Source organism: Bradyrhizobium liaoningense (assembly GCF_018130785.1).
Taxonomy (GTDB): domain Bacteria; phylum Pseudomonadota; class Alphaproteobacteria; order Rhizobiales; family Xanthobacteraceae; genus Bradyrhizobium; species Bradyrhizobium liaoningense_A.
Genome location: NZ_JAFCJT010000004.1, coordinates 1 through 56,353 on the forward strand (window position 1 = coordinate 1; position 56,353 = coordinate 56,353).

The 56,353-nt window shown below is 64.1% G+C and carries 52 protein-coding genes and 2 tRNA genes (1 of these 54 cut by a window edge); 27 read left to right on the top strand and 27 right to left on the bottom strand.

The genetic code is table 11. From position 1 onward, the window contains the following. Positions 1-146: 146 nt before the first annotated feature. Positions 147-1,709 (bottom strand): adenylate/guanylate cyclase domain-containing protein, encoded by a 1,563-nt coding sequence (locus tag JQ627_RS12270; RefSeq protein ID WP_212484479.1) that lies wholly within the window; start codon positions 1,707-1,709, stop codon positions 147-149. Positions 1,710-1,902: 193 nt separating this feature from the next. On the opposite strand from JQ627_RS12270, the gene JQ627_RS12275 reads away from it, so the two are divergent. Further along, the gene (locus JQ627_RS12275; protein WP_212484480.1) at positions 1,903-2,994 is read left to right on the top strand and encodes an enolase C-terminal domain-like protein; all 1,092 of its coding nucleotides are present in this window, start codon (positions 1,903-1,905) and stop codon (positions 2,992-2,994) included. A 9-nt stretch (positions 2,995-3,003) separates the two neighbouring features. On the opposite strand, the gene JQ627_RS12280 is transcribed toward JQ627_RS12275, so the two are convergent. Then, positions 3,004-3,426 (bottom strand): RidA family protein, encoded by a 423-nt coding sequence (locus tag JQ627_RS12280; protein WP_212484810.1) that lies wholly within the window; start codon positions 3,424-3,426, stop codon positions 3,004-3,006. 230 nt (positions 3,427-3,656) lie between these two features. On the opposite strand from JQ627_RS12280, the gene JQ627_RS12285 reads away from it, so the two are divergent. Beyond that, positions 3,657-4,130 (top strand): NUDIX hydrolase, encoded by a 474-nt coding sequence (locus tag JQ627_RS12285; RefSeq protein ID WP_212484481.1) that lies wholly within the window; start codon positions 3,657-3,659, stop codon positions 4,128-4,130. A gap of 105 nt (positions 4,131-4,235) precedes the next feature. On the opposite strand, the gene JQ627_RS12290 is transcribed toward JQ627_RS12285, so the two are convergent. Both JQ627_RS12290 and JQ627_RS12295 read right to left on the bottom strand, forming a co-directional pair. After that, a complete protein-coding gene (locus JQ627_RS12290) occupies positions 4,236-4,478 on the bottom strand; it encodes a hypothetical protein (protein WP_212484811.1) in 243 nt (80 codons plus the stop codon). 14 nt (positions 4,479-4,492) lie between these two features. Continuing rightward, positions 4,493-4,966, bottom strand: coding sequence for an L-2-amino-thiazoline-4-carboxylic acid hydrolase (locus JQ627_RS12295; RefSeq protein ID WP_212484482.1), 474 nt, complete (start codon positions 4,964-4,966; stop codon positions 4,493-4,495). Positions 4,967-5,414: 448 nt separating this feature from the next. Between JQ627_RS12295 and JQ627_RS12300 the strand changes: the two genes are divergently transcribed. Both JQ627_RS12300 and JQ627_RS12305 read left to right on the top strand, forming a co-directional pair. Further along, positions 5,415-6,713 (top strand): heme-binding protein, encoded by a 1,299-nt coding sequence (locus JQ627_RS12300; RefSeq protein WP_212484483.1) that lies wholly within the window; start codon positions 5,415-5,417, stop codon positions 6,711-6,713. 162 nt (positions 6,714-6,875) lie between these two features. Next, positions 6,876-7,400: a DUF4440 domain-containing protein gene (locus tag JQ627_RS12305; RefSeq protein ID WP_212484484.1), complete on the top strand. Its 525-nt coding sequence runs from the start codon at positions 6,876-6,878 to the stop codon at positions 7,398-7,400. A 201-nt stretch (positions 7,401-7,601) separates the two neighbouring features. On the opposite strand, the gene JQ627_RS12310 is transcribed toward JQ627_RS12305, so the two are convergent. Together JQ627_RS12310 and cpdR are read right to left on the bottom strand one after the other, a co-directional pair. Next, positions 7,602-7,676, bottom strand: a tRNA-Val gene (locus JQ627_RS12310). A 74-nt stretch (positions 7,677-7,750) separates the two neighbouring features. After that, entirely contained in the window at positions 7,751-8,110 is a 360-nt protein-coding gene (gene cpdR / locus JQ627_RS12315) for a cell cycle two-component system response regulator CpdR (protein ID WP_007597092.1), read from the bottom strand. A gap of 332 nt (positions 8,111-8,442) precedes the next feature. Between cpdR and JQ627_RS12320 the strand changes: the two genes are divergently transcribed. The 4 genes from JQ627_RS12320 (at position 8,443) to JQ627_RS12335 (ending at position 12,625) form a co-directional block, all read left to right on the top strand. Then, the gene (locus JQ627_RS12320) at positions 8,443-9,333 is read left to right on the top strand and encodes an N-formylglutamate amidohydrolase (RefSeq protein ID WP_212484485.1); all 891 of its coding nucleotides are present in this window, start codon (positions 8,443-8,445) and stop codon (positions 9,331-9,333) included. A gap of 525 nt (positions 9,334-9,858) precedes the next feature. After that, positions 9,859-10,641, top strand: coding sequence for a histidinol-phosphatase (hisN, locus tag JQ627_RS12325; RefSeq protein ID WP_212484486.1), 783 nt, complete (start codon positions 9,859-9,861; stop codon positions 10,639-10,641). Positions 10,642-10,674: 33 nt separating this feature from the next. Further along, a complete protein-coding gene (locus tag JQ627_RS12330; protein ID WP_212484487.1) occupies positions 10,675-11,640 on the top strand; it encodes a tripartite tricarboxylate transporter substrate binding protein in 966 nt (321 codons plus the stop codon). Positions 11,641-11,830: 190 nt separating this feature from the next. Next, entirely contained in the window at positions 11,831-12,625 is a 795-nt protein-coding gene (locus JQ627_RS12335; protein ID WP_249143059.1) for a dienelactone hydrolase family protein, read from the top strand. 77 nt (positions 12,626-12,702) lie between these two features. Here JQ627_RS12335 and JQ627_RS12340 read toward each other — a convergent pair whose 3' ends face one another. Next, positions 12,703-13,596, bottom strand: a complete 894-nt coding sequence (locus JQ627_RS12340) for a LysR substrate-binding domain-containing protein (protein WP_039154224.1) — start codon at positions 13,594-13,596, stop codon at positions 12,703-12,705. 91 nt (positions 13,597-13,687) lie between these two features. Here JQ627_RS12340 and JQ627_RS12345 point away from each other — a divergent pair, with 91 nt between their 5' ends. Next, entirely contained in the window at positions 13,688-14,440 is a 753-nt protein-coding gene (locus JQ627_RS12345; RefSeq protein ID WP_212484488.1) for a sulfite exporter TauE/SafE family protein, read from the top strand. 3 nt (positions 14,441-14,443) lie between these two features. On the opposite strand, the gene JQ627_RS12350 is transcribed toward JQ627_RS12345, so the two are convergent. Both JQ627_RS12350 and JQ627_RS12355 read right to left on the bottom strand, forming a co-directional pair. Further along, the gene (locus JQ627_RS12350; RefSeq protein WP_212484489.1) at positions 14,444-14,854 is read right to left on the bottom strand and encodes a GFA family protein; all 411 of its coding nucleotides are present in this window, start codon (positions 14,852-14,854) and stop codon (positions 14,444-14,446) included. Between the two features lie 67 nt (positions 14,855-14,921). After that, positions 14,922-15,554 (bottom strand): LysE family translocator, encoded by a 633-nt coding sequence (locus tag JQ627_RS12355; RefSeq protein ID WP_212484490.1) that lies wholly within the window; start codon positions 15,552-15,554, stop codon positions 14,922-14,924. Between the two features lie 213 nt (positions 15,555-15,767). Here JQ627_RS12355 and JQ627_RS12360 point away from each other — a divergent pair, with 213 nt between their 5' ends. Both JQ627_RS12360 and JQ627_RS12365 read left to right on the top strand, forming a co-directional pair. Further along, complete coding sequence (locus tag JQ627_RS12360; protein WP_212484491.1) at positions 15,768-17,564, top strand: adenylate/guanylate cyclase domain-containing protein; 1,797 nt, start codon at positions 15,768-15,770, stop codon at positions 17,562-17,564. Between the two features lie 189 nt (positions 17,565-17,753). Continuing rightward, positions 17,754-20,561: a di-heme-cytochrome C peroxidase gene (locus JQ627_RS12365; protein WP_212484492.1), complete on the top strand. Its 2,808-nt coding sequence runs from the start codon at positions 17,754-17,756 to the stop codon at positions 20,559-20,561. Positions 20,562-20,738: 177 nt separating this feature from the next. On the opposite strand, the gene JQ627_RS12370 is transcribed toward JQ627_RS12365, so the two are convergent. Continuing rightward, a complete protein-coding gene (locus JQ627_RS12370; RefSeq protein WP_212484493.1) occupies positions 20,739-21,686 on the bottom strand; it encodes an alpha/beta fold hydrolase in 948 nt (315 codons plus the stop codon). A 220-nt stretch (positions 21,687-21,906) separates the two neighbouring features. Here JQ627_RS12370 and JQ627_RS12375 point away from each other — a divergent pair, with 220 nt between their 5' ends. Then, positions 21,907-22,368: an Hsp20 family protein gene (locus JQ627_RS12375; protein ID WP_212484494.1), complete on the top strand. Its 462-nt coding sequence runs from the start codon at positions 21,907-21,909 to the stop codon at positions 22,366-22,368. Between the two features lie 153 nt (positions 22,369-22,521). Continuing rightward, entirely contained in the window at positions 22,522-23,292 is a 771-nt protein-coding gene (locus JQ627_RS12380) for an alpha/beta fold hydrolase (protein ID WP_212484495.1), read from the top strand. A gap of 116 nt (positions 23,293-23,408) precedes the next feature. On the opposite strand, the gene JQ627_RS12385 is transcribed toward JQ627_RS12380, so the two are convergent. Further along, positions 23,409-24,182 (bottom strand): hypothetical protein, encoded by a 774-nt coding sequence (locus tag JQ627_RS12385; protein ID WP_212484496.1) that lies wholly within the window; start codon positions 24,180-24,182, stop codon positions 23,409-23,411. A 489-nt stretch (positions 24,183-24,671) separates the two neighbouring features. Here JQ627_RS12385 and gltB point away from each other — a divergent pair, with 489 nt between their 5' ends. The 6 genes from gltB to JQ627_RS12415 all read left to right on the top strand — a co-directional run bounded on the left by gltB (position 24,672) and on the right by JQ627_RS12415 (position 33,881). Further along, positions 24,672-29,405 carry a glutamate synthase large subunit gene (gltB, locus tag JQ627_RS12390; RefSeq protein ID WP_212484497.1) on the top strand — a complete coding sequence of 1,578 codons (4,734 nt, stop codon included), beginning with the start codon at positions 24,672-24,674 and terminating at the stop codon, positions 29,403-29,405. Positions 29,406-29,581: 176 nt separating this feature from the next. Continuing rightward, positions 29,582-31,033, top strand: coding sequence for a glutamate synthase subunit beta (locus JQ627_RS12395; protein ID WP_212484498.1), 1,452 nt, complete (start codon positions 29,582-29,584; stop codon positions 31,031-31,033). 129 nt (positions 31,034-31,162) lie between these two features. Further along, positions 31,163-31,257: transfer RNA gene (locus tag JQ627_RS12400), tRNA-OTHER, on the top strand. A 1-nt stretch (position 31,258) separates the two neighbouring features. Continuing rightward, positions 31,259-32,227, top strand: a complete 969-nt coding sequence (locus JQ627_RS12405) for a hypothetical protein (RefSeq protein WP_212484499.1) — start codon at positions 31,259-31,261, stop codon at positions 32,225-32,227. 6 nt (positions 32,228-32,233) lie between these two features. Beyond that, a complete protein-coding gene (locus JQ627_RS12410) occupies positions 32,234-33,166 on the top strand; it encodes an RNA-directed DNA polymerase (protein ID WP_212484500.1) in 933 nt (310 codons plus the stop codon). Positions 33,167-33,488: 322 nt separating this feature from the next. Next, the gene (locus JQ627_RS12415) at positions 33,489-33,881 is read left to right on the top strand and encodes a hypothetical protein (RefSeq protein ID WP_212484501.1); all 393 of its coding nucleotides are present in this window, start codon (positions 33,489-33,491) and stop codon (positions 33,879-33,881) included. 26 nt (positions 33,882-33,907) lie between these two features. On the opposite strand, the gene JQ627_RS12420 is transcribed toward JQ627_RS12415, so the two are convergent. Next, positions 33,908-35,650: an outer membrane beta-barrel protein gene (locus tag JQ627_RS12420; RefSeq protein WP_212484502.1), complete on the bottom strand. Its 1,743-nt coding sequence runs from the start codon at positions 35,648-35,650 to the stop codon at positions 33,908-33,910. Between the two features lie 192 nt (positions 35,651-35,842). Here JQ627_RS12420 and JQ627_RS12425 point away from each other — a divergent pair, with 192 nt between their 5' ends. Then, entirely contained in the window at positions 35,843-36,850 is a 1,008-nt protein-coding gene (locus tag JQ627_RS12425) for an SIS domain-containing protein (RefSeq protein ID WP_212484503.1), read from the top strand. A gap of 63 nt (positions 36,851-36,913) precedes the next feature. Here the strand turns inward: JQ627_RS12425 and JQ627_RS12430 are convergent, their stop codons facing one another. Continuing rightward, positions 36,914-37,465 carry a carboxymuconolactone decarboxylase family protein gene (locus tag JQ627_RS12430; RefSeq protein ID WP_212484504.1) on the bottom strand — a complete coding sequence of 184 codons (552 nt, stop codon included), beginning with the start codon at positions 37,463-37,465 and terminating at the stop codon, positions 36,914-36,916. 73 nt (positions 37,466-37,538) lie between these two features. Here JQ627_RS12430 and JQ627_RS12435 point away from each other — a divergent pair, with 73 nt between their 5' ends. Then, positions 37,539-37,859 carry a helix-turn-helix domain-containing protein gene (locus JQ627_RS12435; RefSeq protein ID WP_212484505.1) on the top strand — a complete coding sequence of 107 codons (321 nt, stop codon included), beginning with the start codon at positions 37,539-37,541 and terminating at the stop codon, positions 37,857-37,859. A gap of 54 nt (positions 37,860-37,913) precedes the next feature. Here the strand turns inward: JQ627_RS12435 and JQ627_RS12440 are convergent, their stop codons facing one another. From JQ627_RS12440 to hemH, 5 genes are all read right to left on the bottom strand, one after another. After that, entirely contained in the window at positions 37,914-38,357 is a 444-nt protein-coding gene (locus JQ627_RS12440) for an NfeD family protein (RefSeq protein WP_212484506.1), read from the bottom strand. A gap of 54 nt (positions 38,358-38,411) precedes the next feature. Beyond that, on the bottom strand, positions 38,412-39,416 hold the full coding sequence (locus tag JQ627_RS12445; protein ID WP_212484507.1) for an SPFH domain-containing protein: 1,005 nt from the start codon (positions 39,414-39,416) through the stop codon (positions 38,412-38,414). Positions 39,417-39,602: 186 nt separating this feature from the next. After that, positions 39,603-40,130 (bottom strand): hypothetical protein, encoded by a 528-nt coding sequence (locus JQ627_RS12450; RefSeq protein WP_249143060.1) that lies wholly within the window; start codon positions 40,128-40,130, stop codon positions 39,603-39,605. A gap of 118 nt (positions 40,131-40,248) precedes the next feature. Beyond that, positions 40,249-41,226 (bottom strand): ABC transporter substrate-binding protein, encoded by a 978-nt coding sequence (locus tag JQ627_RS12455; RefSeq protein ID WP_212484508.1) that lies wholly within the window; start codon positions 41,224-41,226, stop codon positions 40,249-40,251. 11 nt (positions 41,227-41,237) lie between these two features. After that, positions 41,238-42,275 carry a ferrochelatase gene (gene hemH / locus JQ627_RS12460; protein ID WP_212484509.1) on the bottom strand — a complete coding sequence of 346 codons (1,038 nt, stop codon included), beginning with the start codon at positions 42,273-42,275 and terminating at the stop codon, positions 41,238-41,240. An 82-nt stretch (positions 42,276-42,357) separates the two neighbouring features. Between hemH and JQ627_RS12465 the strand changes: the two genes are divergently transcribed. Next, positions 42,358-42,756, top strand: coding sequence for an MAPEG family protein (locus tag JQ627_RS12465; RefSeq protein ID WP_212484510.1), 399 nt, complete (start codon positions 42,358-42,360; stop codon positions 42,754-42,756). A gap of 50 nt (positions 42,757-42,806) precedes the next feature. On the opposite strand, the gene JQ627_RS12470 is transcribed toward JQ627_RS12465, so the two are convergent. The 3 genes from JQ627_RS12470 to JQ627_RS12480 are packed head-to-tail and all read right to left on the bottom strand — an operon-like array spanning position 42,807 to position 46,653. Further along, on the bottom strand, positions 42,807-43,943 hold the full coding sequence (locus JQ627_RS12470; RefSeq protein WP_212484511.1) for a nickel/cobalt transporter: 1,137 nt from the start codon (positions 43,941-43,943) through the stop codon (positions 42,807-42,809). Beyond that, the gene (locus JQ627_RS12475) at positions 43,934-44,572 is read right to left on the bottom strand and encodes a DUF1007 family protein (protein ID WP_212484512.1); all 639 of its coding nucleotides are present in this window, start codon (positions 44,570-44,572) and stop codon (positions 43,934-43,936) included. Before JQ627_RS12475 ends, JQ627_RS12470 begins: the two co-directional genes overlap by 10 nt. Beyond that, positions 44,572-46,653, bottom strand: a complete 2,082-nt coding sequence (locus JQ627_RS12480) for a M3 family metallopeptidase (RefSeq protein WP_212484513.1) — start codon at positions 46,651-46,653, stop codon at positions 44,572-44,574. Before JQ627_RS12480 ends, JQ627_RS12475 begins: the two co-directional genes overlap by 1 nt. Before the next feature lie 138 nt (positions 46,654-46,791). Between JQ627_RS12480 and JQ627_RS12485 the strand changes: the two genes are divergently transcribed. The 5 genes from JQ627_RS12485 (at position 46,792) to JQ627_RS12505 (ending at position 51,604) form a co-directional block, all read left to right on the top strand. Continuing rightward, positions 46,792-47,046 carry a hypothetical protein gene (locus JQ627_RS12485; RefSeq protein ID WP_028157810.1) on the top strand — a complete coding sequence of 85 codons (255 nt, stop codon included), beginning with the start codon at positions 46,792-46,794 and terminating at the stop codon, positions 47,044-47,046. A gap of 672 nt (positions 47,047-47,718) precedes the next feature. After that, positions 47,719-48,861 (top strand): type III PLP-dependent enzyme, encoded by a 1,143-nt coding sequence (locus tag JQ627_RS12490; protein WP_212484514.1) that lies wholly within the window; start codon positions 47,719-47,721, stop codon positions 48,859-48,861. Positions 48,862-48,994: 133 nt separating this feature from the next. Continuing rightward, positions 48,995-49,582, top strand: a complete 588-nt coding sequence (locus JQ627_RS12495; RefSeq protein WP_212484515.1) for a GNAT family N-acetyltransferase — start codon at positions 48,995-48,997, stop codon at positions 49,580-49,582. Between the two features lie 141 nt (positions 49,583-49,723). Further along, complete coding sequence (locus tag JQ627_RS12500; RefSeq protein ID WP_212484516.1) at positions 49,724-50,113, top strand: RidA family protein; 390 nt, start codon at positions 49,724-49,726, stop codon at positions 50,111-50,113. Between the two features lie 48 nt (positions 50,114-50,161). Further along, the gene (locus JQ627_RS12505; protein ID WP_212484517.1) at positions 50,162-51,604 is read left to right on the top strand and encodes a homospermidine synthase; all 1,443 of its coding nucleotides are present in this window, start codon (positions 50,162-50,164) and stop codon (positions 51,602-51,604) included. A 65-nt stretch (positions 51,605-51,669) separates the two neighbouring features. Here the strand turns inward: JQ627_RS12505 and JQ627_RS12510 are convergent, their stop codons facing one another. The 6 genes from JQ627_RS12510 to JQ627_RS12535 all read right to left on the bottom strand — a co-directional run. After that, positions 51,670-52,410 (bottom strand): acetoacetate decarboxylase, encoded by a 741-nt coding sequence (locus tag JQ627_RS12510; RefSeq protein WP_212484518.1) that lies wholly within the window; start codon positions 52,408-52,410, stop codon positions 51,670-51,672. A 94-nt stretch (positions 52,411-52,504) separates the two neighbouring features. Continuing rightward, positions 52,505-52,837 carry a hypothetical protein gene (locus JQ627_RS12515; protein WP_212484519.1) on the bottom strand — a complete coding sequence of 111 codons (333 nt, stop codon included), beginning with the start codon at positions 52,835-52,837 and terminating at the stop codon, positions 52,505-52,507. A gap of 101 nt (positions 52,838-52,938) precedes the next feature. Then, on the bottom strand, positions 52,939-53,655 hold the full coding sequence (locus tag JQ627_RS12520) for an MgtC/SapB family protein (RefSeq protein ID WP_212484520.1): 717 nt from the start codon (positions 53,653-53,655) through the stop codon (positions 52,939-52,941). A 30-nt stretch (positions 53,656-53,685) separates the two neighbouring features. Beyond that, entirely contained in the window at positions 53,686-54,705 is a 1,020-nt protein-coding gene (locus tag JQ627_RS12525) for a WD40 repeat domain-containing protein (protein ID WP_212484521.1), read from the bottom strand. After that, the gene (locus JQ627_RS12530) at positions 54,705-55,760 is read right to left on the bottom strand and encodes a GTP-binding protein (protein WP_212484522.1); all 1,056 of its coding nucleotides are present in this window, start codon (positions 55,758-55,760) and stop codon (positions 54,705-54,707) included. Before JQ627_RS12530 ends, JQ627_RS12525 begins: the two co-directional genes overlap by 1 nt. 54 nt (positions 55,761-55,814) lie before the next feature. After that, a protein-coding gene (locus JQ627_RS12535; protein WP_212484523.1) for a metal ABC transporter solute-binding protein, Zn/Mn family crosses the window boundary here: on the bottom strand, positions 55,815-56,353 show its 3' portion. 325 nt of this gene lie beyond the right edge of the window; only the last 539 of its 864 coding nucleotides appear in the window; the start codon falls outside the window, past its right edge — the gene reads right to left on this strand; its stop codon occupies positions 55,815-55,817.

The window sequence follows — 56,353 nt, forward strand, 5'->3', positions numbered from 1 at the left end:
TCAGGAGCCACCGTCAGAATCGATTTCTGCCAAAATCGCAATGCCTTACGAAAAGATCACATGCGATTCCCCTGCCCTCCAGGGGAGGGTAAGAGAGAGTGCCACACGGCACACTCTCTCAATGGGAAACGACGCACGCGCGCCCCTCACGCCGGCTTCAGCGAGGCCAGCGCGTTTTCCAGCAGCGAGCGTACCCGTGCGGCGTCGCCCGACTTCACCACGGCAGGGTCGAGATAGAGCTCGAGGCCGGGCGCGCGCTCGGTGATGACGCCGCTTCGCGCCGCCGCCGCGTCGTTGAGCGCGTCGACCGAATAGGGAATGATTTCGCGGCTGATACCCTTCATCGTGATCGCGGGCAGCGCGTGCGCGCGGACGATGTCGCTGACCAGGGCAAAAGTCTCGTAGCTGAGCACGATGCCGCCGGGCTCGGCGATCGATTGCAGGCGCGCGGCGAGGTTCGCTTCCGCACCGATGATGGTGTAGTCCATCCGGTCGCTGCTGCCGAAATTGCCGACATTGCAATAGCCGGAATTGATGCCCATGCGCGAACGAAACGGCTGCTCGATGCCGGAGGCGCGCCATTTCGCATTGAGCTCGGCCAAGCGCTGCTGCATGCGCCAGGCCATCTGGAGGCAGGCCTCGGCGTCCGCGCGATCCCCCTTGGTCTCGGGATCGCCGAAGAAGATCAGCATGGCGTCGCCGATGAATTTGTCGATGGTGCCGCCATATTCATGGGCGATCGCCGACATCTCGGTGAAGTACTCGTTGAGCAGCTGGGTCAACTGCTCCGGCTGGAGCCGCTCGGCCGTCGCGGTGAAATTCTGGATGTCGGAGAAGAAGATGGTGAGCTTCTTGCGCTCGGTGTGGATGGTGACGTCCTTCTGGCCCGAGAAGATGCTCTTGTAGACTTGCGGCGGGATGTAGCGCGAGATCTTCATCGACAGCGATGCGAGGAAGTCATTGGCGGATTCGAGCTCCTTGTTCATGCCCTTGATGCGGCCGGCCTGGCGGCGCTGGAGCGAGAGGAACGACAGGCCGCAGCCCGCCGCGATCAGGAAATAGGCCAAGAGAAACTTGAACGAGAAGATGTTGGCGGCGATCGGCTGGGCGATGATCACCTCCTGGATGCCGCGGACGTCTCCCACCTTCCAGTCCTTCTTCGGGCTCTCGGGGTGGCTGTTGTGGCAGCTGACGCAGGCCGGACCCATCGTGACGGGCGCGACCAGGCGGACCTTGTCGGAGAACAGCGAGGTCTCGGTCTCGACGATCTTCTGCTCGGGATCCCTGCGGAGCGCATCGAGCGCGTCCTTCTCGAACTTGTCGAGCTGGTGCGCGGCGCGGTTCTGGAACGGGAAATCCGAGACGAAGCGGTAGGTGATGTTCTCCTGCTGCGCGCCGATCACCCGTCCGAGCTCCAGCGACAGCGTCGCCGGGATCGGGATCGCACCGGGGACGGATTCGTAATTGTGCACGACCCTGGTGGTGCCATCAGGGTTGGCCAGGATGCGGCCGACCACGTTGGACGCATAGTAGCTGCGCACGCTCGTGATCACTGAGTTGAGATCGGCGGCCTGCCGGCGCAGCGCGGTCTTGCTGAGCTCGGTCAGGTCCAGCCATACCGCGAGCGGCAAAGCGAGCAGGAGGAAGGCGATCACGGCTCCCGTGAGGATGCCGCTCTTGCGCTGTTCTTCGGAGATCTCTTGTTTCACACTGTGGCTCCGTCGTGTGCGATATTGTCGCAAATCTCTGGAATTCGCGGCAAAGCATGCGACGGCACAGAGCCCGCAAATGCGGCGCCGCGCAACCCCATTTCATGGTGGTCGCAGCAAGTGGCTTTCCGTTTCATGACGAATGTTTAAGATCGGTATTAACCTGCATTCACTCCGCCGGGAGATCCTGCATATGACCGAGACCATCCGCATCAGGCGCTTCAATGCGCGCCCCGTGATCGTGCCGATGAATTTGCCGCTCCAGACCTCGACCGGCGCGGTCGCCAAGGCGCCGCTGGTGCTGATCGACTGCGAGACCGACCTGGGCGCGGTGGGACATGCCTATCTGTTCTCGATCACGCCGTCGGCCTTGAAGCCGCTGACGGCAATGGTCACGGAGATGTCGGAGCTGCTCGCCGGCGACGAGTTGCTGCCGTTCGAGATCGAGCGCAAACTGACCCGGCGCTTCACGCTGCTCGGCCTCGCCGGCCTGCAACGGCTGGCGCAATCCGGCATCGACATGGCGGCATGGGACGCGCTGGCGCGCAGCAGAGGCCTGCCGCTCGCGCGCCTGCTCGGTGGCGCGCCGAAGCCGGTCAGGGCCTACAATTCGAAGGGGCTCGGCATCATGCCTGTTGGCGCCGCGGTGGACGAGGCACACAAGCTGCTGGCCGAGGGTTTTCAGGCCGCCAAGATCCGCGTCGGCCGGCCGGATGCGCGCGACGATCTCGCCGTCGTGCGTGCGGTTCGCAAGGCCGTCGGCGATCAGGTCACGCTGATGTGCGACTACAACCAGGCGCTGACCGTCACCGAAGCCATCCGCCGCGGCGAGATGCTCGACGACGAGGGGCTGACCTGGATCGAGGAGCCGATCCGCCACGACGACTATGCCGGCTGTGCCCGCATTGCCGATGCGCTCCGCACGCCGGTCCAGATCGGCGAGAATTTTGACAGCGCCTTCTCGATGCAATCAGCGCTGTCCGCGGAAGCCTGCGACTACGTGATGCCGGACGTCCAGCGCATCGGCGGCGTCACCGGCTGGCTCCGTGCCGCCGCGCTCGCGCACGCCGCCGGAATCGAGATGTCGACGCATTTGTTCTCGGAGGTCAGCGCGCACCTGCTCTGCGTGACGCCGACCGCGCACTGGCTGGAATATGTCGACTGGGCCGACGCGGTGCTGGCGACGCGGCTGAAGATCAAGGACGGCTTTGCCCTGCCGGGCGAGGAGCCGGGCAACGGGATTGCATGGGACGAGGCGGCGGTCGCGAAATATCTCGTCGGATGAGACCGCCTCTTACGACCGAACAGCGGCAATCATACTCAGCTCGACGGGAGCGCCCCGTGGCAGCTCGGCGACGCCGACAGACGTGCGCGTGTGACGACCGCGATCGCCCAAGCACTCGATCAGCCGGTCGGAGGCCCCATTCATGACTTGCGACTGCTGGGTAAATCCAGGTGCTGAAGCAATGTATCCAACGAGCTGCAGGACCTGGACGATCCTGTCCTCTCCGCCTGTTGCGTGGTTGATGGCCGAAATGCAGAGATCGGCGCAGAGAGCAGCGGCCTCCTGCGCGGCCGCGATATCGACATCTGCGCCGACCTTGCCCGCATACAGCAGGTCCTCACCGCGACGCGGCAGCTGACCACTGACATACGCAATTCCACCATGGATGATCACCGGCAAATAGTTGCCGCCGGGCTTGTTCACGCTGCTCATCTCGGAAAGCTGCCTTTTCGTCACGTCTTGCGAAGCGACACGTTTCGCCGAACGCCGCAAATAGTATCTCACCAGGCTCATCGCCGTCATGGATGACCGGACAATGGCAGGCGGAGAGTCACGGATCAAGGCTGCAGAGCATTTGCATGCCGAAGGCGGTGCGCATCCAGCCAGACAGGCCTCGCCACCGCGCATTGCGCAGCGGCGGCGGGCACGATAACGATGCCCCCATGACCACATGGCGCCCGCATCCACACATCCGCGTCGTCGCGATCGGCCTGCACTGGCGGGACGGGCGCCTGCTGGCGGCCGAGGTGCGCGACGATGCGGGGCGGATCAAGGGCGTCAGGCCGCTCGGCGGCGAGATCGAGTTCGGCGAGGGCTGGCGGACTGCGCTGGTACGCGAATTCAACGAAGAGCTCGGCATCGACATCACGATCATCGGCGAGCCGCTGGTGATGGAGAACATTTTTTTGCACGAGGGATCGACCGGGCACGAGGTGATGTTCATCGCGGAGATCGCGCTTCCGGACGGCGCGTTCAGCGGCCAGAACCGCATCGACTTCCGCGAGGATAACGGCGAAGAGATCGTCGCACGCTGGTTCGATCTTGCGGAGCTCGACGTCGAGGGCGGACCGAGCCTTTATCCGAACGGGTTGAAGGATGTGCTGCTCCGGAGCAAGGTTTCTGCTCCGTCACCCTGAGGACGTCGCTGCCTGCACATCGTCATTGCGAGCACAGCGAAGCAATCCAGACCGTCACCGTGGAACGATTCTGGATTACTTCGCTGCGCTCGCAATGACGGAGCACTACCAAACCTCTGCGCCGGGGATCTTCTTTCGCACCGCCATGCGCTGGATCCAGATGCAACGACGGACGGACCTGTTGGAACGGCCGACGGCGGATATCCCCTCGCCGGCCTGGAGCAGCGGCGCCACGTTCTCGCGCAGACTGCGGCAGCGCTGGAGCTCGGCCTGCCAGTCGATGATCGCCGCATTCGCGCATGACGCCATCAGCGCCAGCATCGCCATGGCAAGACAGCTCGCCCGCATCGTGTGCATTCCCTTCACTGTGATCCCCCCGAAACGCGCCGGTAGCGGAAATTGCAATGATCGGCGCCCTGCATGATCGTCTGTGTGCGCGTGAGCCTGACGTCGGGGCCAAACCCTTCCGCGGTCGCAAAGTCCGCGGTGCAGACCAGGAGAAAGCCGAGCTCCGGCTCGCCCAGCTCCTTGTAGAACTCGGCATAGGCGCATCGCGTCACGTCGAACGCGAAGGCGTCTTCGGTCTGCGCGATCACGTCATAGGCGAGGGCATCGTCGCGGGCATAGGTCTTGAACGCCGACGACACAGCCTTGCCGAGATCGGTCTCGTTCTTCGCTTTCCAGAACTCCTCGCCGAAGCCGCGATAGAGATCGCCGAGCGCCTTGCGCACCATTGCGTTGGCGCGCGCCTCGCCGAGCTCGGCCCGCAATGCCTTGACCAGCGGCACCAGCACCTGCGCCTGGATTTTTGCCTGCTCGATGACGGAAACGCTCATGGGCAGCCTCGCTCGTCTCTCGTTGCTGCGACTCTTTGGCCCTGTGACCTGGCACACATTTGCGACCATCTTAAGGTTGTATGATGGCCCAGCATAACCGAAGCCGGCCAGTCGCCCGACATCCATTTTGATGATCTCATTTTCGAGCACGGAGACGGAAGCAATGCTTCGCTCAGTTCGCAGGGCTCGCCTATTTCCCGACCGCACATTTGCCCAAACCGCAAGTTGAAAATCACGATCGTTTCACGCAGATCCGTTCGGTATCCGGCCCAGCCGACAACGTAGGGCCGATCGATGTTCGTAGTCGGCACGTGCGCATGAGCGCGCGTGAACGATGTTGTCATGCCCGGCCTCGGATCGCGAGGCGCAATAGCGCAGGACTCACCTGCCCGGACAGCCGGCCCGGGGAAATGCCGGCATCGACAGTTGCAGCATCGCGAGGATCACCATGGACGAGCCCAAACCACTCACCAGTGCATTCACCAAGACCGCGAATTTCTCCATCCACGAGGTCGACGAGGTGTTCAGAGACGCCGCGCAGCCCGCCGCGGGGGCCGCTGCCCGAGCTGCGCGTCCGCCGGTCACCTTGCCGCCCATCCTCGGTCCGCTGTCGGCCTTCACGGGCACCTTCACAGGACAGGGGTTCAATACGATCTTCCGGCCCGACAGCAAGATCACGCCGACGCCGATGCCGGGGCCGATCAACACCACTGACCCCGACGATAACGTGCTGGAGCTGAATCTCACCGACGAGACGATGTCATTCTCGAACAGTCTCGGCTCGATCCCCAATCGCGGCTCGCTGCAGCAGGCGGACGCATTCCTCAACGGCGTGCCGTATCTGCAGACCATCAACGACATCACCACGGGAACGCCCGTGGGCATTCACTTCGAACCCGGCATCTGGCTGGCGGTGCCCGCCACCACCATTCCGAACGAGCCGTTCACCGTTGCGCGCATGGCGTCGATCCCGCACGGCACGACGATCACTGCGCAAGGCACCGCGCTGGCTCCGGTCGCCGGCAAACCGACCATCGCGGCGATCGACATCACCCCGTTCATCGGCGGCAATCCGGGCAACAAGATCACCTTCCAGAATCAGACCGCGGCCAACAAGACCACCCGCAGGCTACCTCAGGATCTGACCGCACTGATGGCCTCCGGCAAGCTGACCCAGGCCATGATCACCGACCCGAACACGGTGCTGCGCAACCAGATCGCGCATCAGACCATCACGCAGACCATCGTCATCGAGACATCCACGAAGCCCGGCGCGCCGCTGTCCGGCGGTCCCTTGCCGGCCATCCCCTCGCCCGGTCCGCATCCCACCGCGCCGAGCTTCGCCGGCGGCACCGCGAACATCGCGTTCCTCCAGGGCTTGCCCGTTCCGCCGCCGGGCGGCAATGGCGCGAACGCCAACGCCTTCCAGATGGACGCGGTGTTCTGGATCGAGACGGTGGTTTACGACATCGACGTGCCGGCCCTGCCGCCGGGAACGCCGCCGGTGATCCTGCAACCGCGCCAGAGGAGCAACGTGCCGCTGGTTCCGAGCTTCGTCGCCGCGATCCCGTTCGTGCCCAACAAGGGATTCAAGGGCGGCCACGTCAAAGTGGCGACGACGCAGATCCAGTATTCACAGAAGGTCATGCTGGATTTCGCCGGCCTGACCTGGCCGCACGTCTCCGTCGCATCGCTCGTTCCGGCAGCGCCAGTGCCGATCCCGGACCGTCTGCTGCCGCTGACGTGAAGGGGCTGGCGCGGTGTGACGATGATGCGCGACGTCCGCGGCATCGGGACGTGGCCTGAACCAACGCATCCGTGATGCAACAGCGACTGCTGCTCGCGCGATCCTGAAAAGCCGGCGAGACGGGCAATGGTATGATCATTGTCATCCAAAAGAGAGATGATCATGCCCCCTTCCAAGATGTCTCGAGTCTCCATCAGGCGACGACCGTTTGCACGGCGCGGTCATGTTGCGGCAATCGCTGCAGCGCTGTTTCTCGCGGCGACCGCCTGGTCAGCCGGGCCGGCGCTGGCCGCGACAGATGATGCGGAGGCACGAGCCATCTTCGAAAAATTCATTGCCGCGCAAAATGCGCACAACGCGGACGATGTGAAGGCCATGCTGTGGAATTCGCCCGGCACGCTGTTGTTTGCGCGAGGCATCGAAACCAGAGGCCGTGATGCGGTCGCGGACCACTTCAAGGGCTACTACGAGGGCACCTGGCACCTCGAACCCGACATGTCGAAATTCCACGTCGCCGTGATCTCGAACGAGGTCATGCAGGTCCTCGTTCCGATCGTCTTCACGCGTGGCCTTCCCGGCAAGCCACCCCAACAGAATACGTTTCTGATCAGCCAGACCTACGTGCGGGATGCGAACGGCTGGTCCGTCGCCTCCGTCCTGCCGGTCGCGAACACGGAACTGAAATAGCCGCGATCGAGCATTGTCGGGGCGTGGCTCGCTGCAGCACCGGGACAAATCCCGGATTGCGCTTCGCTCCATGCGGGCGACACGCACGCTTCGCAACGACGGATTGTTTGGCCCTGCCCGGCCGAAGCTCGCGGCGGCAGCCGGCCTGCGCCCGTTGGGCTCCGGCGCGGCATCCTTCTCTCGGCTACCGCGAGCGAAGGATGGTGGGCACGACAGGGATCGAACCTGTGACCCCTACCATGTCAAGGTAGTGCTCTCCCGCTGAGCTACGTGCCCTAGATGTCGTCTAGATCGGGTGGGGTCCCTATAACGGCTCAGGGGAGCCGGTGCAAGGACGGAAGGCGGCCGATTTAGGCCGCCAGCATCTTGTTCACTTCGCTGACCAATTCGCGCAGGTGCACGGGCTTGGACAGCACCTTGGCGTTCTTGGGGGCGTCCGAATCCGAGTTCAGGGCGACGGCTGCGAAGCCGGTGATGAACATGATCTTGATGTCGGGGTCGAGTTCCGAGGCCCGGCGGGCAAGCTCGATGCCGTCCATCTCCGGCATCACGATGTCGGTCAGCAGCATCTCGAACGGCTCTTCCCGGAGCCGCTGATAGGCGGCCATGCCGTTGTCATGGGACGAGACCTGAAAACCGGCGTTTTCCAGCGCCTTGACCAGGAAGCGGCGCATGTCGTTGTCGTCTTCGGCAAGCAGGATTTTTGGCATGGCAGGAAACGTCAAATCCCCAGAGGATATCAGCAAAGGATATTAAGCCCGACAGAGGGTAAATTTGGGGTGAAAATCTTTACCCTGGGCTGGCAGCGCTGCCGGTCCCTTGTGAACCGGAACGCGGCACGAATCAATCGAGCCGTGCCGGCGCATCCCCGCTTCCCTGCCCGGACGGTTAAGACATGTTCCAGCGCCGATCACATCTTTTCGCTTGGCAGAATGGTTGCGATTCCAGACAATGAGGGCACATAAGAGCCGCTCCACCGGCCGAATCATTCGATCCGGGCCCATGCCGGATCCCGCGGCGCGAAGGGACGAAGCCTGAGAAGATGACCCGGTTTGACGGCGAGGTGTCGCCAGCGTTCGAGATCGTGGAGCCCGCGCAATGGCGCGCGCCGGTTATCTTCAACTCGCCCCATTCCGGCTCGACCTATCCGGACGAATTCCTCGCAGCCTCCAGGATCGACCTGCCGCAACTGCGGCGGTCCGAAGATTCCTTCATGGACGAGCTGATCGGCCATTTGAGCGAGCGCGGCTTTCCGACCGTGCGGGTCAACTTTCCCCGCTCCTATGTGGACGTCAATCGCGAGCCCTATGAGCTCGATCCCCGCATGTTCACCGGCCGCCTGCCGAGCTTTGCCAATACCCGCTCGATGCGGGTCGCCGGCGGCCTCGGCACCATCCCGCGCGTGGTCGGCGACGGCCAGGAGATCTACCGCGACCGCATCCTGGTCGACGATGCGCTGGGGCGGATCGAGACGCTCTACAAGCCCTATCATCGCGCGCTGCGCCGGCTGATCAACAAGGTGCACCAGATGTTCGGCACCGTGGTGCTGGTCGACTGCCACTCGATGCCCTCGGTCGGCGTCAGCAGGGACGAGCCGCGACGGCCGGACGTCGTAATCGGCGACCGCTACGGCACGAGCTGCACGCCGCTGCTGCCGGACAGGGTCGAGGAGACCATGACGGGGCTCGGCTATTCGATCGGCCGCAACAAGCCATATGCCGGCGGCTTCATCACCGAGCATTACGGCAACCCCGCGAGCGGGCTTCACGCAGTGCAGCTCGAGCTCAACCGCGCAATCTACATGGATGAGCGGCGACGCGAGCGCGGTCCGCGCTTTGCGCAAGTGGCACACGACTTCGGCGTGCTCGCCGACGTGCTGGCGACCACGATCCCGTTCGGCGATCTCGGCCCGTTCCAGGCCGCGGCGGAATAGGCGCGGCTTTTTCTTCTTCGGTTCTGTCGCGGGTGATTGGCGCGAACGCGGTTTCGCTTCGCAAGTTTGCGCGTGCCGAAGTGAAAACAGCGGCGGCAAGAAAAAAGGGCCGCTTCTGATGAAGAAGCGGCCCAAGTCTAGGGAGGAAACGCCCAAGGAGGGCAGCGGTAACGCAGAGCGCTACCGCACCGCAACAATATGCGGCCGCGACGCACAAAGTGCAAGGGCTTTCGAGCCGTTTCCCATGCAATATGCACATGGCTCAGTTGCCTGTAGCGAAACCCAGATTCAGTTTCTTTGATAAGGAAATTCAATGGGTTGATAGCTGTTTGCATACGAACGAGGCATGTTCGGAACTAAGTTTTCAACTCTGTGATCGATATTTGGCCAGCATATGACTGACACAGGGCAGCGGCTTCCGGCATCCAAAATACCAGGGAGCAAATGAACTCAGTGCTGCACGCGAGAGGCGAATTGAGCTAGGCAAAGAGAAGCTTCACCCGACTTTCGCTTCGAGGATACGCCGTGACGGTGATCGACTTTTCCGCCTTCATCGGTCGGCTCGCCACCGCCTCCGGCGAAACCATCCTGCCGTTCTTCCGCACCTCGCTGTCGATCGACGACAAGAGCAAGACCAAGGATTTCGATCCGGTCACAGAGGCCGACCGCGCCGCGGAGGCGGTGATGCGGCGGCTGATCAAGGCCAGCTTCCCCCAGCACGGCATCGTCGGCGAGGAATTCGGCAACGAGCGCGAGGACGCCGATTACGTCTGGGTGCTCGACCCCATCGACGGGACCAAATCCTTCATCGGCGGCTTTCCGATCTGGGGCACGCTGATCGCGCTGCTGCACAAGGGCGCCCCGGTCTACGGCATGATGCACCAGCCCTTCATCGGCGAGCGATTTTCCGGCGATAACGGCTCGGCCAACTACAAAGGCCCCTCAGGCGAGCGCCGGCTCCAGGTCCGCCGCTGCGCCTCGCTCTCGGAAGCGACGAGCTACACGACCAGCCCTCTGCTGATGAACGAGCGCGACCGCGCCATTTTCGGCCGCATCGAGAAGGGCGCGCGGCTGTCGCGCTATGGCGGCGATTGCTACTCCTATTGCATGCTGGCGGCCGGCCATGTCGATCTCGTGGTCGAGACCGAGCTGAAGCCTTACGACATCGCAGCCCTGATCCCGATCGTGACCGGCGCCGGCGGTGTCGTCACCACCTGGGAAGGCAAGCCGGCCCAGGGCGGCGGCCGCATCGTCGCGGCCGGCGATCCTCGCGTCCATGAAGAAGCACTGAAACTGCTCAACGGATAAACGTCCCAAGGAGCGCGCATGAAAAGAGCCTGCATGAACAACTGGCCTAAGCTCCTCCTCACATTCCTGCTTCTGTTTCCCGCCCTCGCCTCCGCGCAGAATTTTCCCGCAAAACCAATCAAGCTGATCGTGCCGTTCCCGGCCGGTGGGCCCAACGACATCATTGCGCGGGTGATCGGCCAGCGCATGTCGGAGCTGTCGGGCCAGCCGGTGCTGATCGACAACCGGGGTGGCCAGGGCGGCGTGCTCGGCACCGACGCCGTCTCCAAGGCCACTCCTGACGGCTACACCATCGCGATCTCCTCAGCCGGCGCGCTCGCGATCAGCCCGAGCATGGAGAGGGTTGCCTACGACACCTCGAGCGACCTCACGCCGGTGACGCTGGTTGCGACCGTGCCGGAAATGCTTGTCGTCGCCACCAACGTCCCCGTAAAGGACATCGGCGAACTGATCGTGCTCGCCAAGGCACAGCCCGGAAAACTCAACTTCGCCTCCTCCGGCCCGGGCAGCCTGCCGCACCTCGCCGGCGAATTGTTCAAGCTGACGGCCAAGATCGACATCGTGCACGTGCCCTATCGCGGCGCAGCTCCCGCGGTGAACGATCTCCTGGGCCAGCAGGTCCAGATGACGTTTCTCGACCTGCCGGTGCTGCTGCCGCAGGTCAAGGCAGGCGTCCTGCGGCCGATCGCGGTCGGCTCGGCCGAGCGCTCGCCGACCGCGCCTGATGTCCCGACCACCGCGGAAACAGGCTTTGCCGACCTGCGCATCGAGAACTGGTACGGCATGGTCGCGCCAAAGGGCACGCCGAAGGAGATCGTCGCCGCGCTGCATGGTCTGGCAACGAAGGCGATGGCGGATCCGGCGGTGAAGGAGAAGCTCGCCGCGCAAGGCGCAACGTTGATCGGCGATGAGCCGGAGCATTTTCGCCAGTTCATCGCGGATGAGACCGCGAAATGGGCCAAGGTGATCAAGGACGCCGGCGTCGAAACGGCGAAGTAGCGGCAGCCTTGTTCCCGAAGTGAATTGATCCGGATCTCGCCTGTTTTGCCCGAGGGGTAACACAAGGAATTGCCGCGGGTCGGCGTAACCGCGCAATCACGGCCCTGTGTCGCACACCGCCGCCTTCGCAGTCTGGCGCCGCAATGTCTGGCATGCCAATGTAATTGCGCCAAACCCGCGGGAGGTCAGCATGCGGACAATGATACTGGGAGCATTTTGCGCCATCGCAATGGTCACCAGCGCAAACGCCGCGATCAAGGAGGAGCCGGTCACGTATACCGACGGCGAGACCACAATGAAGGGCTTCGTCGTGTACGACGACGCCAGCCAGGCCAAGCGCCCCGGAATCGTGATGGTGCATGAATGGTGGGGCATCACCAATCACATCCATAACGAGGCACGGAAGTTCGCGGAGCAGGGTTACACGACCTTCATTGCCGACATGTATGGCGACGCCAAGACCGCCGACAACCCGAAGGACGCCGGCGCGATCTCGGGTGCGGTGATGAAGAACCCGGCGGTCATGGAGTCACGCTTCAAGGCCGCGCGAGACCAACTTGCCAAACAGGCTTCGGTCAATCCCCAGCAGATCGGCGCCGTTGGTTACTGCTTCGGCGGCGCGGTGGTTTTGAACATGGCGCGTGCCGGCGCCGACCTCGCCGCCGTTGCGGGCTTTCACGCATCGCTTGGTCTCAATACGCCTGCACCAGGGCCGGGAACCGTCAAGGCAAAAATCCTGATCCTGAACGGCGCGGACGACCCCTTCGTGAAGCGCGAGCAATACGATGCGCTCAAGAAGGATTTCGACGCCGCCAAGGCCGATTATCGGATCGTCGAATATCCGGGCGCTGTGCACGCCTTCACGAACCCCGAAGCGACCGAGCTCGGCAAGAAGTTCAACCTGCCACTCAAATACGACGCCAAGGCGGATCAGGAAGCCAAGGCCGAGGCAAACAAGTTTTTCGCCGCCGACCTCAAAAAGTAGACAGAAAAGGCCACCTTTTGGGTGGCCTTTTCGAGCCTTGGCGAGCTGCGTCGTCCCGAGACCTTCAAGATCGTGTCTCACCTCTGAACTTCGGCACGCAAATAGTCCACCAATTGCTTGGCGGGGCGCGGCAATGATTTGAAGCTGCGCGCGCAGATCGTCAATCTTCGATTGGCCCAGCCGTCGCGGATCCGGATGGCCACGATCGGCATCGATCTCGCGCAGCGCCTCGCCGCGGTTTCCGGAACAACGGCAACCCCGACGTCGGCGGCGACCATCTGGCAGATCGCGTCGAAATCGCGCAGGCGGGCGCGAACGCGGAGGCGGGCACCGAGCTTCGCCGCATGCCGGGAGATGTGGACCTGCAACGCAGTCGACGCCGTAAGCCCGACGAAATCGCGTTCGGTCACCTCCTGGAAGTCGATCTGGCGACGACTGCCGAGGTCGCTTCTGCGCGCGGCCACCAGCATCAGCCGGTCCTCGCTGAACAGAAATCGTTCGACGCTGTCGGGCAGCGCGTGCTCCGCCGCGAAGCCGATATCCGCAGCGCCGCTGACAATCGCGGCGGCGATGTCAGCGCTCTCGCGCTCCTCGACGTCGACATTGATATCGGGATGCTCGCGCAGGAACGCCGCGAGCGCCCGCGGCAGGTGCTCCGAGAGCCCCGACGTGTTGGCAAGCAGCAGCACGCTCGCCCGCACACCGCTGGCATAGGCGGCGAGATCGCCTTGCAAGGCCTCGACATTATGGATGACGATGCGGGCGTGGTCGAGCAGGCTTTCTCCGGCGGCCGTCAGCTCGATGCCGCGGCGCCCGCGCTTGAGCAGGGCAACGCGGAGTGCATCCTCCAATCCCTTGATGCGCGCGCTGGCCGAAGCCAGTGCCAAATGCGACCGCTCCGCACCGCGCGTGATGCTGCGCTGGTCGGCGACCGCGATGAAGAGCTGGAGGTCGACGAGGTCGAAGCGCATGGCGGGATCTCCTCAGCCTCCGTCATGGACGAAGGCTGTCTCCGTAACCTCCAGATTGTGCCGGTGCGCAGCTTCGGTCAATCTGCAAGATATGATCGACCCGCTCCTCATCCTCATCGCCGCCGTCTTCCTGATCGCCGGATTCGTCAAGGGCGTGGTCGGGCTCGGCCTGCCGACCGTGTCCATGGGCCTGCTCGCGGTGAGCATGGCACCCAGCCGCGCGATCGCCATCGTGATCGTGCCCGCCATCGTCACCAATATCTGGCAGACCTTCGCCGGCCCGCACTTGCGCGACATCCTGAGGCGGCTATGGCCGCTGATGATCGGCACCGTGATCGGGTGCTGGCTCAATGCCGGCGCGCTGACCGGTCCCCATGCCCGTTACGGCACGATCGTGCTCGGAATCCTGCTCGTGATCTACGCGATCATCGGGCTCAGCAAATTCAAGTTCCACGTCGCGCCTCGAAACGAGAAATGGGTCGGCGGCGTGGTCGGCGTCGTCACCGGTGTGATCTCTGCCTCGACCGGCGTGCAGGTGATCCCCTCGATGCCGTTCATGCAGGCTATCGGCATGGAGAAGGACGAGTTGGTGCAGGCGCTCGGCGTGTTCTTCACGACGGCCACCCTGGCGCTCGCCTTCAACCTGACCGCCGGCGGATTGCTGACGCCAGCCAATGCCGTGCCGGGCGCGGTGGGCATGGCCATGGCCTTTGCCGGCATGTTCGTCGGCCAGTCGGTGCGGGCGCGGATGCCGGCGGAAGCGTTTCGCCGCTGGTTCCTGATCGCGATGATCCTGCTCGGCCTCTATCTCGCCGGCAGCGCGCTGCTGAAGGAATTCGCCTGAAGCTCAGGAGTTCGGCCCGTAGCCCGGCACCCATGTCTCGTGCTGGGGCAGATCGTCCTGGATCGTCCACCACGGCGCGCGCGACGAGGTGAAGACGTGCAGGCGAGGCCTGACGTCCGGATCGTCATCGAGCAGGCCGGCCGGAATGCTGACGGTCGGCAGATAGCTCGCCTTGCCCGGCGTCAGGCAGCCGCAGGTCTTGCAGCGATGGCGGAAACTCCCCGGCGCGGATTCGTAAGCCACCGTCATGTCCTCGCCCGCGACGAAGCGAAACTTGTCGGCATCGACATGGGCGTAGGTGGCGAAGGCGGCACCGGTCAGCTTGCGGCAATTGGCGCAATGACAATGCGTCAGCGCGCGCACCTGATCGACCTCGAAACGCACGGTACCGCACAGACAACTTCCACGAACCATCGAAACCTCCCCCGCGCGGCCTCTATCGGGCCGACTGCGTGCTTCAACCATCGTTCGTTCGACCGAGTTACCGCGTCTCCAGCATGGCGACGCGGATGCCGAGATAGATGAAGAGGCCGCCGAGGGCGCGGTTGACCCAGGCGATCGCGCCTTCGGAGCTCCGCAAGCGATGGGCGGCCCTTGCCGCGAACGCCGCCAGCACCAGGCACCAGAGCGTTCCCGTAAAGATGAAGATCAGGCCGAGGGTCAGGAAGGCGAGCGGCTTGTGCGATGAATCGGCTGCGACGAATTGCGGCAGGAAGGCCAGGAAGAACAGCGCGACCTTGGGATTGAGCGCGTTGGTAAAGACGCCCTGGAGGAAGACCCGCCGCAGCGAGCTCCGCACGGGCTCGTCGATGACTGCGGCCAGCGCCGGGCGCGACCATAGCATCTGAAGTCCTGTCACGACGAGATAGGCCGCGCCGACCAGCTTCAGGATCGAGAAGGCGGTCGATGAGGCCATCAGCAGGGCCGAAAGGCCGATTGCCGCGCCCGCGACGTGGAAAAAGCAGCCAAAACTGATGCCGAGCGCGGCCGCGGCACCGCCCCGCCAGCCCATCTGCATGCTGCGGCCGATCACGTAGACCGAGTCCGGGCCGGGCGTGATGTTGAGCAATATGCCCGACAGGATGAAGAGCCAGATCTCGTGAATGCCCAGCATGTGAGGTGCCCCCGTCAGCCTTGAAAGGCGGCTTATTCGGTTCGGCCGCCGCCGTCCACCGCCAGGATTGCAGGGAAATTACCTCAAATTTGCAATGCGGATCATGCTTTCGCTTGGCCTTATCTGCTCTATAAAGGCAGGGTTCTTGGAAATGCGGGATTCGAGGCGACTGCCACGCCGTGGCCGGTCATCGATCCCTTGGAGCTCCGGATTATGGAAAGACGTCTGGCCGCCATCGTCTGCGCCGATGTCGCCGGCTATTCGCGCATGATGGGCAGCGACGAGGCCGGCACCCATGCCGCCTTCAAGGCCCATCGCAGCGCGATCCATCCCATCATCCTCAACCATGGCGGCCGCGTCGTCAAAAACACCGGCGACGGCTTCCTGCTGGAGTTCGCGAGCATCGTCGGCGCCGCCGAGGCTGCGATCGCGATGCAGACGCTGATGGCGGAGCGCAACCACCACCTGCCTGCCGAGCGCGCCATGCAGTTTCGCCTCGGCATCCACATGGGCGACGTCATCGCCGACGAGGACGAGGTATTCGGGGACGATGTCAACATTGCCGTCCGCCTCGAATCGGTGGCGAGCCCCGGCGGCTTCGCCATCTCGGCCAAGGCCTACCGGGAGGCGAGCAAGCACCTGACCGTGCTGCTGGTCGATGCCGGCAACCATCGCTTCAAGAACATCAAGGATGCGGTCGGGGTCTGGACCTGGACGCCCGAGGGCGCACCGGCGCTCGCGCCCGAGCTCCGGGAGGCGTCGGCGCTGTCGCAGCAGTACCGCACAGCGATCGTCGGCGTGCTGCCCTTCGCCAATCTCAGCGACGCCCAGGACGAATATTTCTCCGACGGCCTCACCGAGGATCTGATCCACGCGCTGTCGCTGCAATCCTTCTATCGCGTGCTGAGCCGCAACTCGACCTTCGCTTTCAAGGGCAAGAACACCAGCACCCGCCTGATCGCGCGCGAGATCGATGCCACCTATTTGATCCAGGGTTCGGTGCGGCGCGCCGGAGCCAAGATCCGCGTCACCGCCGAACTGGTCGCGCCGGAGACGGGCGAGCAACTCTGGACCGGGCGCTACGACCGCGACATCGGCGACCTGTTCGCGATGCAGGACGAGATCACCACCAATCTGTCCGCCGCCATCGCCACCGAGATCGTCCGGGCAGAGGCCTCGGCGCCGGCGCGGCTCTCCACCGACGTGACCGCCTGGGACCGCTTCCTCAAGGGGCTGTCGCACTACTACCGGCAGACCAAGGAGGACCTGGCCACCGCGATCGACCTGTTCCGGGAGGCCATCAGGCTCGACCCCAAACTGTCGATCGCGCACGCCTATCTTGCCACGATCCAGATCCAGAGCATCCAGTTCGGGTGGGTCAAGGGCACGCGCGAGATGTGGGCCGAGGCGATGGACCTCGCCGAGACCAGCGTCCGGCTCGACCCGCGCTCCTCCTTCGCGTTCTCGATCCTGTCCTGGGCCCATGCCATGGAGGGGCACTACGAGGCCGCGATGGATGCCGCCAAACGCGCGGTCGCACTCAATCCCTACGACATGGGCGCGCGCGGCGTGCTCGGCATCTGCCACTTCGTCGTCGGCGAGCACCGCGAGGCGATCGAGCTGTTCTCGATGGCCGCGCAGCGCGACAACAGCGACCCGCGCTACCAATGGGCCGCGCTGAACGCCTTCAGCCATTATCTGCTGGGGCAATACGACGCGACCCTGTCCTGGGCCCGCGAGCAGCTCTACATCAACCCGAACCACATGCAGGCGCTGGCGATCCGTGCCGCGGCGCTGGCACAGTCGGGCCGCGACGGCGAGGCGACCGAGGCCGTCGGCGTGCTCATGCGCAACTACCCGACCCTGAATGTCGATCGTCATTTGCGCAATTTCCACTGGAAGCGGCCCGAAGACCTCGCCCATTACCGCGAGGGCCTTCTGAACGCGGGCGTGCCGCTCGGCAAGCTGACCCTGGTGCAAAGCGACGTCAAACGCGCGGCCGAGTCCTGACAGACCGGCCTTCTCGGTCCCTACGCAGTGCCTTGGGACCTCGCGCCGGCTTTTATTGACAGGACAGTGAATTCGGCCACACTTCATTACACGCTGAAGTAGTATAGGTTGCTGTCGGTTTGTTAGGACTTTCCGCGCTCTATCGGCGCGTCTTCATTTCACGATTCGCTGTTTTCAGGATTTTGGGCCATGAACGACCCCGCCTCGAAGCCTCCCTTCGATCCCTCGATCCAGGTCTCGCCAAACAATCCTTGCCCCTTCCTGCGCGGCCTCGTCGGCGAAGGCTTCGTCGACGGCGGCACCGTCCCGCTGCGGACGCTGTCGCAGACCATCGCAAATGCAAGCGGCGAGTCCGGGCTGAAGAAGACCTCGGCCCGCATCCAGGTCCGCGGCGTCGCGCTGATCGCCAACGGCGCCTGTCACATCCTGCAGAGCATCTTCTGGGGCGCGCAGCTCAATGGCTTGCGCGGCGGCCCGCTCGACAAGCTCGGTGCCGGCTCGCGCATCCTCAGCGTCGACGGGCACGTCAACGAGGACGAGATCGCGCGGCTCGCCAGCTTCGGAGGCACCTATGACGATCCCGATGGCGGCACAGAGACCGGGCTCAACGCCTCGCAAATCCAGACCTTCATGAAGGACAACCTCAAGCGCGCCGGCAAGCAAGCGCGCTGGTACTACCCGATCCTGATGAAGTTCGAATGGCCGATCCTGCTCAAGATCATGGGCAAGGGTCAGGGTGATGACCGCTATCTCAGCGTGGCCGAGGTGAGGACATTGTTCAACGAGCGCAAATTCCCTGACAGGATCACCCAGCGAGTGGTCAGCCAGCCGGTCACCCCGCCCTCGCTGATCTTGCGCGCTGCCGGCGGACTCGTCGCCGCGCTCCTCGTCTTTGGCATCGTGGCGCTGCGCTTTCCGGATCAGTTCCAGCCGATGCTGCCCGGCATCCTCGGTGACCTGGTGGCGCCGCCATTGCCGAAGCTCGTCGAACCCCGGGCCGCATACTGGCTCGAGCAAAACTGGGCGCTGGAGGACCGGCACTGGTTTCATCACGCCAGCCAGGGCACCGCGACCTTCCCGGTGCCGTATAGCTGGTTCATGGCGCTCGAGCAGCCGCGGCTTCATTTCTTCGCCAAGCCCGGGATGCTGCATGACAGCGACCATCTGCAGCGCTTCGGCTTCATCCCCAGCCCACAGACGATCAACACCGACGACGCCACGCTGCGCCGGTTCGGCTATGCCAACGTCTACGACAAGACGAAGCCGGTGCCGGCGCGGCTTTGGGATCCGCCCGTTAACTGGGGCACCCAGGCTGAAAACGTCGACGGCCTGCCCGTCGGCTTTGCGCGCATGACCGGCGTACCCGATCCTACGACCGGCCAGGTCGGCGAGGACCGGATCGGCCTGACCTGCGCCGCCTGCCACACCGGCCAGATCCACTACAAGGGCATCGACATCCGTTTCGACGGCGGCCCGGCGATGACCGACCTGAGGAAGCTCGAGGTCACGACGGGTTTGTCGATCGCCTACACGCTCCTCGTGCCGGGTCGCTTTACGCGCTTCGCCGACCGTGTGCTCGGCGCCTCCGCCAGTGATGCGGATCGCGATGCGCTGAAGCAGAAGCTGCGCGCGATCAGCACATTCCTGATCGACTGGGAGAAGACCTACGCGAAAACCATCGACGGCAAGACGAGGTTCAACGAGAAGACGAAGCGGGAAGAGAAGCAGCAGGACACGGAGGAAGGATACGGCCGTCTCGACGCGCTCAACCGCATCGGCAATCAGGTCTTCGCCCAGGACATGACGCTCAGCGGCCTCAGCGGCTTCGAAAAGAATCTGCATGCCAAGGACGCGCCGGTCAGCTTCCCGCCGATCTGGACCGTGCCCTGGCTCAAATTCGCGCAATATGACGCTTCCATCGAACAACCGCTGATCCGCAACGCCGGCGAAGCGCTGGGCGTGACGGCGCTGCTCAATCTGTCCGACAATACCCCCAAGGACACGCTGTTCCGCTCGTCGATGGATATCAAGAATCTGAACTGGATCGAGGATCTGCTGAAGGGGTCGGCGCCCTATCCGAAAAAGCAGTTCTCCGGACTGACATCGCCGAAATGGCCGTCGGACATCTTCGGCGACAATGCCTGGAAGATCGATGGTGAGCGCGTCAAGAGCGGCCGCAAGCTCTACGCGCAGATCTGCGTCGAATGCCATCTCGGGCCGGTCAACGATCCCGTGTTCGACACCGAGTTTCCGGACCAGAGCATCTGGTCCTCGTCGCGCTGGGAGACCATCGGCAACGACAAATTCCTGAACGAGGTCCAGAAAAGCGTCAAAGGCATGGGCACCGATCCCGCTCAGGCCAGCGTGCTGGAGACGCGGACGGTTCAGGTCCCGGGCTTTCTCAAGCTCGATCCCACGCAGAATCTCAATGCCTGGTGGAGTTGCAATCTGCCGGCCATCTCCTCGACCGACATGCCGTACTCGCTCGGGCTGATGGTGCTCGTCGACATCGTCAGCCGCAAGGCGATGGACGATGCGAAGATCGACCCGAAGGTTCAGCAGGCCTGGTGGGGTGAGCGCAAGAACTGCCCGAATCCCGGTCCGCAGCCGCCCGAGGCGAAGGAGCCGCGGCCCTGGTATCGCGCGCGCCCGCTCAACGGCGTCTGGGCCACCGCGCCTTACCTGCACAACGGATCGGTGCCCTCGCTCTACTGGATGCTGAGCCCCGCGGCCGAGCGCCCCAAATCGTTCTGCATGGGTGGTGGTCGCGACTACGATCCGAAGCAGGTCGGCTTCGCGGTCGTCGACGGCGAGAGCTGCAAGACCGGGCAGTCGCGCTTCTCGACGCGCGCGTCTGATGGCACCGACACCTTCGGCAACAGCAATGCCGGCCACTCGTTCGATGGCACGCCAGGCCCCGGCAAGGACGGCACCATCGGCCGCGTGCTCAAGGAGCAAGAGCGCTACGACCTGATCGAGTATCTGAAGACGCTGTGAGCTGCCTTCACCTCTCCCCGCTCTTGTCCGCCGGGCTTCAGCGAAGGCGGATGCGGGGCGAGGCCGGAATGCATCGACACCGTCATTGCGAGCGCAACGAAGCAATCCAGAATCTTTCCGCGGAAACAGTCTGGATTGCTTCGTCGCAAGGGCTCCTCGCAATGACGGAGAATGCCGCTATTTGAACAGCGGCGTGCCCGGCACGAAAGCGTCGAAGGCGGCCCAGAACTGGGAGCGGTAGCGGTCCTGCTCCTGGAGGATCTCGTGCTTGGCGCCGGCGATCACGAGATGGGAGCCGGCGCGCAGATGATAGGCGAACTCCTCGATCGCCGCGGTCGAGACCACGGTGTCGCTGGAGGCCGCCAGCATCAGGATCGGCTGGCGGATCTCGGAGGGGTAGTTCATGCCCTTGAAGGTGTTCATCGCGCGGAAAGCGGTATCGGCCCAGGCGACCGTCGGTGACGCGAGCCCGAGCGTCGGATCCTCCTCCAGGATCGCGGCATTGCGGGCGTAGCGCACGGGATCGCTGGTCAGCGGATTGTTGATGAAGGGATTGAGCCCGGTGATGTGGTCGTTGCCGCCGGGGACATAACGGCCGCCCATGCCGAGCAGACGCATCGTCCTCAGAAGAGTCCGCGCCGGCAACGAGGTGGCACGGCCCGGCAGGTCGATCATCGGCGCCGACAGCACCATGCGGTCGAACCAGCGCTTGCCTGCATGCGCCACCCGCAGCATCACCGTGCCGCCCATGGAGTGCGCGAGCGCGAAGAAGGGCGGCGGACAATCCGGCAGCACCACCTGCTGCACGAAGGTCTCGACGTCGATCTCGAAATCGGAGAAGTCGCGCACATAGCCCTTGCGCGGATCGCGCAGGCGGCGCGAGGAGTGACCCTGCCCGCGCCAGTCGATCATCGCCACCGCAAAGCCGCGGTCGCGCAGATCTCGCACGGTCTCGAAATATTTCTCGATCTGCTCGCTGCGTCCGGTGAAGACGCACACCGTGCCCTTGCGGTTCGCCGGCGGCGCCCAGCGCGCAAAGCGCAACTCGGCGCCATCGGGAGTCTTGATGGTGCCGCTGACGACGTCTTCGGGAACGGGATTGGACGGAATCGAGACCAGCGTCATGATTGGAGGTGCTTGGGCGCGAAGTGCTGCAAATCAAGGGACGGGAGCGCCGAAAAGGCGCGAGTTGCCGCCCTCTTGAACGCCGTTCCCCTGAACCCATATCACCATGGTGCAGGCCGCTACCAGTGTTTCGGAACCGGAACATCAGGCTGCACACAGACTAAAGCCCGGCCCGATTGGCGGGCGGGTTACCAACAGTCGCTCAATGGAGGACTTGACCATGCGTAGTTACGATCTCACCCCCTTCTATCGTTCCACCGTCGGCTTCGACCGCCTCTTCAACCTGCTCGACCAGGCCGGTTCGGACGGCAGCCCCGGTTATCCCCCCTACAACATCGAGCGCACCGGCGAGAACGCCTACCGCATCACCGTGGCGGTCTCGGGCTTCGCCAAGGACGAGCTCTCCATCGTCGCGAAGGAAAACACGCTGACGATCAAGGGCGAGAAAGTCGCCAACGAGAACTCGAAGTCCGAAGTGCTCTACCGCGGCATCGCCGCGCGTGCCTTCGAGCGCGCCTTCCAGCTTGCCGACTTCGTGCAGGTGAAGGACGCCTCGCTCGAGAACGGGCTGCTTCACGTCGACCTCGTGCGCGAGATTCCCGAAGCCAAGAAGCCGCGCCAGATCGCCATCAACTCCAGCGCGCCGAAGGCGCAGGTGATCGAGAGCTCGGTCGCCGCCTAAGCGCGTCGATAGCCGCCAAGTTGCGAAAACGCCCCGGTGCCCCGGGGCGTTTTTTCGTTTTGCATCGCATCACAGAACGGTGAGGACACGTAACGCCGCGACGACGCGCTCCGTCCTTTGGGCATCGAAGCCAAAACAATACGGAGAACGATGATGTCACTTTGGCGCAGCCTTTTCGTCGCCGCGAGCCTGCTGGCGGCCCCCATCAGCCTTGCTCACGCGCAGACACCGCAGACGGTGAAAGCGAAGAACGTCGTGCTGGTGCATGGCGCCTGGGCCGACGGCTCGAGCTGGTCGGAGGTGATCCCGATCCTCCAGGCCGCAGGGCTGCACGTGACTGCCGTGCAAAATCCGCTGTCGTCGCTTGCGGATTCCGTCGAGGCGACCAGGCGCGCGCTGGCTGAACAGGATGGTCCGACCGTGCTGGTCGCGCATTCCTGGGGCGGCACCGTGATCAGCCAGGTCGGCAACGACCCGAAGGTCACCGGCCTCGTCTACGTCGCCGCCCGCGCGCCCGATGCAAACGAAGACTTCGTCGCGCTGTCGAAGCAATTTCCGGCAGGCCCGGCCCGCGCCGGCATCGTCGAGCACGACGGCTACACAAAGCTCTCGGAAGACGCCTTCCTGAAGTATTTTGCCAACGGCGTGAAGCCGGAGCAGGCGAAGGAGCTCTACGCCGTGCAGTGGCCGACGGCCGCCTCGATTTTCGCCGGCCGTACCACGGAAGCGGCATGGCACGCCAAGCCGAGCTGGTACGCGGTGTCGAAGAACGACTACACCATCAATCCCGATTTCGAACGCTTCCTCGCCAAGCGCATGAACGCAACCACGATCGAGCTCGACGCCGGCCACCTCTCGCTGGTGTCGCATCCGAAGGACGTTGCGAATTTGATCCTGGAAGCCGCGGGGTATGCACGGAGCTGACCGGCGATCACGTTGAAAAAGGCGCCTGAACCGCTCAGGCGCCTTTTTGTTTTGCTCAGGTCTCTCCCCGATGTCGTCCCTGCGTTCGCGGGGACGACAGTCAAACCAGCAACGCGCTAATCCAGCCCCTGTGCCGCCGGCATCTCCTGCGTCGGCATGATTGTCGCCGCCGGCTTGGCCTGGCCGACGGTTGGAGCGGCGGTTTGCGGGGCGGCTTCAGCGGGCTTTGCCTGCACGGCAGCGGTCTGCTGGGTGGGCTGTGCCTGCGGCGCTTGTGCCTGCTGCGCGGCTGGCACGGCCGGCTTGGCGGCGGCGACAGGCGCTTCGCCACGGGGCGGGGCGGCCTTGGGCAGCGGCACGGTGCGGCTGGCGACATGCGGGATCGGGGCCGGCGGACGCGGCGGGCCGCCGCGGACCATGGTCGGCGGCGGCAGCGCGCTTTGGGGGCGGTAAGGTGCAACCGTCGGCACCTCATAGCTGGGCGCCATGCCGTAGGCGTCGGCGGCAGGCATGAAGCGCAGAATTCTCCCGTCACGGGCATCGATCACGAGGCGGCCGTCGTCGCCGCGGTGGTCGATCACAGCGATGGTATAGACATTGCCGCGCAGGCGCGGGATGCCGAGCGGCGAGAAGCCGTTCTCGCGCAGCACCGCGTAAACCTCCGTCGACGGCAGCAGCACCGGCGCCGGGCCGCGCTCTTCGTAGCCATAGCCGTAGCCATAACGCGGCGGCGGTGGCGGCGCGGCTTCCAACGGCGCATAGGGGCCGTCGAAATCCGACACCGCGATCATGGCCCCGCCCGCGGGAACTTGTGCAAAAACCTGCGTTGATGCTGCGGTCGCAGCCAGCGCCAGCGTGGCAGCGGCCACACATCCTGTGAAAAACTTCATGGTCGACACGCTCCTGTCAGGCCCCGAATACCTCGCGCTCTTTCGCTTCTTGCGGCGTGGCGCGCCTTTCGAAGGGCTGATCCGAAGCTTCATTCGGGATTTCGGCGTCGGCAGGGCCGGATCAGGGCGCGTTTGCTTCAAAACCGGGGCCGCGTGTCATGCGGAAAGCGCTGATTGACACTCTGGGAATCGGGACTTCCGCGCGCTTGTGTGCTAGACAAAAATTTGGCAAGGTGATGGTTAGGACAGGAAAGCTGTCTCAATTTTGCTTGCGGTTCCGGCACAGGGATTGCAGCGAAAGCTGGTGCTTTCGAGCGCCAGGAAGGTACCAGGCAAAGCCGTTCTCGGGGACGTAGAACGCCTAGGCCTGAATTTAAGAAAATGCGGCTCGCAGCGGACGAGCGGTGACCCAGAGGCGGGTGCCGCGGAACGCCCAAGGTGCGCCGAAGATGGCGGTGAGGCAGCTTGCCGCATGGAGAGGACGGAACCATGAACGGGTCGCAATTCGAGCGCGCAAACATCGTGGCAGAAGAACTGTCGGCGACGGTCGCCTCGAAAACGACCGATCCGATTCAGGAACACAATTCGCGCCCGCCGGCCGAAGGCCTCTACGATCCGAGCCTGGAGAAGGATTCCTGCGGCGTCGGCTTCATTGCCAACATCAAGGGCAAGAAGTCCCACGAGATCGTCGCGGACGCGCTCAACATCCTCTGCAACCTCGAGCATCGCGGCGCCGTCGGCGCCGATCCGCGCGCCGGTGACGGCGCCGGCATCCTGGTGCAGATCCCGCACGCGTTCTTCAGCCGCAAGGCCAAGGAGCTCGGCTTCGCGCTGCCCAATCCCGGCGAATACGCCATCGGCGCGCTGTTCCTGCCGCGCGACACCGCCTGGCGCAACGTCATCAAGAGCATCATCGCCGACCAGATCAAGGAAGAGGGCCTGACCCTGCTCGGCTGGCGCGACGTGCCGACCGACAATTCCTCGCTCGGCGTCACCGTGAAGCCGACCGAGCCCGCCTGCATGCAGGTGTTCATCGGCCGCAACGGCGTCGCCAAGACCGACGATGAGTTCGAGCGCCGGCTCTACATCCTGCGCAAGTCGATCTCGCAGGCAATCTACCAGCGCCGCGACCGCGGGCTCGCGGGCTATTACCCCTGCTCGATGTCCTGCCGCACCGTGATCTACAAGGGCATGTTCCTCGCCGACCAGCTCGGCAAGTACTATCCCGACCTGCATGAGGCGGACTTCGAGAGCGCGCTGGCGCTGGTGCATCAGCGCTTTTCGACCAACACCTTCCCGGCCTGGTCGCTGGCGCATCCTTACCGCATGATCGCGCATAACGGCGAGATCAACACGCTGCGCGGCAACACCAATTGGATGGCGGCGCGTCAGGCTTCCGTGAGTTCCGAGCTCTATGGCAAGGACATCAACCGCCTCTGGCCCATCTCTTATGAAGGCCAGTCGGACACCGCCTGCTTCGACAACGCGCTCGAATTCCTGGTGCAGGGCGGCTATTCGCTGCCGCACGCCGTGATGATGATGATTCCGGAGGCGTGGGCCGGCAATCCCCTGATGGATGAGAAGCGCCGCGCCTTCTACGAATATCATGCCGCGCTGATGGAGCCGTGGGACGGCCCCGCCGCAATCGCCTTCACCGACGGCCGCCAGATCGGCGCCACGCTCGACCGCAACGGCCTTCGGCCGGCGCGCTATCTCGTGACCAAAGACGACCGCATCGTCATGGCGTCCGAGATGGGCGTGCTGACGATCCCCGAGGACCAGATCATCACCAAGTGGCGTCTGCAGCCCGGCAAGATGCTGCTGGTCGACCTCGAGCAGGGCCGCCTGATTCCGGACGACGAGATCAAGGCCGAGCTCGCCCGAAGCCATCCCTACAAGGAGTGGCTGGAGCGGACCCAGATCGTGCTGGAAGAGCTGCCGAAGGTGCCGACCACCGGCGTGCGCTCCAACCTGTCGCTGCTCGATCGGCAGCAGGCGTTCGGCTACAGCCAGGAAGACATCTCCATCCTGATGACGCCGATGGCCTCGACCGGCGAGGAAGCCGCGGGCTCGATGGGCAACGACACGCCGATCTCGGCGCTGTCGGACAGGGCCAAGCCGCTGTTCACCTACTTCAAGCAGAACTTCGCGCAGGTCACCAACCCGCCGATCGACCCGATCCGCGAGGAGCTGGTGATGAGCCTCGTCTCCATCATCGGACCGCGGCCGAACCTGTTCGACCTGCAGGGCCTCGCCACCACCAAGCGTCTCGAAGCGCGCCAGCCGATCCTGACCGATGCGGACCTCGAGAAGATCCGCTCGATCTCCGACGTCGCCGAGTCGCATTTCAAGTCGCGTACGCTCGACACCACCTTCCACGCCGGCCTTGGTGCTGCCGGCATGGACCAGGTGCTCGACGAGCTCTGCGCACGCGCCGAGAGCGCGGTGCGCGAGGGCGTCAACATCATCATCCTGTCCGACCGCATGGTCGGCACCGACCGGGTGCCGATCCCGGCACTGCTCGCCTGCGCCGCCGTGCATCATCATTTGATCCGCGTCGGACTGCGCACCTCGGTCGGTCTCGTCGTCGAATCCGGCGAGCCGCGCGAAGTGCACCACTTCGCCTGCCTTGCCGGCTACGGCGCCGAAGCGATCAATCCGTACCTGGCGTTCGAAACCATCATCGCGATGAAGGACCGCCTGCCCGGCTCGCTCGATGATTACGAGATCGTCAAGCGCTACATCAAATCGATCGGCAAGGGCTTGCTCAAGGTGATGTCCAAGATGGGCATCTCGACCTACCAGTCCTATTGCGGCGCGCAGATCTTCGACGCCGTCGGCCTCAAGGCGGACTTCGTCGCAAAGTTCTTCGCCGGCACCCACACCCGCGTCGAGGGCGTGGGTCTTGGCGAGATCGCGGAAGAGGCCGTGCGCCGCCATGCCGACGCGTTCGGCGATGCCTTGGTCTACAAGAGCGCGCTCGATGTCGGCGGTGAATACGCCTATCGCAGCCGCGGCGAGGATCATGCCTGGACCGCGGAGTCGGTCGGGCTGCTCCAGCACGCCGCCCGCGGCAATTCGCTGGAGCGCTACCGCGCCTTCGCAAAGATCCTCAACGAGCAGTCGGAGCGCTTGCTGACGCTGCGCGGTCTGTTCCGGATCAAGAATGCCGACGAAGAGAAGCGCAAGCCCGTGCCGCTCGACCAGGTCGAGCCGGCCAAGGACATCGTCAAGCGTTTCGCCACCGGCGCGATGAGCTTCGGCTCGATCTCGCGCGAGGCGCACACCACGCTCGCGATCGCCATGAACCGGATCGGCGGCAAGTCGAACACCGGTGAAGGCGGCGAGGAAGCCGACCGCTTCAAGCCGATGCCGAACGGCGATTCCATGCGCTCGGCGATCAAGCAGGTCGCCTCGGGTCGCTTCGGCGTCACCACGGAGTACCTCGTCAACTCCGACATGATGCAGATCAAGATGGCGCAGGGTGCCAAGCCCGGCGAAGGCGGCCAGCTGCCCGGCCACAAGGTCGACGCGACCATCGCGAAGGTGCGTCACTCGACGCCGGGCGTCGGCCTGATCTCGCCGCCGCCGCACCACGACATCTACTCGATCGAGGATCTGGCACAGCTCATCTACGACCTCAAGAACGTCAACCCGACGGGTGACGTCTCGGTCAAGCTCGTCTCCGAGATCGGCGTCGGCACCGTGGCCGCGGGCGTCGCCAAGGCGCGCGCCGACCATGTCACCATCGCGGGCTTCGAGGGCGGCACCGGCGCTTCGCCGCTGACCTCGATCAAGCACGCCGGCTCGCCCTGGGAAATCGGCCTCGCCGAGACCCACCAGACGCTGGTGCGCGAGCGGCTGCGCAGCCGCATCGTGGTCCAGGTCGACGGCGGCTTCCGCACCGGCCGCGACGTCGTGATCGGCGCGCTGTTGGGCGCCGACGAGTTCGGCTTCGCCACCGCGCCGCTGATCGCGGCGGGTTGCATCATGATGCGCAAGTGCCACCTCAACACCTGCCCGGTCGGCGTCGCGACCCAGGACCCCGTCCTGCGCAAGCGCTTCACCGGCCAGCCGGAGCACGTGATCAACTACTTCTTCTTCGTCGCCGAGGAAGTCCGCGAGATCATGGCATCGCTCGGCTTCCGCACCTTCAACGAGATGATCGGCCAGGTTCAGCTGCTCGACCAGACCAGGCTGGTCGCGCACTGGAAGGCCAAGGGCCTCGATTTCTCGAAGCTGTTCGTCAAGCAGAAGGAAGAGAAGGGCCAGAAGATCTATCACTCCGAGCGCCAGAACCATCATCTGGAAGCGGTGCTCGACCGCACGCTGATCGAGAAGGCGACGCCTGCGCTCGACCGCGGCGCGCCGGTGAAGATCGAGGCCAGGATCAACAGCACCAACCGCTCCGCGGGTGCAATGCTGTCGGGCGCGGTCGCCAAGATCTACGGCCATGCCGGTCTGCCGCACGACACCATCCATGTCGGCCTCAAGGGCACCGCCGGCCAGGCGTTCGGCGCGTGGCTGGCGCAAGGCGTCACCTTCGAGCTCGAAGGCGAAGCCAACGACTATGTCGGCAAGGGCCTCTCGGGCGGCAAGATCATCGTCAAGCCCCCCGCCAACAGCGGCATCGTGCCGGAAGAGAGCATCATCGTCGGCAACACGGTGATGTATGGCGCCATCCAGGGCGAGTGCTACTTCCGCGGCGTCGCCGGCGAGCGTTTCGCCGTGCGCAACTCGGGTGCGGTGGCGGTCGTCGAAGGCGCCGGCGATCATTGCTGTGAATACATGACCGGCGGCATCGTGGTCGTGCTCGGCAAGACCGGGCGCAATTTTGCGGCCGGCATGTCCGGCGGCATCGCGTACGTGCTCGACGAGACCGGCGACTTCGACAAGCTGTGCAATCTCAGCATGGTCGAGCTCGAGCCGGTCCTGTCGGAAGAGCTGATCAACGCCGGCACCTACAATCACGCCGGTGACCTCGAGGCGCATGGCCGGGTCGACGTGTTCCAGAACCTGCTCGACTCCGACGTCGAGCGCCTGCACGTCCTGATCACGCGCCATGCGAAAGCGACCGGCTCCAAGCGCGCCGCCGAGATCCTTGCCAATTGGAAGGACTGGCTGCCCAAATTCCGCAAGGTGATGCCGGTGGAGTACCGGCGCGCGCTGCGCGAAATGGCCGCCAACGCGGACGCCGAGCCGAAAATCGCGATCGGGGCGTAACAATATCAGCGCCCGTCATTGCGAGCGTAGCGAAGCAATCCAGACTTTCTCCTCAGTAACAGACTGGATTGCTTCGTCGCTACAGTGCAAAATTGCCTCGCAATTTTGTCACGAGCTCCTCGCAATGACGGTTGAAGAAGCAACAAACGAATTAAGCGGCAGGGACTTCGGGTTTAATGGGCAAGATCACGGGTTTTCTCGAAATCGAACGGCATGATCGCAAGTACACCCCGGTCGCCGAGCGCGTGAAGCATTACAACGAGTTCGTCGTTCCCTTGACCGAGAAGGAAACGCGCGATCAGGCCGCGCGCTGCATGAACTGCGGCATTCCCTATTGCCACGGCACCGGCTCGGTGGCGCCCGGCACGCCCGGCTGCCCGGTCAACAACCAGATCCCTGATTTCAACGACCTCGTCTATCAGGGCAATTGGGAAGAGGCCTCGCGCAACCTGCACTCGACCAACAACTTCCCGGAGTTCACCGGCCGCATCTGCCCGGCGCCGTGCGAGGCGTCCTGCACGCTCAACATCGACGACAACCCGGTCACCATCAAGACCATCGAATGCGCCATCGTCGACCGCGCCTGGGACAATGGCTGGCTGAGGCCGGAAGTGGCGGCTGTGAAGACCGGCAAGAAGGTCGCCGTGATCGGCTCGGGTCCGGCCGGCATGGCCTGCGCCCAGCAGCTCGCGCGCGCCGGCCACGACGTGCATCTGTTCGAGAAGTTCGCCAAGGCCGGCGGCCTGCTGCGCTACGGCATCCCCGACTTCAAGATGGAGAAGGGCGTCATCGACCGCCGCGTCAAGCAGATGGAAGGCGAAGGCGTCACCTTCCACTACAACAGCCATGTCGGCGCTGACGGCAATGTCGATCCGCGCGAGATGCTCAACGACTACGACGCCGTCGCGCTGACCGGCGGCGCGGAAGCTCCGCGCGACCTGCCGATCCCCGGCCGCGACCTCAACGGCATCCATTACGCCATGGACTTCCTGCCGCAGCAGAACCGCCGCGTCTCCAGCGAGCCGCTGAACGGCGTCCAGGAGATTCTGGCCGGCGGCAAGCATGTCGTCGTCATCGGCGGCGGCGACACCGGATCCGACTGCATCGGCACCTCGCTGCGCCAGGGCGCGCTCTCGGTGACCCAGCTCGAGATCATGCCCGCCCCGCCCGAGCGCGAGAACAAGGGCCTGACCTGGCCGAACTGGCCGCTGAAGATGCGGACGTCGTCGAGCCAGGCCGAAGGCGCGGTCCGCGAATACGCCGTGCTGACGCAGAAGTTTTCCGGCGAGAACGGCAAGGTCAAGAAGCTGCACTGCGTCCGCGTCGACGACAAGTTCAAGCCGATTGACGGCACCGAGTTCGAGCTCGATGCCGAGTTGGTCCTGCTCGCGATGGGCTTCGTGCATCCCGTGCACGAGGGCCTTCTCAAGCTGCTCTCGGTCGACCTCGACCCGCGCGGCAACGTCAAGGCCAACACGCTCGACTACCAGACCTCGCGCCCGAACGTGTTCACCGCCGGCGACATGCGCCGCGGGCAATCGCTGGTGGTGTGGGCGATCCGCGAGGGCCGGCTGTGCGCCCGGTCGATCGACACGTTCCTGATGGGGAAGACGGATCTGCCGCGGTAGGCGGACTCCGCAAATAGACCTAGAAGCCACGTTTCTAGTCCGGTTCCTCGATCGGATCAGGAGCTCGCTTCGGGCCACTTCTCTCTGAAATTGCTAGATCAACTGCCTACAATTTGTCATATTGAGTTTGGGCCTGTCGTCTAGCGGCAGGACACCGAGTTTTATCGTAGCCTTTCGCGCTGCTTCTCATTCTCGGGACAAAGGTTCGAATCCTTTCAGGCTCGTATGTTCACACTCTCTCGGACGCCCACCTTCCGCGACTTCCAGCGCAGATTGGGCAACTGCACCTTTCACATCAACGCCGCATATGTCGGCCTCGAATGGATAGCGCGCGGGCAGGGCAAACCCGACGATTTGCGCATTAATTGGGACGTTCCCAAAAAACCCAGAGAGGCGGTCGACCAAGCGCGTCAGCTAATCCATTCAGCAATGCTTGGGCATGTACATGATGCCTTAGATTCCTATTTGCGGCAGGTGGCAGATGTTCCTTGGACACACCTTTCGTCTAATCAGCGCGACATTCTTCGGAAATCAATCACTCGACCTGGCAAAGGGGCTTATTCGATCGCAGATCGTTTTACGGAGTTGAAGCTCGAGTTAACTGACAAAGCCCAATTGGTCGATTTCGAACTAATGAGAGTGTTGGTTGCCTGGCGAAATCAGCACGTTCATGAAGGGCTAAACGAAGCTGGCGAGTTTCGTTTGCCGGACGGCGCTGAGAACGTTCTCATCGCCGAGAAGGAGATGCTAGCCAAGCGGTACGGCGGATTCGATCCCGGGATTCTCTTCGGTCATTTCGTCCAACGGGCTGCACCGAAACGGAAGGAAATTATCGCCCTTGTATCAGCAAGCCAAAATTACGTTCGGGCTGCGGATGGCGTGCTCCTTCAGCGATCCATCACTCGGAAAGAAGATCTGGAGAGCATCGCCCGTACGACGATCAAAGAGGCTCTATGCCGTAGCACTTATGCTGAAATCAAGAAACTTTGGGGCAAAGATACGACGGCACGAATGCGTCGATTGAAGGCTATCTTGGAAGCGGGCGGTTTTGTTTCACCTGGACCTGAAAGAGACACCCCTCTCTCATCGGCCATATCCCTCTCTACCGAGTTCATCGAAAGGTTCGCTGGCCGCCCAGTCCAGCAAGCCATCGAGATTCTTAACTCGGTGGAATCGGCAAATGTCGCTAGGTAAATTGAAATGGCGGATCTTAAATCTGGCGAGCCATTCGGGCTCGACAACTCCTTTATCGCGACCATCGACTGGAACTTGGCTCTCCGCCGAGCGATATACGACATGCGCTCAGATTTTATATTCGCACCCCACCTAAGATTTATTTGCGGAAGGGCCGGCAAAGAGGTCGTAGACCAACTCAAGTCTGACCTAAAATCAGGAACCTTTAGCCCGAGCGTTCCGATCACAATAGATGTGCCAAAATCTCACTGCATGCGAGTTCTTGTGCCCTCTCGACGTGGCGGGCCGCCATTCTCGCGCCCGGGCAGCATTTTGCTCCCGCCTGATCGCATTTTCTATCAGGCATTGGCCGATCGGGCTGCTCCCATTATTGAATCGAAAACTGATAAGCGCCGCTCATTTAGCCATTGGCTCGCCGAAGGCGACAGTGAAAGCATGTTCCAACCAACGAGAGCGTGCTGGAGCCGCCTGCAAAGATCTCTTGCCAAACACGCAAAATCGAAAAGCTTGCAGTACATTTTAAAGATAGACGTCGCCAATTTCTTTGGCTCACTGAATCAACATACCATGATCAATATTCTGAGCGACGCCGGCTATCCCAAGTCTCTTTCAAGCCGACTAGAGGCACTTCTAACGAGCTACACGGGTGAGCGCAGCTCTCGTGGAATTCTGCAAGGCATGTATCCATCTGATCTGCTTGGAAATCACTATATGGCGCCGATCGACGAATTCTTGGATGAATATGGGACGCCATCCGCCCGGTATGTGGATGACATTTACATTTTCGTTGAAAGTGTCGATGCAGCAGACAAGCTACTTCGTATATTAATACCGTACCTGCGAGGGTACGACTTAGCACTAAACGAAGCTAAATCGGTCATCATGCCCAAAGCTTCGCTTCTGACAGAGGAGCCAGACTTGGAGGCTCTTATTTTCTAATGCCGTCGAAGAAATATCGAAACAAGTTGATGATACCGATTTTAGTGCCGACTATGGATTTCAGTCGGAATGGAATGATGAAGAGGACGAAGCAGACCAAGATCAAAAAGAGGAATTGGAATTAGAGGCAACTAAGATTCTCTTCGACTCGCTCTCCGATTACCCAGGCCAAGAGGAGAACATTGAAAGATTTTGCTTGCCGCTATTCTCAAAGGCAGCCTCGGACTACGCTATAGCTCACGTCCTTGATGCGTTTAAGAAACGGCCTTCAATGTCGCAAATATATGCGTCGTATCTCGCGAAATTCCTGGAGAAGACGGGCGTGAGCGAATTGCTTACAGAGTTGCTCGCAGACGCATCCCTTACGGATTGGCAAAAAATGTGGGTGCTAGCGGCACTCATGCAGCGCCGCCCCTTTAAAGACACTTCCATCAAGACATCTTTGAGACTTCTAAGAGATGCCACGCATCACGATGCCTTGCGAGCGATCGCCGCCATTTATGTTGGAAGATTTGGCGATCACGCCCGTCGAAAGGATCTTTTTGCAATATACCCGTCGGTGTCATCCTATATACAAGCTGCCATTTATTTCTCGTCCAGAAGTTGGCCGCCGGTTGAGCGCTCGAACGCCAAAGCCAGTTGGGGAGCTCATGGTCCGTTGAACACTCTTCTCACTACAGCAATGGCTAAGCCTATAAAGAAGCCATCTCTATAGATCCACGTCGATCGGTCACCGCCAACTTAATTCTGCAACCTCACCCCCAGCATCACAACCGTCCCCTGCGAACTCGAGCCCGCCTGGTTCGAATCAAGGATGTCGTGGCGCAGTGTGCCCTTGATCCAGATGTTGCGGTTGAGCTTGTAGATCAGATTGCCTTCGAGCGAGTAGGTTTTGTCGTTGCGGCCCTGGTTCTGGTAATCGTAGGTGCCGTAGGTGAACCTGCCGACTGCGGTGAGCCAGCGGCGGAAGTCGTGATCGACCTCGACCCCGTAGGTGTGCACCAGCACGCCGGAGGAGCCGGGGACCGTGGTCTCGGCGATCTGCGTGTCGGTGGCGAATTTCACCGTGGTGAGGCCGCTCGCGTTCCAGATCAGCGAGCCCGAGGTGAGGAAGCCCGCGAGCTGGCTGAGGCGCGGGTCGACGTAATTGCGCGCGGAATAGCCGACCGAGATCTCGCCGATGAGGATGCGCGAGAACTCGAAGGACGAGCCGACCTTCGCGTAGCCGCCGTTCGAATCGCGGAAGTAGCCGTTGCGGTCGGCGGCCTGGTCGTGCACGCGGGTGTCGCCCTCGATCTCGACGAACGGCTTCAGGCCCGGCTTCAGGTCGTAGGAGAAGCGGCCGACGCCGCCATACTGGTTGAAGTCGCGATCGCCGTTGCTGAAGGTCGAGCCATCGGTGAGCTTGGAATCGGTGTAGGCGATGCGATCCACCGTGGCGCCGGCTGCGACCTGGAAGCGATTAAAAGTCTGGTCGAAGCCGAGCGTGGTGCCGTAGGCGGCGTAAACCGGATATTTCTGCAGGCCGGCCTGCACGTTCGGGCTGCCGGGATTGTCGGTGGCGATCCGCAGGCGGAGCTGCGAGGTCAGCTTGAAATCGCGGTCGACGTCGAGGCGGCCGTCGACATGGCCGGTGAAATCGGGGCGGTCGATCTCGACCGGCGACGGCGAGGCGAAGCCGTCGATCGTCGCCGGCATGTTGTTGGTGTAGCCGGAGAACGAGCCGCGCAGATCGGCGACCAGCGCGTGGCGCTCCCAGTCGGACATCACGAGAAGATCGGGCGCGACGACATAGGCCGGCGAGCCGACCGGCTTGTTCAGGCGCGCCGGATTGGTGTCGTAGCCGGCGGAGAGCTCGAGCCCGCCCTTGATCAGGAAGCTGCCGGCATAGTCGCCGACCGCGCCGAACGCGTCGTCATCGACCTTGAGGCGGCGGCGCAGCGGCTGGCCCGGCACGTTGCCGGCCATCGCCGGGGCGACCGGTGTCTTGTGCGCGGTCTCGGACGGCGGCGGCGCGATGCGCGGCGGGCCAAGCGTCCTGTCCGGCGTTGCCGGCGGCACCGGCGAGCCCGGTCCGACCGGACGCTTCGGCTTCGGCTGCCCGGGATAGAGCTTGGGCTGCTGCCGCTTGCGGTTGAGCGAGTCGTAGCCGGAGGCGTTGGCGCCGTTGGCCGCCGGCAGGCCGTAGGTCGGGACCTGACCGACGCGCGAGGTCGCCGGCGCCTGCTGGCGCTTGCGCGGATCGGCATTGGGATCGGGCAGCGCCGGGAGCGCATCCGAGGGTGCCTGCGGCACGCCCGCCGTGCGGCGCGTCGGCAGCGTGTCGGGCGCGGCAAAGCCGCCGCGGTTGGGATTGAACAGGTCGGGCGTGAGGCTCTGGGCAGCCGCCGGCGCGCTTTGCAGGGCGGTCAGCGCAAGGCACGGCAAAGTCGCGCGCAGGAAATGCCCGCGTTTGCTCCGGCTCGTGCCTGGAGGCGCCCCCACGATGTAAGAACTCCAACGAAATCAGAGACTTCCATGATGACCTCCACCGGTTGGCGGGAACCATCGTTAATGGAGTTAAAACAATTATGGTTAATGACCGGTTGAGGGCTTTGGCGGCCGCGTCGCCTCTCCCGCTCGGGCATGCTAAGCAGGCGCCAACGGGCGAGCGCCCCTCCTCCCTGGACCCCAGACATGCCGAGCTCGAAACCGCTGATGACCCAATCATCCGGCCCCATCCCCGATAGCGTCGAATCCGCACTCCGCACGCTGGAGACGGAGAGCGGCGGCATCAATGCGCTCGCCGCCGCGCTACGCGGTCCGCTGGGCGCCACCTTCGCCAAGGCGGTCGACCTGATCCGCAACGCCAAGGGCCGCGTCATCGTCACCGGGCTCGGCAAATCGGGCCACATGGCGCGCAAGATCGCGGCGACGCTGGCCTCGACCGGCACGCCGGCCTTCTTCGTCCACACCGCGGAAGCCGCCCATGGCGACCTCGGCATGATCACCGCCGACGACGTCATCATGGCGCTGTCCTGGTCCGGCGAGCAGCCGGAGATGAAGACCCTCGTGAACTATTCGGCGCGCTTCGCGATCCCGATGATCGCGGTGACCTCGAACGCCACGTCCTCGCTGGGACAGGCCGCCGACATCGTGATCGAGCTGCCGAAGGCGCGCGAGGCCTGCCCGCACAATCTGGCACCGACCACCTCGACGATGATGCAGGTCGCGATCGGCGATGCCATCGCGATCGCGCTGCTCGAAGGCCGCGGCTTCACCGCGCTGGAGTTCGCGCATTTCCACCCCGGCGGCAAGCTGGGCGCGATGCTGAAATTCGTCCGCGACTACATGCGCACGGGCGCGGAGATCCCGCTCAAGCCGCTCGGCACCAAGATGTCGGACGCGGTGATGGAGATGTCCGCCAAGGGCCTCGGGTGCGTCTGCATCGTCGACGATGCCGGCGGCATCGCGGGCATCATCACCGACGGCGATCTGCGCCGCCACATGCGGCCGGATCTCCTGACGGCGTCCGTCGACGACATCATGACGAGACAGCCGAAGACCGTGCCGCCCTCGATGCTCGCCACCGAGATGATCGAGGTGCTGAACACACGCAAGATCACGACGCTGGTCGTGACCGAAGCGGACAAGGTGGTGGGCATCGTGCACCTGCACGATCTGCTGCGGGCGGGCGTCGCGTAAGGCGCACGGTCTTTCCTCTCGTCATTCCGGGGCGCGCCACTTGGCGCGAGCCCGGAATGGCAGCTACGTCGGAAACCGCGCAGCCTTCTCCTCCAGCGGCAGTCGCAGCCCGTTCGCCAGATACGACACCGTGCGGTAGAAGCCGCACAGCAGCATGATCTCCAGGATCTGCCCCTCGTCGTAATGCACCGACAGCGCGGCGAACTCGGCATCGTCAAGCGTCGCGCGGTGATGCAGCGCGTCCACGGCCGCGATCAGCGCCTGCTCGGCCGGCGACCAGCACGGCGACGTGGCATCGCCCAGCACAGTAGTGCGTACTTCCTCCTCGGTGAGCTTCGCCGGTCCGGCAAAGACCGCGACATGCACCCCCCATTCATATTCGCAACCGTTCAGCGCGCAGGTCCGGTCGATGACGATCTCGCGCTGGCGCAGGGAGAGTGGACCCGGATCAAGAAGCCCGCCGGCGCGGAACTTGTCCCAGGCGCGCGCGTGGCCCGCCATCACCCGGAACAGCACCAGCGGCGGCGCGCCGCGCATGATGCGGTCGAATTGCGCCTGGATATCCGGGGGATAAGGCTGATCGAGCGGGGCGATGCGCGGCGTGGCCTGAGACATGGGCCGTCTCCGTTGCTACATTTATCGTAGCAGTACGCTACATTATCTGTAGCAACACGCAAGAGGGGCTGACATGGCGAAACAGGCCGCATCGGGGAACGTCCGCGGCTCGCGCACCGGGCGGCCGATCATGGCGCTGCTCGATTTGCTGGGCCGGCGCTGGAGCTTGCGGATCCTGTGGGAATTGCGCGAGGAGCCCCTCACCTCCCGCGCGCTGCGCACCGCCTGCGACGAAGCCTCGCCGACGGTGCTGCAGGCGCGGCTGACGGAGTTGCGCGAGGCCGGGTTCGTCGAGCTGGGCGACGGCGGAGGTTACGGGCTGACAACGCTGGGGCGGGAGCTGTGCGAGACGTTCATGCCGCTGCACCGCTTTGCGGAGAGGTGGAGGAGGTAGGGCGCTTGCTTACCCTCCCCCTCCAGGGACCCTCCAGGGGAGGGTAAGAAGCAGCTACGTCGCCGCCACAGTCAGGTTCGCACCGTCCACCTGCACCACCTTCACCTTCGTTCCCGCCGGCGTGTCGGGGCCGGCGACGCGCCAGATCGTGTCGCCGATACGGACCGTGCCGTTGCCGTCGATGATCGGCTTCTCCAGCGTGAACTCGCGGCCGAGCAATGCCTCGCTTCGCTTGTTGAGGAAGGGGCTGGTGCTTGCGTCCAGCTTCGGCCGCGCAAGCCGGCGCCACACCGGTACGGCGGCCGCTGCGAAGATTGCGAACATCACGAGCTGGATCTGCCACGACACGGCGACAGCAAAGGAGATCAGGCCGACCAGCAACGCGGCGAGCCCGAGCCAGAACAGGAATACGCCCGGCGCCAGCACCTCCAGCGCCATCAGGATGAAGCCGAAGATCAGCCAGTTCCAGGTGCCGAGCGATACGAACATGTCGGTCATGACACGACCTCTTTATATTGGCGCATGCACTTATTGGAAGCGCATGCGCCTTGATTACCCTTGCCGCGGCGGCACCGCCGGCGGCGTACTGCCAGTGGTCGGCACCGAGCCGCCGCGGCGGGCGGCAGCGACCGCGGACGCAGCGCTTTCGCCGAACGTTGCCTTGGCAATCTCGCCGATGCCGGCGAGCGAGCCCAGCATGCTCATCGCCTCGACCGGAAGCATGATGACCTTCTGGTTCGGCGAGTCGGCCAGTTGCCCGAACGCCTTGATATACTTGTCGGCGATGAAATAGTTCAGCGCGGCGACATCACCCTTGGAAATCGCTTCGCTGACCATCTGGGTTGCCTTGGCCTCGGCCTCCGCGGAACGTTCGCGCGCTTCGGCATCGCGGAACGCAGCTTCCCTGCGGCCTTCGGCCTGGAGGATCTGGCCCTGCTTGGCGCCCTCGGCGCGCAGGATCTCGGACTGGCGCTGGCCTTCGGCGGCCAGAATGTCGGCGCGCTTGACGCGCTCGGCCTTCATCTGCCGGCCCATGGCTTCGACGAGGTCGGCGGGCGGCACGATGTCCTTGATCTCGATGCGGTTGACCTTGACGCCCCAGGGCGAGACGGCGGCATCGACGACGCGCAGCAGGCGCTCGTTGATCTCGTCGCGATGCGACAGCACCTGGTCGAGATCCATCGAGCCCATCACCGAGCGGATGTTGGTCATGGTCAGGACCGTTATCGCCTGGTTGAGGTTGGCGACCTCGTAGCTTGCCTTCGCGGCGTCGAACACCTGATAGAAGGCGACGCCGTCCACCGTCACGGTGGCGTTGTCCTTGGTGATCACCTCCTGCTCGGGGATGTCGATCACCTGCTCCATCATGTTGATCTTGCGCCCGACGCGATCGAAATAGGGGACGATCAGATTGAGCCCCGGGCTCAGCGTCTGGGTGTACTTGCCGAACCGTTCGATGGTCCAGTCATAGCCCTGCGGCACCGTCTTCACGCCGGCAACCAGCGTGACGATGACGAGCAACACCAGAACAATCGCGAAAACATCGAAACCGCTCATATTTCCTCCAAGGCAGGAAAAGCCCTTTCCCGCGCTGTCATTGGTCGGGATCGCAACCCTACCGGTTCAGCGGTCACGATTCACGTCGGTTTGTCGCGATAATTTCGCAAGGAGAACGGCAGATGTATTTATTTGGCCCGGCCGGAGTCCGGCCATTGAAAAACGACGGCGACTCACCATCGGTCGCTAGTTGGACCAGCCGAAATTGACCGGCTTCAGCCTGGCGAGCTCGGGGCGCTCCTTTCGCAGCTTCGCCAGTTGACCGGCCGTCGGCCTTGTCTCGAAATTGCGTTGCTGTCCCGGAAAGACGGTCGCCACATAGTACAGTCCAGACGAGGTGATATCGATCTTGGGCGTGTGCACCGGCACGAATCCCATCGAAGCACCATTCGGCAGATAGGTGCCCGGGCGTCCCGTCGTGGTGTAGTTTTGCAGCTCGAGCCCGGTCGTTCCGACAGCGACGGGAATGGCGACGAACCCGTCCGGAGCGAGGCTGATCCCACGCGCATTGATCGCGGGAAACCCGCTGTGAACGAACTGAAGATAGTTGATCGTCTCGCTGCCGCCGTTTCCGACCAGCACGATGGCCGCATCGCTCTTGACGGCACCGCCAGCCCGCACCGCCTCGGGATACATGGTCGACGCAACGTCCCCGGTCGTGTTGCAGCCGGCGAGTCCGCAAGCCGCGACGACGATAAGCACCCATCCGCGCATTGGCCTGGATCCGCCCCTTGATGCCACCCGCCGCGATCACCCGATCGCGGCATGCTCCCCGCCACGACTATGCCAGAACATGCCGGGCTGCTCCAGAAGCAGAGTAGCGGGGACGCGGCTATTCAACCACGGAGTTGGCGATCGCCAGCAGCGACGGTGAGATCACGAGATCAAGCGCCCTCGCCGTCTTCAGATTGATCGCGAGCTCGAACTTGGTGGGGTTCTGGACCGGGAGGTCGGACGCCTGCGCGCCCCTCAGGATGCGATCGACATAGTTGGCGGCGCGGCGGAGCTGCTCGGCACTGTCGGTACTGTAGGACATCAGCCCGCCCTCGTCGACGAAGGTGCGGCTCCAGAACACGGCGGGGACCCGCGCCTCGGCGATCGCCGCCAACAGATGCGCGCGGTTGGCCATGGTGAAGAAGTCCGGGAGGATGAGCAGGCCGCCGTCTTTCCGCGAAGCCAGCGCCGCGATCGAGCCAGCGTCGTGAACTGGTGCTGCCTCGACCATCACGTGAAGCGCCCGTGCGGCGTCCTCGATCGTGCGCAGCATGAGGGGCGCGAACGGCGCGGTGGCGGGATTGTAGACGACGGAGACGCGGGACACCTTTGGCGTGACCTGCGTCAGCATCTCCAGCCATTTGCCGGCCAGCGGGCCGTCGTAATCGGTGAAGCCGGTGATGTTGCCGCCGGGGTGGGCAAGGTTTTTGACAAAGCCCTGGCTGACGGGATCGGTGACGACGGCGAACACGATCGGGATCGTCGTGGTGCGCTGGCGCAGCTCTTCCACCGAGGGCGTGCCGATCGCGAGCAGGATGTCCGGCTTGAGCGCCACGAGTTCGTCGGCGAGCCGCGCGATGCGTGCCCGGTCGCCGGCGCCGCTGCGCCAATCGATACTGAGGTTGTCGTGCTCCTTCCAGCCATGGGCGGCGAGCGCCTCGACCAGGATGGTGCTGCGCGTCTGCCCGATCGCGTCATCCGCGGCCGTGACCGAGAGCACGCCGAGCCGCCGCGTCGCGTTCGGCTGCTGCGCCAGCACTGAGGCCGGCAGCGCGGCGATCGTCCCAAGAAGCGCCAAAGTCTCGCGGCGATTCATGGGACACGCCATCAGATCCAGCCCTGAAGCTCGCGCAGCACGAGGGTGCGGATCACGTCCATGCCGGGCTCACTGTCGTTGAGGCAGGGGATCGCGGAAAACTGCTCGCCGCCATTATGCCTGAAGATCTCGGCATTCTCCTGCGCGATCTCCTCCAGGGTCTCCAGGCAGTCGGCGGCGAAGCCGGGCGTCACCACCGCGATGCGGCGCACGCCTTCCTTGGCGAGCCGCTCCATGGTCTTGTCGGTATAGGGCTGGAGCCACTCGTCATTGCCGAAGCGGGACTGGAAGGTCAGCAGCAGTTTTGTCTCGTCCATGCCGAGCCGGCGGCGCAGCGCTTCCGTCGTGGCGACGCAGTGGGCCTGATAGGGATCGCCCTTGTCGACATAGGATTTCGGCATGCCGTGGAAGGAGGCGACGATCAGCTCCGGCGTGAACGGCAGCGTCGCCAGATGCGTCTCGATCGAGACGGCGAGCGCTTCGATATAGGTATCGTCCTCGTAATAAGGCGGCGTCACCCGCAGCGTCGGCTGGTTACGCAAGCGGGCGAGCACGCGGAACACTTCGTCGCAGACCGTCGCCGAGGTCGAGGCGGAGTATTGCGGATAGAGCGGCACAGCGAGGATGCGGTCGCACCCCTTCGCGATCAGTGCGTCGATGCCCGACTGGATCGAGGGATTGCCGTAGCGCATCGCCCAGTCGACGACGACGTGGTCGCGGTCCGACAGTGCCGCCGCAAGCTTGTCGCTCTGGGAACGCGTGATGGTCTTCAGCGGCGACTCGTTCCGCTCGTTGTTCCAGATCTTCCGGTAGTCCAGCGCCTTGGTGCGGGGACGGCTGCGCAGGATGATGCCGTTGAGCACGAGCTGCCAGACCAGCCCCTGGTCCTCGATGACGCGGGCGTCCGAGAGGAACTCCTTGAGATAGACCCGCACGCCGGGTGCATCGGCCGTATCGGGCGTGCCGAGATTGACCAGGAGCACGCCGACGCGCCGCAGGCTGGACCGGACGGTGGGCTTCGGTGCAGCGATGGGAGCAATTGTCGTCATGATCAGTTGCGTCGCGCGTTGCTCCGAACTTGTCAAGATGAGCTCGATTTCGCTAGGGTCGTACCCCAGCGGGGAGGGGCTGATGACACTCGCGGAATGCTGCGTCCTTGGAGCGCTGCTGCTTTATCTGGCGACGATCGTCTCGGTCAAATGGACGCGGTTTCGCACGTTCGACAATTCCCGGCCGCGCGACCCCGCCTTCTTCGAGGATGCGCTGGCGCAGCGCGCGCTCGGTGCCCACCAGAATGGCATCGAGACCTTTCCGTTCTTCGCCTTCGCGGTGTTGCTTGCCGAATTCCGGGATTCGCCGCAGCGGCTGATCGACGAGCTCGCCGTGCTGTTCCTGATCGTGCGGATCGCCTACGTGCTGACCTATCTCGGCAACCGCCCGACGCTGCGCTCGATCCTCTGGAGCGTCGGTTTTACGATCAATCTCGGCATCTTCTTCATGCCGGCGCTGAAGCGGTTCTTGCCGGTGTGAGTTTCTGACCCTCCCCTGGAGGGGCCCTGGAGGGGGAGGGTGAAGGAAGACTAGAAACACATCGTCCGTTCGGCGGCGATGTAGCCGAACAGCAGGCCGGCGCCGAACAGCAGCACGAGGGCGGCGGCGCCGAACTCGATGCCGCGCATGAACAGCGCGCCGCCGCCATCGCGCCCGGCGCTGAGGCGGGCGGCGATGTCCTTGGCGGACACGGCGACAACCGCAATGGCGGCAACCGTGATCGCGGTGCCGAGCCCCATCAGGAAGGTCGCGGCGATGCCGGCCCAGAACAGGCCTTGGGCGAGCGCGAACACCAGCACCAGGATCGCGCCCGAGCAGGGACGGATGCCGACGGTCAGGATCGCAGCAAAGCCGCGCCGCCAGCCGCCGGGGCCGGCAAGCTCGCTCGGCGTGGGGCCGTGGGAATGGCCGCAATGCTCGTCATGGACGTGGTCGTGTCCGTGGTGGTTATGGGCGTGCGCGTGGTCGTGACCGTGATCGTGGTGATGATGATCGTGGCCATGATGATCATGCGCATCATGATGATGGTGATGGCCGTGATTATGGTCGTGCGGCACGCCGGCGATCGCCGGCACCGGCTGGGCCGCCTGAAGCGCGCGGATGAAAATGCGGCCCTTGACCCAGACCAGGCGCAGGCCGAACAGCGCGATCAGGCCGTAGCTCGCGATCTCGATCGCGCCTTCCGCCTTGCACATGGTCTTGGCGGTCGCATTCAGCACCCAGGCCGAGATGCCGACGATCAGGATCGCCACCAGCGACTGCATCAGCGCCGAGGCAAACGACAGCGCGATGCCGCGCCGCGCGGTCTCGCGGTTGGCGACGAGATAGGAGGCGATCACCGCCTTGCCGTGGCCGGGGCCGGCGGCATGGAAAATCCCATAGGCAAACGAGATGAAGAGCAGCGTCCACACCGCCGAGCCGTCGGATTTGGCGGCGCGGATGGTCGCCGACATCTGGCGATAGAATTCCGACTGCTTTGCCAGGAGCCAGCCAATGACGCCGCTGGCCTCGGGCTCCGCTGCCTGCGCCGGGCGTGGTGCGCCGAACGGATTTTGCGCGAGGAGATCGTGAAGCGCGGCGTCCGCCACGTTCACAACAAGGAGCACGGCCGCACAGGCCAGAAGCCCGCGCACAAGCGGGGAATGAAGACGACCGATCAAGGGCAATCCACCGTAACCTTGTTGGCGAACATCAAACCAAAATTCGAGTTCTCGCCGTTCATGAAGGTCTGCTCGTTGAGCTTCTGGGCGCTCGCGGTGCCGTCGCTCGGGCGCTCCAGCTTCATCTGGCAGCCGGCGGGCGCACCGACCAGCTTGACCGGGTTGTCCTTGGCCATCTGGAAGTCGATGAAGAAGGAACGGTCGAACACTTCGAGCACCAGCTGCTTGGGCTTGACCGGGTTCTTCAGCGGCAGCGTGAAGTGCAGGGTCAGCACCGTGTCCTTGTAGTCGAGGAAGTAATCGACCGGCTCGTTAAAACGCTCCTTCTTGCCGTCGGCTCGCGCGAAGGTGAAGTAGGCGTATTCCTTCAGCGACTCGACGTTGGTCTGTGCCAGCGGCCCGAGCTCGTCGCGCGTATAGGCCCCCTTGGTCTTGCTCTCGAGCCCCTGCACCGCATAGGCCGAGAACATGTCGTCAAAGGTCCAGGCGTGGCGCACGCCGGTGATGGTGCCGTCCGCGGCATAGAGCAGCTCGCTGGTCGCAGTGATCCAGACATGCGGATGCGCCCTCGCCGCGCCCGCTGCGAACGTCATCGCAGCGGCGAGCAGCAGGCCGAACAGGGCACGCATGCCCATCAGGCCGCCTTCGCGTCGTCGAGCAGGCCGCGCCGGCGGAGCAGCGCGTCGGGCTCCGGCGGGCGGCCGCGGAACGCCTCGTAGGCGGCTTCCGGATCGACCGATCCGCCCGAGGAGTAGATGTCGTCGTGCAGGCGCTTGGCGACCTCAGGATCGAAGATGTTGCCGGCCTCCTCGAACGCGCCAAAGGCGTCGGCGTCCATCACCTCCGACCACATGTAGCTGTAGTAACCAGATGCATAGTGGTCGCCGGAGAAGATGTGGCCGAACTGGGTCGGCCGGTGGCGCAGCGAGATCTCCTCGGGCATGCCGATCTTCTCCAGCTCCTTCTTCTCGAAGGCGCGGACATCCTGCGCGGCAGAAGCCGGCTGGGTGTGGAATTCGAGATCGACCAGTGCCGAGGAGACGAACTCGACCGTGGCAAAGCCCTGGTTGAACTTTCGCGCGGCGAGGAAGCGCTGGAGCAGATCGTCCGGCAGCGGCTCGCCGGTCTGGTAGTGGCGGGCGAACTGCTGCAGCACCTCGGGCCGCTCCTGCCAGTGCTCGTAGAGCTGGGACGGCAGCTCGACGAAGTCGGTGAACACCGAGGTCCCCGACAGCGACGGGTAGGTCACGTTGGAGAGCATGCCGTGCAGGCCGTGGCCGAACTCGTGGAACAGGGTCCGGGCATCGTCGGGCGAGAGCAGCGAGGGCTCGCCGTTCGCACCCTTGGCGAAGTTGCAGACATTGATGACGAGCGGCGCGATCTCGCCGTCGAGCTTCTGCTGGTCGCGCAGCGAGGTCATCCAGGCGCCGGAGCGCTTCGACGGCCGGGCGTAGTAGTCGCCGTAGAACAGCGCCTTGTGCTTGCCGTCCGGCCCCTTCACCTCCCAGACCCGGACATCCGGGTGCCAGGTCGGCACGTCCTTGCGCTCCTCGAAGGTGATGCCGAACAGGCGGGTGGCGCAGTCGAAGGCGGCGGCGATCATGTGGTCGAGCGTGAGGTACGGCTTGATCGCGGAATCGTCGAAATTGGCGCGCTGGAGGCGGAGCTTTTCGGCATAGAAGCGCCAGTCCCAGGGCGCGAGCTTGAAATTGCTGCCCTCTTCCGTGATCAGCGCCTGCATCTCGTCGCGGTCGGCGAGCGCGCGCGCCCGCGCCGGCTTCCAGACCCGCTCCAGCAGGCCGCGCACCGCATCCGGCGTCTTGGCCATGGAATCCTCGAGCCGGTAGGCGGCGAAGGTCGGATAGCCCAGAAGCTTGGCGCTCTCCTCCCGCAGCTTCAGGATCTCGACGATGGTGCCGTTGTTGTCGTTGGCATTGCCGTTGTCGCCACGCGCCGTGAAGGCCTTGTAGACCTTCTCGCGCAGGTCGCGCCTGGCCGAGCTCTTCAGGAACGGCTCGGTCGAGGAGCGCGACAGCGTGACGATGGCCTTGCCTTCCATGCCGCGCTCTTCTGCCGCAGCCTTGGCGGCGGCAACGAAGCTCTCGGGCAGGCCCTGGCGGTCGGCCTCCCCCAACTCCATGAACCACTCCTGCTCGTCGCCGAGCAGATGATGGCTGAAGCTGGTGCCAAGTTGCGCGAGCTTCTCGTTGATCTCCGCCATCCGCGTCTTGGCATCCTCGGAGAGGCCGGCGCCGGAGCGGTGGAAGCGGGTGTAGGTGCGCTCCAGCAGGCGGAGCTGCTCGGGCGAAAGACCAAGACTGGCGCGGTTCTCGTGCAAATGGGCGATGCGACCAAACAGCACGGCGTTCATCATGATCGGATTCCAGTGCCGCGCCATCCGCAAGGAGACCTCCTTGTCGATCTCCAGGATGGCCGGGTTGGAATGCGCCGAGACGAGGTCGTAGAAGACCGCCGCGACCTTGCTGAGGAGCTTGCCCGAGCGCTCCAGCGCCGTGATGGTGTTGGCGAAGTCGGCGGCCGCCGGATCGTTGGTGATCGCCGCGATCTCGGCGGAGTGATCGGCGAAGGCCTGCTCGAAGGCCGGAAGGAAGTGCTCCGGCTTGAGCTCGTCGAAGGGCGGGGTCGCAAACGGCGTCACCCAGGCCTTCAGCAGCGGGTTGGTCTCGGGGGCCGTGGTTTGGCGGGGTTCTGACATCGCAAGTCCCGGTTTTTGTGGCTCGATTGTTGGGGTCAGCTATAGCACGCGATGGGGCTTTTTTGGGCCATTTGCCCTTGCTCCCGGCCGCCTTTTCGGGGAGATTGCGGCCCTCGAAGACTAGGGACTCCTGAGCTCATGAACGCGCCTGCCTCCTCTTCCCGTCAGATCGTCTGGCCGAGCGTCATCACTGTCATCAGCGCCGCCATCCTGATCGGCGCCGAAGTGTTCGGCGCCGCGTTCGCCGGCGGTTGGGCGCTCGCGATCCTGTTCGGGCTCGGCGATCAGGGCACGCACATCCTCCAGGCTGTGCTGTTCGCGCTCGGCGTGCTCGTGATGACCGCGTTCATCCGCGCGGCTCAGCGCGTCGAGCCGTTCACGAAGCGCCGCTGACGCTTCCTCGCGCGCGGGAGACGCGCGCGCTCTGAAAACTTAACGCACGTTCATCTTCCGCGTCGCTCGCGCAACACCGCGCAAGCAGATGTTAGGCAATTCTGTTCTCAGCCTAAAAAAATTCTTGCGAACCAGAGTCAAAACGCTTATTTGCGGACTTGCCCAATTTCGCACGTGCCTGTGGTCGTGTGTCAGTCGGTAGGTATCCGGACAAGAGGCCGGACAGCCGCCAAGGGGTGAAGAAGCCGAGGGGCTCTTCGGAAGTGCGGAAGTCGAAAGACCGAAAGGTCGGACGAGGAAGCAAACCCGGAGCGTCCAGCATCTCTCTCAAAGAGATGCCATGTCGAAGGTGACTTCACTTTTTGCAACCGTGACTGGCAGCCGGAGGCGAACCGGCGCACCCCGCTCTCAACGGGGGACGCGACTTAAAGCAACGACGGATCGGGCTTTTTTGGTCTCTACCGGCGGTCCAACGCCGGCGCGGGCTACTGAAAAGGCTTGTCCTTCATTGCCAGGTGTGCGGGCGGGAACAATCCCAACCAATCCACGGCAGCACAGTCTGGTTTGAGTCTTTGGCTCGTCGCGCCTCCATCGCGCGATCTGGCCGGAGCGCTCTTATCCGACGTCATTTTTTGAACGGATCCCCGTCGCTGGGCCGTTTGGGAGAGTGCTATGACCGACCGTATCCAGGAATTCCTGCGCAACCGCCGCAAGGATGGCCTCGACACCGAGCCGTGCCTCGTCGTCGACCTCGAGGTCGTGCGCGACAATTACCAGACCTTCGCCAAGGCGCTGCCCGACAGCCGCGTGTTCTACGCCGTCAAGGCGAACCCGGCGCCGGAAGTGCTGGCGCTGCTCGCCTCCATGGGCTCCTGCTTCGACACCGCGACGGTCGCCGAGATCGAGATGGCGCTGGCCGCGGGTGCCACGCCCGACCGCATCTCCTTCGGCAACACGATCAAGAAGGAGCGCGACATCGCGCGCGCCTTCGCGCTCGGCATCCGGCTTTTCGCCGTGGATTGCGCCGCCGAGGTCGAGAAAATCGCCCGTGCCGCTCCCGGCGCGAAGGTGTTCTGCCGCATCCTCTATGACTGCGCCGGCGCCGAGTGGCCGCTGTCGCGCAAGTTCGGCTGCGACCCGGAGATGGCCGTCGAGGTGCTCGACGTTGCCAAGCGCCTGGGCCTGGAGCCGTGCGGCATCTCCTTCCATGTCGGCTCGCAGCAGCGCAAGGTGAAGGCGTGGGACCGTGCGCTGGCGATGGCCTCGCAGGTATTCCGCGACTGCGCCGAGCGCGGCATCAACCTGACCATGGTCAACATGGGCGGCGGCTTCCCGACCAAGTACCTGAAGGACGTGCCGCCGGTCGTGACCTACGGCCGCTCGATCTTCCGCGCGCTACGCAAGCACTTCGGCAACCAGATTCCGGAGACCATCATCGAGCCGGGCCGCGGCATGGTGGGCAACGCCGGCATCATCGAATCCGAAGTCGTGCTCATCTCGAAGAAGAGCGACGATGACGAGGTGCGCTGGGTCTATCTCGACATCGGCAAGTTCGGCGGTCTCGCCGAGACGATGGACGAGTCGATCCGTTACGCCATCCGCACCCCGCATGACGGCGCGGACATGACGCCGTGCGTGCTCGCGGGCCCGACCTGCGACAGCGCCGACGTGCTGTACGAGAAGACCCCGTATCCGCTTCCCGTCACGCTCGAGATCGGCGACAAGCTGCTGATCGAGGGCACCGGGGCCTATACGTCGACCTACTCGTCGGTGGCGTTCAACGGCATCCCGCCGCTGAAGACCTATCACATCTAAGCAGCCTCTCTTTTCCGAGGCCTGACGAACCCGGGAGCCGGCTTGCCGGCTCCTTACCCATCATTTCGATTTCTGACGACGTCTTGGACAGGCGCGCTTCTCGCGCGCCGGTTCAAGCGGGGACTGACGCGCCATGACTGCTTTTCGGAAGCCACAAGTCGCCCTCACTTCGAAAGCCGTTCCGTTCGCGATCCGTGCGGAACGTGCTGCCGACGTCGCCGCCCGTGAAGCGCTGCTGGATGCCTGCTTTGGCGAAAACCGCCATGACCGCACCTGCCAGCGCCTGCGCGACGGACGTGCACCTGCCGCAGGCCTTGCCCTGTCGGCTGTGCGCGAGGGGACACTCGTGGGAACCGTGCGGCTGTGGCACGTCAGCGCCGGAGGCAGACCCGCTCTGGTCCTCGGACCGCTGGCGGTGGACCCTGCCTTTCGCGAGCTCGGGATCGGCGCCGCGCTGATGCATCAAGCGCTGGCCGCCGCCCGGGCGCGCGGGCATGCCGCCGTGATCCTGCTCGGCGATGCCCCCTATTATGCCCGCTTCGGCTTCTCGCCCGACAAGACCGGCGGGCTGTCGCTGCCCGGCCCGTTCGAGCGCGATCGCCTGCTGGCGATCGAGTTCACCGACGGCGCGCTCGATGGCGCCACCGGGATGATCGTCCCGACCGGCGCGGCCCTGCCCAAACGGAGGGTAGTTCGCGCCCTCGAGGCGCACGCGGCTTAAGGGATTGCCATGATGGCGACGACTGAAGCCGCGTTAAGCGGCAACGCCCGGCCGTGCCTGCGCTGACCCTTTGGGGTTGCGCGAGCCCCAGAAACGCCCTTTAACCCCCACAAAATTCCCCCTTCAGTCGAGGCCGAACCCATGTCCCGTCGCCTGATCTCCACCGGCTCTCCCCTCGAGAAGACCGTCGGCTACAGCCGCGCCGTGATCGACGGTGAGTTCGCCTTCGTCGCCGGAACCACCGGCTATGACTACACGACGATGACGATGCCGGCCGATGTCACGAGCCAGTCACGCAACTGCTTCAAGACCATCGAAGCCGCCCTGAAGGAGGGCGGATTCGAGATGGCCGATATCGTCCGTGCGACCTACTACGTCACCGACGCCAGCACCATCGATGCCCACTTCGCCGTCTGCGGCGAGGTTCTCGGTGACATCAGGCCTGCTGCGACACTGCTGGTCGTTAGCGCCCTCGCCAAGCCCGAGATGAAGGTCGAGATCGAAGTCACCGCCAAGCGCCGCAGCGCCTGATCCATCCCTCACCCACTGTTCGCCAGCACTTTCCGGAGAAACCATCCCATGAGCCCCGCCTCGCAGATCTACGCGAAGATCACCGGTCCCATCGTCATGGTCGGCTTCGGCTCCATCGGCAAAGGCACGCTGCCGATGATCGAGCGGCATCTCGATTACGACAAGTCGCGCATCACCGTGATCGACCCCAAGGACGAGGGCCGCAAGGCGCATTGCGAGAAGCAGAATGTGCGCTTCATCCAGAAGGCCGTGACCAGGGACAATTATCGCGAGTTGCTGACCCCGCTGCTCACCGAAGGCGGCGGCCAGGGCTTTTGCGTCAACCTCTCGGTCGATACCGGCTCGACCGACATCATGGAGCTCTGCAACGAGCTCGGCGCTCTCTATATCGACACCGTCAACGAGCCCTGGCTCGGCTTCTACTTCGATGCGTCGAAGGGCCCGGAAGCGCGCTCCAACTACGCCCTGCGCGAAGTGACGCTGGCCGCCAAGAAGGCGCGCCCCGCGGGCTCGACGACGGCCGTCTCCTGCTGCGGCGCCAATCCCGGCATGGTCTCCTTCTTCGTCAAGCAGGCGCTGCTCAACGTCGCGGCCGATCTGAAGCTCAACGCCCCCAAGCCGAAGACCAAGGCCGAATGGGCGGACCTGATGCGGCAGGCCGGGATCAAGGGCATCCACATCGCCGAACGCGACACCCAGCGCTCCAAGACGCCGAAAGAGCCTGACGTCTTCGTCAACACCTGGTCGGTGGAAGGTTTCCTGTCGGAAGGCGTGCAGCCGTCCGAACTCGGCTGGGGCACCCATGAAAAATGGATGCCGGAGAATGCGCATACCCACGAAGCCGGCTGCGGCGCCGCCATCTATCTGATGCAGCCCGGCGCCAACACGCGCGTGCGCACCTGGTGCCCGACCCGCGGCGCGCAATATGGCTTCCTCGTCACCCACAACGAGTCGATCTCGATCTCCGATTACTTCACGGTGCGTGACGCATCGGGCACGGCGGTCTACCGGCCGACCTGCCACTATGCCTATCATCCGGCTGACGATGCCGTGCTGTCGCTGCATGAAATGTTCGGCCGCGCCGCGAAGATGCAGGAGAAGCACCACATCCTCGATGAGAACGAGATCGTCGACGGCATCGACGAACTCGGCGTGCTGCTGTTCGGCCACGACAACAATGCCTATTGGTACGGCTCGCAGCTCTCCATCGAGGAGACCCGCAAGCTCGCGCCCTACCAGAACGCCACTGGCCTGCAGGTGACCTCCGCCGTACTCGGCGGCATGGTGTGGGCGCTGGAAAATCCGAACGAAGGCATCGTCGAAGCCGACGAGATGGATTTCGATCGCCTGCTGGAAATCCAGCTGCCCTATCTCGGCCCGGTGAAGGGTTTCTACACTGACTGGACGCCGCTGACGGATCGTCCGGGACTGTTCCCGGAAGACATCGACACGAGCGATCCTTGGCAGTTCCGGAATATTCTGGTGCGGTGAGGAGCGCACCACGCCCGATCGATCATGATGCCCGGCCTCGCGCCGGGCATTTTCTTTTTCGCGACTTACTTCGCCATGTAGTCGAACGCGACGCTGCCGAGCCCCAGCGTCAAATCCGCCTTGAAATGCAGCGCCGAGACCACTTCGCGCACCGGCAGGCGGGCGACGTCGCAGAGCGCGTGGGGAAACAGCCCGAGTGCGGCGGGACCGGTCCAGGCTTCCTTCAGCGTGATGTCCTCGAGATGAAAGCGAACCAGCTCGCAGATCCGCGGGCTGCCGTCGACATGCGGGATGATCTTCAGGATGAAGTTCGGCGACGCCATCGACTTCAGCACCGTGTCGTGATCGACCTTGCGGTGCTTGTAGCCCATTGTCGCGGAGGCGCAGAGCACTGAGCCGTAATGCAGCGAGCCGACCAGCGCGTCGCTCTCGACCTCGATCTTCGGCCGCGCAAGCTTCTTCGGAAAGCCCCACAGTTCGCGACCGCCGGCGATCGGTCCCTCGTCGTCCAGATACATCGCGTGGGTGTAGGCCCCCTCCTCGCCCTTGAGGCGGACCGGGATCACCTGCCCGGTTTCGGTGTAGTCGCCAAATCCGGTCGAGTCGGGCATGCGGATGAATTCGTATTTCACCACCGGCTCCGCCACCTCAAGCGGCTCCGGCACGATGCTGGCGAGGGCTTCGGGATCGGTCCTGTAGGTGATGACGAAATATTCGCGGTCGAAGAAGCGATATGGCCCGGGCGGGAATGACGGATTGGTGAGCGGCATCGAATAAGCGGTGCGGCGGACGTCTTCGATCTTCATGGGAGGCCCCATCTGTCGTTGGCGCGACAGATTATGGAACGGGCCGGCCGCCGAGGCGAGATCAAATGCGCGTCACAATACGCCGGCCGCCGGGCTACTTCTCCTTGATCGGCGGCGCGATCTTCTCCGCGGGCGCCGCCGGAAGTGCCGGCTTGGTCGCCGCACCCTGCGTCTGCGGATCGGGGCGCGCGGGCTCGGGGGCCGGCGTGGTCGGCCGGTCGCCACCGGGCTTGGCCTGCGCGGGCGTCTTGTCCTGATCGTTGGACGGCGTGCCCTGAAGCGGCGGCGTCGCCTGCGCCGTCTGCATCCGGCTCTCGGCGCGGATTTGTGCCAGCGATAGGCCTGAGACCACGACACCTGCCGCAAACAGCGAACAGGCAATCATCAGGTCGAGCTTCAGTCTGCGCTTGTCATTTGGGCCGGGCATGTCGATCACCGCCTTTATCCGCGGGATCAACGAACTTGCCCGACTGCAGTTCCGTGGCGGACGAGGCGGGAACCGTGCCTTCGCGCGCCAAAACGCCGCGCTCAGTCGGAGGTGCTGACTTCCCAGGTGGCGTGGCGCACGCCCGGCAGGTGCTGGAGATCGGTCGCCACCGCGTTCAGCTCGTTCGGATCGACTGCGGTCGCAACCAGCTTTGCGACGACCTCGAGAATGTCATCCCCGATCTCAACCACGTCGATATCAGCCACCGGATATTTCGCAGCCTCCAGTTTTTCAACGAGCCGGTCGCGCATGTCGGGCAGGGCGTCGGCCGCGACGGCGAGCTTGAAGTAGTAGGTCGCCTCGGAGGCCTTCTCGTTCAGCGGAATGCGGTTGATGGCGTTGACCAGCGGCCGCAGCATGGTGTTGCCGGCGATGACGAACACGGTCAACGCGGCCGCCTGCGCGACCATGTCGGCGCCGGCACAGGAGCCGACGGCGGCGGAGGCCCACAACGTCGCGGCCGTGTTGAGCCCGCGGACGTCCATGCCCTGCTTCATGATGACGCCGGCGCCGAGGAAGCCGATGCCTGAGACGACATAGGAGATCACGCGGACCGCGCCATCGGCGCCGGTCAGGTGCATGGCGAGATCGACGAACGCGGCAGCACCGACCGCGACCAGCACATTGGTGCGCAGGCCCGCGGTGCGCTGGCGGTACTGCCGCTCTGCCCCGATCAGCGTGCCCAGCACGAAGGCCGTGAACAGGCTGACCAGCGTGTCTGCGAAATCAGCAATCTGGAAGGTCGTCAGAAACCGCATGGCCCCCTATACGGTCAGAACGATGACAGATTAAAGCTCCAGCAGACCGCCGTCCCCATTTTCATCCGCGAAGGCCAGCAGCGTGCCCTTGGCGTTCCAGGCGATCGCGGCCACGGGCGGCGTGCCGTTGCGGCGGACCAGGATCTCGGCGCCGTCTTCCAACCGCACCATCAGGACCGTGCCGTCGCTGTAGCCGGCGGCGAGGATGTCGTTCTTCGGATGGCAGGCGACGACGGACACGCGCGCCTGGAGCGGCGCGAGCATCGCGGGCTCCTTGCCCATCGGGCCGTCCTTGCTGGCGAACGGCCAGATGATCACGGTGTCGGCGCCGGAGGTCGCGAGCCCCTTGCCGCCGGCGCTCCAGGACATCGAGCGGACGCGGCCGGGATAGCCGGTCATGCGCATGTGCCTGTTGTCGGCAAGCCGCCAGCCATGCAGCGCCGCCTCGTGCATCGTGGTGACCAGGAATTTGTTGTCCGGGCTGAAGGTGACGCCGAGATGCGAGCCGGCCCAAGGCAGGAATTCGGCTGAGCCTTCCATGTTGGGAAACCACAGCGTCGCGCCGTTGTAATGGGCGATCGCGAGCCGCAGGCCCTTCGGCGCGAATGCAAGACCGCCGACGGTCGAGGGCACCTCGAGCGATTTCTCCTCGGCCTTGCCGCTCTTGACGGTCGCCGTCTTGCCGGCCGACCAGGCGAAGGCGCCGTCCGGATGCAGCGCCACCGCGTCGATCCAGCGCCGCTTCGGGTCGGTGGCGAGCAGCGTGACCTCGCCCTTGGCGTCGAGCGCGACGACCTTGCCGTCGTCGCCGCCCATGATGAGGCGCTTGCCATCGGAGGCGGTCGAGAGAATGCCGCCGCTGTGCACGGCGACTGTCGTGATCTCGCCCTTGGCGTCGACGAGCGCGACGTTCTCCTCGCCGCCGACGAAGGCCGCGCGGGGCCCAAGGAAATACACCGAGGTCACGCCCATACCGAGCGCAACAGGCTTGACGCGATCGGTGACGGAGACGATCGAGGCGGAATCGGGGGCCGGCGTAAACTCTTTCATCACGAGACGATGCAGCTCTCAAAACCCTCGCGAATGGCCTTTTCCGGCAATTCGCGGCCAATGAAGACGAGGCGGCTCTCGCGCGGCTCGCCGTCCTTCCATTTCCGCTGGTGGTTGCCCTCCAGCATCATGTGGACGCCCTGGAAGACATAGCGGTCATCATCGTCGTGGAAGGCAAGGATGCCCTTGGAGCGCAGGATCTTGCCGCCCTCGACCTGCACCAGGTTCTGGAGCCAGGGCATGAACACGTTGGGATCGAGCGGCTTGTCGGTCTTCAGCGAGAGCGACTGCATGTCCTCGTCGTGATAGTGCTTCAGGCCGTGGCCATGGTGATGGTGGTCGTGGCCGTGATGGTGATGATGATCATGGTCGTGGTCGTGGTCGTGGTCATGATCGTCGGCCTCCAGGAAGTCAGGCTCGATGTCGAGGATGCGGTCGAGGTCGAAGGCGCCGCGATCGAGCACGTCGGCCAGCGCAACCGAGCAGCGCTCGGTGCGGTGGAGCTTGGCATAGGGGTTGATGCCGCGGATGCGGGCCTCGACCTCGGCAAGCTCCGGCTTGGTGACGAGATCGGTCTTGTTCAGCACGATGACGTCGGCGAACGCGATCTGGTTCTTGGCCTCGGGCGCGTCCTTGAGCCGATCGGACAGCCATTTGGCGTCGGCGACCGTGACGACAGCATCGAGCCGCGCGTTCTTCTGCACGTCCTCGTCGACGAAGAAGGTCTGGGCGACGGGCGCGGGATCGGCAAGGCCGGTGGTCTCGACGATGATGGCGTCGAACTTGCCCTTGCGCTTCATCAGGCCGTCCATGATGCGCACGAGGTCGCCGCGCACGGTGCAGCAGATACAGCCATTGTTCATCTCGAACACTTCCTCATCGGCACCGATGATGAGGTCGTTGTCGATGCCGATCTCACCGAATTCGTTGACGATGACGGCGTATTTCTTGCCGTGGTTTTCCGACAGGATGCGGTTGAGCAGCGTGGTCTTGCCGGCTCCGAGATAGCCGGTCAGCACGGTCACGGGAATTTTGGGGGAGGTCACTTCAGACATAACAACTCCAGGTCGGGCTTTTCCGCGCGACGCACGGCGGGGTGGCCCCCTGCCCTAGTGGTCAAGCGCGCTGGTCAGGGCCTTTATATTGTGCCTGACCATATCAATGTAAGTGGGTGCAGGCCCCTTTTCGCCGGTCAAACCGTCCGAAATCAGGGTCCCGCCGACTTTTGAGCCGGTCTCCGCCGCGATCCGGCGGATCAGCCGGTCATCGCTGATATTTTCCAGGAAAACAGCCGGGATTTTCTGGGCCTTGATCTGGCCGATGATGGCGGCGATGTCCCGCGCGCTGGGCTCGGTCTCCGTGGAGACGCCCAAGGGGGCCACGAACTGGACGCCGTATTCGGCGGCGAAATAGCCGAAGGCGTCGTGGGTGGAGATCACCTTGCGCCGGCCCAGTGGGATTTTGGCAACGGCGTCCCGCACCTCGCGGTCGAGCCCTTCGAGCTTGTCCAGATAGGCCTTCGCCTGGGCGCGGAAGAACTCCGCGTCGTCAGGGTCGGCCGCGGCCAGCGCATTGGCGATGTCGCTCACGTAGATCTTGGCGTTGGGGACGGACTGCCAGGCATGCGGATCCGCGGACGAGCCGAGCT

Excerpts from the sequence above, each read along its gene's own strand:
- JQ627_RS12275 (WP_212484480.1), top strand. The coding sequence starts at position 1,903 with ATGACCGAGACCATCCGCATCAGGCGCTTCAATGCGCGCCCCGTGATC.
- JQ627_RS12280 (WP_212484810.1), bottom strand. The coding sequence starts at position 3,426 with ATGAGCAGCGTGAACAAGCCCGGCGGCAACTATTTGCCGGTGATCATC.
- JQ627_RS12285 (WP_212484481.1), top strand. The coding sequence starts at position 3,657 with ATGACCACATGGCGCCCGCATCCACACATCCGCGTCGTCGCGATCGGC.
- JQ627_RS12290 (WP_212484811.1), bottom strand. The coding sequence starts at position 4,478 with ATGCGGGCGAGCTGTCTTGCCATGGCGATGCTGGCGCTGATGGCGTCA.
- JQ627_RS12295 (WP_212484482.1), bottom strand. The coding sequence starts at position 4,966 with ATGAGCGTTTCCGTCATCGAGCAGGCAAAAATCCAGGCGCAGGTGCTG.
- JQ627_RS12300 (WP_212484483.1), top strand. The coding sequence starts at position 5,415 with ATGGACGAGCCCAAACCACTCACCAGTGCATTCACCAAGACCGCGAAT.
- JQ627_RS12305 (WP_212484484.1), top strand. The coding sequence starts at position 6,876 with ATGCCCCCTTCCAAGATGTCTCGAGTCTCCATCAGGCGACGACCGTTT.
- cpdR (WP_007597092.1), bottom strand. The coding sequence starts at position 8,110 with ATGCCAAAAATCCTGCTTGCCGAAGACGACAACGACATGCGCCGCTTC.
- JQ627_RS12320 (WP_212484485.1), top strand. The coding sequence starts at position 8,443 with ATGACCCGGTTTGACGGCGAGGTGTCGCCAGCGTTCGAGATCGTGGAG.
- JQ627_RS12330 (WP_212484487.1), top strand. The coding sequence starts at position 10,675 with ATGAACAACTGGCCTAAGCTCCTCCTCACATTCCTGCTTCTGTTTCCC.
- JQ627_RS12335 (WP_249143059.1), top strand. The coding sequence starts at position 11,831 with ATGCGGACAATGATACTGGGAGCATTTTGCGCCATCGCAATGGTCACC.
- JQ627_RS12340 (WP_039154224.1), bottom strand. The coding sequence starts at position 13,596 with ATGCGCTTCGACCTCGTCGACCTCCAGCTCTTCATCGCGGTCGCCGAC.
- JQ627_RS12345 (WP_212484488.1), top strand. The coding sequence starts at position 13,688 with ATGATCGACCCGCTCCTCATCCTCATCGCCGCCGTCTTCCTGATCGCC.
- JQ627_RS12350 (WP_212484489.1), bottom strand. The coding sequence starts at position 14,854 with ATGGTTCGTGGAAGTTGTCTGTGCGGTACCGTGCGTTTCGAGGTCGAT.
- JQ627_RS12355 (WP_212484490.1), bottom strand. The coding sequence starts at position 15,554 with ATGCTGGGCATTCACGAGATCTGGCTCTTCATCCTGTCGGGCATATTG.
- JQ627_RS12360 (WP_212484491.1), top strand. The coding sequence starts at position 15,768 with ATGGAAAGACGTCTGGCCGCCATCGTCTGCGCCGATGTCGCCGGCTAT.
- JQ627_RS12365 (WP_212484492.1), top strand. The coding sequence starts at position 17,754 with ATGAACGACCCCGCCTCGAAGCCTCCCTTCGATCCCTCGATCCAGGTC.
- JQ627_RS12370 (WP_212484493.1), bottom strand. The coding sequence starts at position 21,686 with ATGACGCTGGTCTCGATTCCGTCCAATCCCGTTCCCGAAGACGTCGTC.
- JQ627_RS12375 (WP_212484494.1), top strand. The coding sequence starts at position 21,907 with ATGCGTAGTTACGATCTCACCCCCTTCTATCGTTCCACCGTCGGCTTC.
- JQ627_RS12380 (WP_212484495.1), top strand. The coding sequence starts at position 22,522 with ATGTCACTTTGGCGCAGCCTTTTCGTCGCCGCGAGCCTGCTGGCGGCC.
- JQ627_RS12385 (WP_212484496.1), bottom strand. The coding sequence starts at position 24,182 with ATGAAGTTTTTCACAGGATGTGTGGCCGCTGCCACGCTGGCGCTGGCT.
- gltB (WP_212484497.1), top strand. The coding sequence starts at position 24,672 with ATGAACGGGTCGCAATTCGAGCGCGCAAACATCGTGGCAGAAGAACTG.
- JQ627_RS12395 (WP_212484498.1), top strand. The coding sequence starts at position 29,582 with ATGGGCAAGATCACGGGTTTTCTCGAAATCGAACGGCATGATCGCAAG.
- JQ627_RS12405 (WP_212484499.1), top strand. The coding sequence starts at position 31,259 with ATGTTCACACTCTCTCGGACGCCCACCTTCCGCGACTTCCAGCGCAGA.
- JQ627_RS12410 (WP_212484500.1), top strand. The coding sequence starts at position 32,234 with ATGGCGGATCTTAAATCTGGCGAGCCATTCGGGCTCGACAACTCCTTT.
- JQ627_RS12425 (WP_212484503.1), top strand. The coding sequence starts at position 35,843 with ATGCCGAGCTCGAAACCGCTGATGACCCAATCATCCGGCCCCATCCCC.
- JQ627_RS12430 (WP_212484504.1), bottom strand. The coding sequence starts at position 37,465 with ATGTCTCAGGCCACGCCGCGCATCGCCCCGCTCGATCAGCCTTATCCC.
- JQ627_RS12435 (WP_212484505.1), top strand. The coding sequence starts at position 37,539 with ATGGCGAAACAGGCCGCATCGGGGAACGTCCGCGGCTCGCGCACCGGG.
- JQ627_RS12440 (WP_212484506.1), bottom strand. The coding sequence starts at position 38,357 with ATGACCGACATGTTCGTATCGCTCGGCACCTGGAACTGGCTGATCTTC.
- JQ627_RS12445 (WP_212484507.1), bottom strand. The coding sequence starts at position 39,416 with ATGAGCGGTTTCGATGTTTTCGCGATTGTTCTGGTGTTGCTCGTCATC.
- JQ627_RS12450 (WP_249143060.1), bottom strand. The coding sequence starts at position 40,130 with ATGCGCGGATGGGTGCTTATCGTCGTCGCGGCTTGCGGACTCGCCGGC.
- JQ627_RS12455 (WP_212484508.1), bottom strand. The coding sequence starts at position 41,226 with ATGAATCGCCGCGAGACTTTGGCGCTTCTTGGGACGATCGCCGCGCTG.
- hemH (WP_212484509.1), bottom strand. The coding sequence starts at position 42,275 with ATGACGACAATTGCTCCCATCGCTGCACCGAAGCCCACCGTCCGGTCC.
- JQ627_RS12465 (WP_212484510.1), top strand. The coding sequence starts at position 42,358 with ATGACACTCGCGGAATGCTGCGTCCTTGGAGCGCTGCTGCTTTATCTG.
- JQ627_RS12475 (WP_212484512.1), bottom strand. The coding sequence starts at position 44,572 with ATGGGCATGCGTGCCCTGTTCGGCCTGCTGCTCGCCGCTGCGATGACG.
- JQ627_RS12480 (WP_212484513.1), bottom strand. The coding sequence starts at position 46,653 with ATGTCAGAACCCCGCCAAACCACGGCCCCCGAGACCAACCCGCTGCTG.
- JQ627_RS12485 (WP_028157810.1), top strand. The coding sequence starts at position 46,792 with ATGAACGCGCCTGCCTCCTCTTCCCGTCAGATCGTCTGGCCGAGCGTC.
- JQ627_RS12490 (WP_212484514.1), top strand. The coding sequence starts at position 47,719 with ATGACCGACCGTATCCAGGAATTCCTGCGCAACCGCCGCAAGGATGGC.
- JQ627_RS12495 (WP_212484515.1), top strand. The coding sequence starts at position 48,995 with ATGACTGCTTTTCGGAAGCCACAAGTCGCCCTCACTTCGAAAGCCGTT.
- JQ627_RS12500 (WP_212484516.1), top strand. The coding sequence starts at position 49,724 with ATGTCCCGTCGCCTGATCTCCACCGGCTCTCCCCTCGAGAAGACCGTC.
- JQ627_RS12505 (WP_212484517.1), top strand. The coding sequence starts at position 50,162 with ATGAGCCCCGCCTCGCAGATCTACGCGAAGATCACCGGTCCCATCGTC.
- JQ627_RS12510 (WP_212484518.1), bottom strand. The coding sequence starts at position 52,410 with ATGAAGATCGAAGACGTCCGCCGCACCGCTTATTCGATGCCGCTCACC.
- JQ627_RS12515 (WP_212484519.1), bottom strand. The coding sequence starts at position 52,837 with ATGCCCGGCCCAAATGACAAGCGCAGACTGAAGCTCGACCTGATGATT.
- JQ627_RS12520 (WP_212484520.1), bottom strand. The coding sequence starts at position 53,655 with ATGCGGTTTCTGACGACCTTCCAGATTGCTGATTTCGCAGACACGCTG.
- JQ627_RS12525 (WP_212484521.1), bottom strand. The coding sequence starts at position 54,705 with ATGAAAGAGTTTACGCCGGCCCCCGATTCCGCCTCGATCGTCTCCGTC.
- JQ627_RS12530 (WP_212484522.1), bottom strand. The coding sequence starts at position 55,760 with ATGTCTGAAGTGACCTCCCCCAAAATTCCCGTGACCGTGCTGACCGGC.